Genomic DNA, 54,439 nt, shown 5'->3' with positions numbered 1-54,439 from the left:
CCCTCGGACGGCGTCACGGACGTCTTAGATGTGCTGACCGGTTCGACTGCGCGAGAGCCGACGCGCCCAGCGAGCCAGTCTCATAAGACTTTGCGGGCCGTATCATCCGCTCAAGACCATGGTTGCGCGGAGGGCTTCTTTGAGACGGCGTCACCCGACGGAACTGCGACGATCGTTACTTGGGCTCATCGGCTGGAAAGAGGCGTGCGCGGCATGACCGGCCCAGGACCGTTGAGCGTTCAGGTCGACGTGGCGGGTGCAGGATCGCTCACCAGCGAGCCGAAGAAAGTTCTGACCGAGCGCATTGAGTCGTTCGCCAACGAGTTGTTCGATCAGGCGACCACTTACGAGAAGCGGTCTCGCGGAAACACATCGACACAGCAGCAGTTCACTACAGCGCACATCTCCGACGCCTACATAGAAGTACGCAGGACAGGCCTCAAGCAGTCTGGCAAGGACCAATTCTGGGCGTTCCTTACGCGCCTTCTTCTATACCTTGCTGCCGCTGGCATCGGTGTCGGGGGAAACAAGTTGGAGGAGGACTGGGGTATCGCGCTGTTCTGGTCTTCCCTGGCGGTCGGTCTTGTCATGGTGATCATTCTCGAGATTCGGGGATGGAGGGGTGGGGAGTCTTGATGCCTCTATGGCAGGACGTCGAGGGCCGTCTTACACCTGAGGCTAGACAAGTTCTGGAGGAGCTCGTGGAAGACCTCCGTAAGCAGGTTCTACTCTCGGCAACGCGACGCGCTTTCGGCGACACGATCGCCGTTCGGGATGTCGTGGAAGCGTTCCGAGGTGAGACTCGACTTGAAGAATCTCAGAAACCTCGCCGAGCGCGACTCTACGAGCGGGCCGCCCTTGTGTACCTCCTGGTGGCCCTGCTCGGCCTGATTCTTGGCGTCTATGTGAATTTTTCTAGCACCTTCCCTTCGACCTTTGCTCTGACCGTCATAGTGAGTGCATCAAGTACTCTCGTTGCGTCACTCGTGTTGTTTGCCCTTTCTCGACGAGTCACCCGCCGCCGGATGGAAGAGTCTCTAGCGAGACGGGGGTCGAGTCGCGGCGTCAATGAGTTCTTAGCGGAGTGGATCGACGTTGAGTCCTCTGTGCGTCTGGGTGCTGCGACATTGCTCGGCTCCTCGGTCTCGGGCAAACCAGTGCGTCAACTGGTCAGAGATCTGGAGAAGGCCGGTTTCCTCTCGGACTCAGAGGTCGCGGCCTTCTCGGAAGTCGCTGCGTACAGAAACGATCTGGTGCACGGGATTGTAGTGAATGAGTCGTCAATCCGTGAGGCGCTCGCGGCAATCGAGCGGATACGGCCTGCTTTAAACAGGTTGCAACGACAGTGATACGCGTATGGCCGTCCGAGCCACGACGGCTCACGAGCCCGCGCGGCTTAGGTCGCCCGAAGGTGCCCCTAGGACCGATATGCGCAGCAGTCCCAAGTTCGTCCGGTGGCTAGGTGGACAGTTCGAGTTCCGAGGACCGAACCGCTGAGCCCCAGCCCTGAGCGGCCCATTTTGGGACATGCCAGCGTCACGCGAAGAGGGCTGGCGACCACCCACGATTGCCCCGTCCGTCAGCGGATTCCCGAGCACCTGGAGGACGACTTAGGCGTCTGACGCTCGTCCGAACAACACGACGCATGCCAGGCAGCCCTACGTAGGGTTGTCGTAGGATTTGCGCTGGAGTGCCAACTCGTGGAACCCTGCGTTGACCCGACCGTCAACCGTAGGAGCAGTCCCATGGAGCGAAGTGTCCTGATGTCAGTGCCTCTGTCACTCGTCACGCGCGTGGCCGACCTCCTGGACGAGTACGAGTTCCGCGCAGACAGAGAGGGGCCACTCGCGGCCCCAGAAGGCAACCGGGTATTCGTCCCACAGCAGGGCCCGTGGACTGCGGAGGAAATCGTCCGGCTCGCCGGCCGTGTGGTGGAGCGGAAGTACGACCTCGTCGTGGACCTTATGGACGAGGCGGCCGCAAAAGGGGACTGGGTTGTGCCCCCGGTGGAGCGAGCGGAGTCCCCGTACCACGTCCGAAATCAACTCAGCGCCATGACGAAGCTCATCAAGCGGGACTTCGACGGCCGCAGTTACTGGCCGATGGAGTGGAAGCGCCGGGAGGACGGCGTGTACGTCTACCGAACCCTGCCCGAAATTGCCGCCTGGTGGCAGGCGGCCCGCAATCAGCAGTCGGCCGGTGTCAAGTGAGCAGGCGGGTCATCGTCACCTGCCCGGCCTGCTTCTCAGCTGACGACGTCACTGCGGAGAGGGCGCCGGACGGGTTTGGCTTCCTCTACACCTGCACCAGTGTGCGACGCCACGATGACCTCCAGCCGGCCGTCTGGCATGCAGACCCCGACTCCGACGCGCGCTCTTCCGTTGTCGGGGACGGTGTGCTCGGTGACCTCTATGACCCACTGCTGGCCGTGCTGAGGCCAGGGGATCCATATCTTGAGCACGGCATCATCGAAGGGCGGCTCCGACAGGTCGCATGGGACGTGTTTGCGCGCCACGTCGACGAGGCGGGTCATGTCGCCTTTGGCGACATCAGAAACACCGCCAGCAACCGCATCGGAATGGCTCTCGGGCAGCTTCGACGCCGGGGCATTGTCGTGGACAAGCGCCTCCCCGGTACCGGCGCATGGAGTTACAACACCGACATCGGCTTTTGGGCTCTCGCCCCGGCAGAGCCTGGTCGGCCAGTGAAGACGTGGGCCGACCACGCCGCTACCGCGGGCCGGAGCCCTGACTTCACCGACGAAGACAGGGTGGGCCTGACGAGTCAGCGGCAGGGTGTCCATTGCCCATGGCGCGCAGACCAAGAATCGGACTGATGGCAGTCTCGATATGGCGCGGCGGGACGGAAATGACGCCTCAACCCGGTTTCGCGATGGCGTCGCATCTGACTGCGCCATCCTTTGTCGCTGCAGCGCCAGCCCGCTACTGGCGACCTTCAGTCGCCGCCTGACCGTGTCCCTGAGGCCGCACTCTGGGACACCGTGCAGCCGACGCGAGGCGACCTGTGCCGCTTGAACGGCGGCCCGGGGGTCTGCTCGTGCAGCGGCTCCCGGATGGCGAGAGCTGGACGGCCTACGGGACGTGGGTCGGGCCGCCGCCGTCGGCCTCGTCCGCAGCAATGCGAGCGAGCCTGTCCTGAGCAGAGGCGATCCTGTCGAGCGCCTTCCCGGAGGTGGCAATGGCGCGTTCGATCTTGTGCAGGCTTCCGATGGGCACAGCGAGCGTGTGGTGCATGTCGTCGAGGCTGAGTGTGTAGGTCAGGGGCTCTACAGGTCCGAACGGACCGTCGGCCTTCACCGTGACGAGGTAGTCGCGCGGCACCGTGTCGTCGTTCAGCAGCTTCTCAGCGACCCCGAGGGTCCAGATCATGACGCGGCCTGGCGGCATGGACGGCAGTACTCGGGGTGGAAGCGAGGGGTCGCCGGTCGTGCCGCCGACCGTGTGCTTGCCCGGTAGCTCGGGCTGCCAGGTGAGCCGCACGTTGGTTGCCACGGTGGGGCCCCGGTTCTCCAGGTGAACGGTGATCAGGGCGCCCTGGATCAAGTCAACGCGGAAGTCGGCGTAGACGTACGGCTGGGCGCTGTCGATCCGTATCTGCCGCTGGAGGGCCGTCTGTGCGCGGGCCTCCCGCACCTGCCAGAACGTGGCCACGGCCGCGGCGAGGGCGATGGAGGCGGCGACGACGGCGACGGTCGTCTCGGCTTTCACTTGGCCTCGCCCTCGGGGGCCTTATCGACAGCCGCCTGCAGCGCGGCCAGGAGTCGGTCGGCCGCGATCTCCGGAGTCGGCCAGGCACCGGTCGCTCGGTAGGCATCGGCGGAGACGCGAGCCACGTAGTCGCCGCCCGCGGTTCCCAGACCGACGCCAAGCTCCTCGAGAAGGCCAACGCGTTCCAACCGCCGGACGGCGGCCCCCACCTGATCCACGTCCCAGCCCAGCGAGTCGGCGATGGTGTCCGTGGGGAGCGGCTGGTTGCTCGCGTCGAAGTGGCGCACGGCCTCGATCAATACCGGCAGCTCACGACTGAACCACGTGTCGGGCAGCAGCTCAGGGCGTGTCATGACACGTGACGGTAGGCACCCGTGCTGGTGCGCACTTTGTCGGGTGACAGCCGTGAGTCCGCTATCAGAAGCGTCGCCCGATCGGCTACGAATCTTCACTCATGCCGCCCGGCCCCCGCCGGGCGACCAGTGGCCGATCTACTACGCCGAGCGAGTACGGCGGCAGACGGCGGCGCCAGAGGGCATCCGCGGGCGGGTGATCGCCGTGGTGTGCGCGCAGGCGGTCTTTGTCGTACTACTCATGGTGATCGTGCGGTTACGCCCACGCGACGTCCTTCTGTGGCGTTCAGTCCACGAGAGCCGCACCCGGCCGGCAGCGGCCGCAGGTGCTTACCCGGTCCCCACTCTTATTGCGCGGTGTACGACACCGACGCCCGACACGGGCCGTCCGGTCACCGGACCCAGGCGTACTGCTGGCCGGCAAGCCACGACCCGTCGACGTGGAGCGTCTCGACCCAGCGGCGTGGCTCGGTGCGGCGGACGCCGGCGGTCACGGCGTCGGAGTCACCCCGTTGGTTGGGCTATCGCCGCCTCCCTGACCGTGAGCTACCTCGTCGACGACTACGGGCGAACGTGAGGCGCACGCCCAGCACGAAGAGGCCGCCGGCGATAACCAGCGCGATGAGGTACACGAGCGCGTCCCGGTGCGTGGCGAAGTAGACGATGGCGACGAGGAGGAGCACCGAGAGCAGCAGCTCGGCGATGCGCCGGACCGACAGCCGTTCGCCGGTGCGCGGCGCCTCTTCCTGCGCTTCGGTCGTCGTCTCGTCGATGTCTCGGGCAGCTCGACATATCTCGTGGGCGGCGGTACTGACCGGCTCGACCCGTCCATCCAGCTCATACTGGAAGAGCGCGATGTCTGCCTGCTCCGCAAACTCCAGAGCCTGCGACGAGTAGCCCTTCCACGCGAAGAAGAACAGCCAGGCGTTGGGGTGGGCGTACGCGGCGGCGCCGACGAGGCTCTGCAGCACCGGGCGTGCAATCTGACCCGACGAAAACTTCACCTGAGCGACTGCGCCCGACGAGACGACGTCGATCCCGCCGTCCGAGCCCGGAGGAGTGACGTCGGCATCGACGAAGCCGAGGTCACGCATCCACTTCGCCGCAAGGGCCTCGGCATTCTCGGCGCTGTTGACGACGTACACGTCGACGTCATCGGCAGCCCCGCCGTTGAGCCTGACCTCCGACATCAGGCCCCGGTCATGACGCATGTGGGCGTGCGGGGTCGTCTCCACATCCAAGCCTGACCCGCCGCCGCTCCAGGGCCCGGCCAGTCATGAACAGCGCAGGACCTTCTCCGGAGCGCCATCATGGGACCAATTCGTCCACGGACGTCCCCGCCCTGGACCGCCCTCTGAGCGGGTGTCCATGAAGCCGCCTTCAGGGATACGCGCGAGGCTCCTGCTCGAAGAGGGATGCGCGAACCGCCAGGATGAGCCGCAACCATGCGGAGGTGGCTCCCCGTGGTTGCAGTTGTGGTTGCAGTTGGCGGCGTTCGCGTCAGTGCGCCGACGTTCGCCGTTGTGCGAACCGGCATGTCAACGGGCTTACGGGACGCCGGCGGACGACCACGAACGCGATCATGACGGCCTGGCAGTGTGGGGGTCAGGGGTTCGAGTCCCCTCAGCTCCACCCCGATGACCAGGCCGTTCCCCTTTGGGGGAGCGGCCTGAGTCGTCTCTGGTGGCAGTTGGTCCACTCCTCACCCGGCGTTAGGAGGGGCACTCCTTCGGCCGGCAGCTCGCGGGCCGGGGGTGCATGGTTGGCTCTCGATGTCCGCCCGTGTCGCCCTGCGATCTCGGTGTCCCGCAGTGCCGGCGCGGAGCCCGGGCCGGGTCGCGCAGGGCTACCAGGCGCTGTCGGCGTCGGAATCGGCGTGGCGAGACGTCCGTTCAGTCCCTTCGACGCGGTGACGGGCACGGGATGGACGAAACCGCGTACGCTCTCCCGGACGGCGGGCTCAGCACCCGGCGTCGATGTTGCGTCACAGAGCGGCGTAGCGCGCTTGCGGAGCTCATCGTGGGGTTCGCCGCCGAGGTCGCTCCCGGTATCGATCAGACCGGAGGCCCGCGGTGGCCCGCAGCGAGGAACAACGATCCGTCGAAGCTGCCGAGGCACTCCGGCACCTGGGCCAGCGGTCCTTGCGGGAACTCTCCATGGAGAGCCTGCTGCAGTCGATGGCCGACCTCGCCAAGCGCGTCATGCCCGGTGACCCCGAGGCATCGGTCACGCTGCTGATCGAGGACGAGCCGCGCACCGTCGTCACCACCGGGTCACTGGCCCTCGGGCTCGACGAGGTCCAGTACCACCGCGGGGACGGGCCGTGCCTGCACACCGCCCGCAACGGCGTCCTGGTCGAGATGGGGGACACCCGTGTCGACAGCCGGTGGCCGGACTACGGGCGGTACGTCGCCGACACGGGTGTCCTCAGCGTGCTGGCCGTTCCCCTGGTCATCTCCGGGGAGGAGCAGGTCGCGGGATCGCTGAACGTCTACGCCCGGAGGCCGGAGGCCTTCGACGAGGCCAGCCGGGCGGTGGCCACCGGGTTCGCCCCCTACGCCGCGGTCGCCGCCGGCACCGTCCAGGCGTACCGCCGCGCCCGTGAGACGGCCGACAACCTGCAACGGGCACTGGAGTCCCGAGCCGTCATCGAGCAGGCCAAGGGCATCCTGATCGAGCGCCACAAGCTGACCCCCGACCAGGCGTTCGAAGCCCTGGCCACCGTCTCGATGAACACGAACATCAAGGTGCGCGACATCGCCGAGCACCTGGTCCTCACCGGCGAACTACCGCTCGTCCGGACCGGATCCTCGCTCTCCGCCGACCAGGCCATCCAGCAGCGGGGCCGCTAGCATCACTTCTCGCCCGTGTGCAGCCGCGGCGGTCACCCGGGTGGCGTGCCGCGGTGAGGCCCCGTCACTCCACGACCGCGGGTGGCGGGGCCGCCCACGCGATCAGGACGGGAACCTCCCGACGCCCCACCGCGCACCCGATCCGTCAGGCCGCCCGGCGGCCGACCAGTCGTCGGCGAGGCGGGCATGCGCGATCCGGCCCCCTCCGGTCGACGCCCACCCGCCGTGCGGAGGGGCAGGGGTCCGGTCGGCGGCGGTCAGCCGGGTTCTCCGGGGCTCGACCGGTGCCTGTCGAGCAGCTCCCCGACGAGGCCGGTCTGCAGGGGCCTGCTGGAAACGTCCGGCATGGCCGTCCCGAGGGGCACCCGGGCGGCCCGGTAGAGCTCGTCGAGTCGCTCGTTGACGGCGACGGCGAGCATGTCCTGCTCCAGCGTGTCCAGGGGGAGGACGCCCTGGAGGTAGCCGTCGACGTCGAACTCGTCGTGGTTGCCGCCGAGGGCCAGGTAGCGCAGCCAGAGCTCCTGGACGGTCAGCTCCGCCCGCACCCGCGCCGTCTCGCAGAGCCGGTGCCGGTCGTCGGTGTCCATGGCGATGGAACCGCCCCTCGTCAGGCCTGAAGGCGGTCGTCGTCCCGGGGAGCCGCGGTCAGGAGCTCCCGCGCGACCTCCTCGACGGAACGGCCCGACCTGCGGGCGGTATCGGCGAGCAGGGTGAAGGCGGCATGCCCGTCGGCCGCTCCCTGTGCCATGAGGATGCCCGTTGCCCGGTTGATCGCGTCCCGGCTGCCCAGGGCATCGGTCAGCTGGCGACTGAGCCGGCGGGCGTGCTGCAGGCTCTGGGTGTTCGCGAGGAGGATCGCTGCCTGCTGGGCGAACAGGCTCATCACCCGCTCGGCGTGCGCGTCGTAGTTGTCCGGGCGGTCGGAGTAGACCTTGATGGCGCCGATGGCTTCATCGGCGACCACGAGGGCGGTACTCAGCACCGAGCGCACCCCCCGGGCACCGGCCGCGGCGCTCCACGCCGCCCAGCGGGTGTCGGTGGCGGTGTCGTCGATGCGGACCAGCTGCCGCGATCGCCACGCGGTCAGGCACGGTCCCTCGTCGAGTTCGTACTGGAGGCCGTCGGCCTCTTCCACGGCCTGGTTGGAGGACGCCCGCGAGCGCTTGCCGTGCTCGTCGGCGAGGGTGACGCCGGCGCCGATGCTCCCGGCGACGGTGACCTCGGCCAGCGTGGTGACCAGTCGAAGGGCGCTGTCGACCGTCTCCCGGGACAGGACCAGCCCGGCCATCTGCCTCAGGGCGGGGGAGAGCTCCGCGGGCTCCTCCTGCAGGCGGTCAGCGGGTCGGGCCGCAGGGTCGGTCATGGCGTTCCCCTCAGAGGTGGGAGCGGGGTCCGTGGGGAAGGGCGGCCTCCGGTCGCCGCGTCACCGGGGCCGATCCGCGACGCCGGCCACGATCGCGGCGGCGATCTCCCGGAGCTTCCGGTTGGCGCGTTGGGAGGCCATGGCCAGGATGTCGAAGGCCTCCGCCGCGTCGCAGCGCCGTTGGGCCATCAGGACGCCTTTGGCCTGCTCGATGACGGCCCGGTGCTGCATCGCGATCTCGAGGTTCTCGGCCCGCTGGCGGGTGGTCTCGTAGAGATGCATGTTGCCCACGGCCACGGCGGCGTAGGACGCGAACTCGCGGGCGACGACTGCGGCCTCGGCGCCGAAGGCGTGTGCGCCGACCGCGTAGAGGTTCAGGGCGGCATGGACGGTCTGGTGAACGGGGACCGGGACGGACAGGGAGCTCAGCGAACCGTGCTCGACGCAGGCCCGGGCGTAGTCCGGCCAGCGGGTCTCGGTGCGGGCGTCGGGGATCTCCCGCAGCTCTTCCCCCACCGCGGCCTCCAGGCAGGGGCCGTAGCCGCGGCCGTACTGGGTCTCGTCCAGCTGCAGGGCCAGCGCACCGGTGTAGGCCGCCGTGGTGGCCTTGTCGTTGACGACCACGCTGACGGAGGACTCCGCGACGCCGGGGATGACCTGCTTGGCCAGCACGGCGACGCGCCGCAGAACCGACTCCATCGATTCCTGGCCGAGAGCGACCCGGGCGAGTTCGGCAAACGCCTGTTGCGCGTCGGTGACGGGTGCGGCGGACGATAGATGGGTGCTCACGGCTGTCCGGCCTGTCTATTCGGCCGAGGGCGAGACGGGGTTCTCGTCGACGACGGAGATGGCGCTGGGCGCATCTCCCGTGGTCGCGAGGCCGCTTCCTGACGCCGCGATCGCCGCTCGTCGCGGCGTGGGGCCAACCGTACGCCACCGCGATACGGCGCGGACATGTTCGGGAACACGCCCCGGCACGCCCGTGCCGGTGAAGTCTTCTGGGGCGGCCGCTGGTGCGGAACCGCGGCCGAGGAGCCCGGGTATGCATTCCCGGACGCCCAGCGGTCGTGCAAGAGTGCGGGGGTGGGCCACACGAGTCCTGGCGCGCCCGGGCCTTCCGGTGACGAGCGTTGGCGGACTGACGCGGACCCCGTACCCGCCGACGGTCGGGGGCGGCCGTCGACGCACGCCACCGGTGACGCGGTCCGTCACGACCTGTCCCAGCGCCTGTCCGACCTCGCGCGGCAGATGCAGCACCAGAGCGACCCCCCGGCGGTCATGGAGCTCATCGTCTCGGCGGTCGCGGGCACAATCCCGGGAGCAGAGGAGGCCACTGTCAGCCTGGTGCAGGGACGCCGGCGGGTGATCTCGGCCGCAGCCACCGGCGAGCGGGCGCGGCGGTTCGACGACCTGCAGCGGGAGATCGGTCAGGGCCCCTGCCTGGACGCCGTGTACCAGCAGGTCACCGTGCGCGTCGACGACCTGGCCGGCGACCCGCGCTGGCCGGAGCTGGCCCGTCGGGCCACCGCGGAGCTCGACGTGGCCAGCATCCTGTGCATCCAGCTGTTCGTGCACGGGAGCGACCTCGGCGCCCTGAACCTGATGTCCCGCCGGCCCGGGGCGTTCACCGACGAGTCGGAGCGGATCGGTCTGCTGTACGCCAGCCACGCCGCGATCGCGGTCGCCAACGCTCAGGACCTGCACCACATCACCGCCGCTCTGGCCAGCCGCGACGTCATCGGCCAGGCCAAAGGGATCCTGATGGAGCGCTACAAGATCACCGGGGACATGGCGTTCGCGTTGCTGGTCAGGACGAGTCAGGAGACCAACAGCAAGCTCACGGAGGTCGCCGAACTGCTCACGGAGACCGGCACCCTGGGGCGTTGACACCGCAGCACCGCCGGATGTGGAAGAGCACAACCGTGCTGCCGTGCCGGCCGGTACGGGGCGACGAGCGCCTCAGGACGGCGGGTTCCGGTTCTCGCCCGTGCACCCCTGCGACGACGAGGCGGAGATCCTCCCCCCGCTGTCGGCCTGGTGAGCGACCACGGTGGCGGGGGGTGGCGGCGGTCGGCCGATCATCGCAGGGGCCGGTTCAGTTGAATCCAGCCGGACCGGGGTGGTCCCGGCAAGGCCGCGGCCACGGGGCGCCCGCCGGTGCCACGGCCTGGTGCGCCTCGTCACGAGCCCCCCGAACCGGGACGAGGCTCGGACTGCCGACGTCCCACAGGGCCTCGTTCAGGGCCTGGGACAGGGCGTTGTGCTCGTTGTCCGGCCAGAGCGTCGTGCCGGCGAGGTAGTCGGCCATGTCGGTGCGGGAACGGTTTCCGCCGCACTCGAGATAGGCCCACCACAGCGAGTCCGGCCCCAGGTCTCCGAGCCGATGGGCGACGACGGTCAGGGGGCAGGCGAGGGCGGTGCTGGTCATGAGAGTCCCTTCGTGAAGGACGACGGGTCGCGGGACGCAACCGGGGCTCCGGCGAGCGACGGCGGGGTGGCGGGAAGGCGGCCTCGCTGAGGGAGTGGCCGCCTCGGGTCAGGGACGACCGAGGTCGTCGCCCGGCGACGTGCCGAGGAGCTCGCCGGTGTGCACGAGGTGGTCGGCGAGGTCGCGGACTTTTCGGTTGCTGTGCATCGATGCGCGCGCCAGGAGCTGGAAGGCCTGGTCAGGCGTCAGCTTGTGCCGCTCCACGAGCACGCCCTTGGCCTGGTCGATGACCGCGCGGGACTGCAGCGCGAGCTGCAGGTTCTCGGCCGTGTCGCGGGCGTTCCGGTAGGCGTGCAGGTTGCCGGCCGCGACCGCGGCGTACGGGCCCAACCGGGTGGCGGCCGATCGGCTGTCCTCGTCGAAGGCGTGGGTGCGGCGGGCGTAGATGTTCAGCGCCCCGGTCACCTCTGCGTCCCCGTCGATGAGCAGGGGGACGGCCAGGGAACTCAGGTTGCCGTGCTCGGCCGCGCGGCGGCTGTAGTCCGGCCACCGGGTGTCGGCGCGGGTGTCGAGGATCTCGATCAGCTCGCCGGTCCGCGCCGCGTGCAGGCAGGGGCCGTGGCAGCCCTCGTACTGGGTCTCGTCGAGGGCCACGGCGAGCTGCCCGGTGGACACCACCGTGGTGGGTCGCCCCCTGACCAGCAGCGTCACCGAGGTGTCGGGGTGGCCGGGCATGACCTCCGTGGTGAGGTCGGCCACCGTCTGCAGCAGGGCCTGCATCGACAGGTCGCGCAGGGAGAGTCGCCCCAGCTGCTCGAGCGCCTCGGCAGCCGTCGCGGGGTGAGCGTTGTGCGTGCCGTCCACGGCAGGGCCTCCGGTGGTGACACCGGGGGCGAGGTGGCCTCGGCAGCAGGCCCCGGTCGAGGGGCCCGCATCGCGGATACGCCGATGCTGGACGCAGTGTCGACGCACGTGCACATCGCCGCTGAACTCGACGGTACGCGCATTCGGCGCACCTGGACAGGGACTGGCGGGAGTGCGGCCGCCGGAGCGGGCGGGGGGAGAACTGTGACCAGCCGGTGTGCGACCGCTCAGCCCGAGCCGGCCGGCGCATCCACGAGAGTGGCGAGGGTGGCCCGCGCGCCGCATGCACGAAGGACCGCCAGGGCCCGTCGGTAGGGCTCGACGAAGCGCTCGTCGTCCACCAGGTCGCCGAAGATGCTGCGGTCGGCGACGAAGGCCAGTGGGTCCTCGTCGAGCCGGCCGGCGTTGGCGCGGACGCGGTCGGCCTGCCGGTCGACGAGGGTGATCGGGCGCGCCTGGTCATCCCGGCCCTCGGCGAACCGCGCCCAGCTGGCGACGACGGCTGCGGCCCGGTGCACCTCTCCGCCGGTAGCGAGGTTGTCACGGATCACCGGCAGTACGTACTTGGGGATCAACGCCGAGGTCTGGCTGCACAGCCGGGTCACCGTGTCCGCGACGGCGGCGCTGGTGAAGCGGGCCAGGAGGATCCGCTTGTAGTGCTCGAGGTCCACGCCGGGAACGTCAGGGAGGGTGGGGCTGACCTCCCGGTCCATGTAGTCCTGCAAGAACCGGGACCACAGCGGATCCCGGCAGGCGTCGTGCACGAAGCGGTATCCGGCCAGGTGTGCGAAGTAGGCCAGCGCCTGGTGGCTGCCGTTGAGCAATCGCAGCTTCATGAGCTCGTAGGGCGTGACGTCCTCGACCAGCTGGACCCCGGCGTCCTCCCACGCCGGGCGGCCGGTCGGAAACCTGTCCTCGATCACCCACTGGGCGAAGGGCTCGCACACCACCGGCCACGCATCCGCGACGCCCAGCCGATCGCGCAGCCACGCCACGTCGTCGGGTGTGGTCAGGGGCGTGATCCGGTCGACCATGCTGTTGGGGAAGGACACCTCTCGCCGCACCCAGGCACCCAGCTCGGGGTCCCTCAGGGTGGCGAAGGCGGTGAACGCCCGTCGGGCGACGTCGCCGTTGTTCTGCAGGTTGTCGCACGAGAGGACGGTGAACGGCGCGAGCCCGCGGGATCGGCGGCGAGCCAGGGCCTCGGTGACCAGACCGAAGGTGGTGCTGAGGACCGCGTCGGGGCGCAGGTCGGCCCGGACCTCCGGCGTGCTGTCGTCGAAGGCACCGGACACCGGGTCGGAGTTGTAGCCGCGTTCCGTGATCGTCAGGGAGACGATCCGGGTCTCGGGGTCCGCCATCCTCTCGACCACGGCCTCGGGGTCGTCGGGCGCCAGCAGGTGCTCGACGAGGGAACCGACGACCCGTGGTTCCAGCGATCCGTCGGGGTGCTTCACCACGAGGGTGTACAGCCCGTCCTGTGCGCTCAGGACCTCGTGCATGCGCCGATCCGAGGGTAGGACGCCGACTCCGCAGATCCCCCAGTCGAGGCCCTTGCCGGCATTCATCAGCCGGTCCGCGTACATGGCCTGGTGCGCGCGGTGGAACCCGCCGACGCCGATGTGCACCATGCCGGTGCGCACCCGGCGACGGTCGTAGGACGGGATCGCGACCGCCGGCGCCAGCGACCCGAGCGTGCCGGGGCCGAGGGCGAGCGCCGACGTGCGGTCAGGACCGTGGAACACGCCCCTACCCTAACGTGAGGTAAGAGTGTTGCGCTCCTTCGTGGAGCTGTCGACGGGCGGGGCGCGCCGGCTCGGTCGCGAGCCGTCAGGCCGCCGCTTCCCTCGCCGCCTTGTCCGCGGGCAGGAAGACGGTCCTGGGGTCGCGTTCGACGACGTCGCCGAGCACCTCGTCGACGCGGGTCATGACGTCGGCCTCGAGCCGGACCCCGGCCGCCTTGACGTTGTCGTGGACCTGCTCGGGACGGCTGGCGCCGATGATCGCCGCGGCGACGTTCGGGTTCTGCAGCACCCAGGCCAGCGCCAGCTGCGCCATCGTCAGGCCGAGATCATCGGCGATGGGACGCAGCCGCTGCACGCGGACCAGGACGTCGTCGGCAAGGAACCCCGCCACCTGGAAGCCGACCCCGGTGTGGCTGGCCCGGCTGCCCTCCGGCGGCTGCTCCCCGGGCCGGTACTTGCCGGTGAGCACTCCCTGCGCCAGCGGCGACCAGACGATCTGGGACAGCCCCTCCTGCTCGCAGGTGGGAACGACCTGGGCCTCGATGACCCGCCAGAGCATCGAGTACTGCGGCTGGTTGCTGATCAGCTGCACTCCCAGCTCCCGGGCCAGGGAGGCTGCGGCGGCGATCTGGTCGGCCTGCCACTCGGAGACGCCGAGGTAGAGCACCTTGCCGGCCCGCACGAGGTCCGCGAAGGCGGTCATCGTCTCCTCCAGCGGCACCGTGGGGTCGTACCGGTGCGCCTGGTAGAGGTCGATGTAGTCGGTCCCGAGCCGCCGGAGCGACGCGTGGCAGCTCTCGGTGACGTGCTTGCGGGACAGCCCGCGGTCGTTGGGGCCGGGCCCCGTCGGCCAGTAGACCTTGGTCGCGATCTCCAGACCCTCACGGCGCTGACCTGCGAGTGCGCGGCCGAGCACGGATTCGGCGGCCGTGCCGGCATACACATCGGCGGTGTCGAACGTGGTGATCCCGACGTCGAGCGCCGCCTGCACGCAGGCGACGGCGGCGTCCTCCTCCACCTGGCTGCCGTGCGTCAGCCAGTTGCCGAAGGCGATCTGCGAGACGTTCAGGCCCGACCGGCCCAGTCGACGGAACTCCACGCCGTCCGACCGTAGTCGCAGCCACGCCGCCCGGCCCATGGAGCGCCGGGTGCGAGCGGGAGCGGAGGCACTTGCGCGATCGACCTCTCCCCGCCATCGTGCGGCCAACGAGAGCGGAGAAGAGGTGGTCGATGGCGACCGCGGCCGACGAGGCGACTGACGGCCTCGGCCCCTCAGCAGCGGGGGAGTCGTCCCTGGCATCCGGGTGCGCGGCGTGGCCTCGCCGACGGCTGTCGATCTGCCTGTACTCCCCGTCGGTCGACCCCTCCGGGATGGGCTCCCACATGCTCGACCTGGCCGCGGAGTTCCGGTCGGAGGCCGACGTCTCGGTGCTCTGCTGGGGGACGGCGAGCGGGCGCCGGGTCCTCGACCGTGCCGAGGCGCTGGGGGTCGCCACCCGCGCTCTTCCTCCTCCGCGAGACCCCGAGTTCGGTCAGGCCGTCGTCGACTTCCTCAGCGCCCACCCGGCGGACGTGTTCCACATCCACGTCGGCAGCGGGCGGGAGAACTTCGACGGCGCCCGGGCGGCGCGCCGGGCCGGCGTGCCGGCCGTGGTGCAGACCCAGCACCAGCCGTGGCTGTTGAACCCGCGGAAGCGCGCGCCATTCTTCCGGGCCATCACCGCGGTGGACCGGCTCATCGCCGTCTCCGAGGGGGTGCGGCTCACGCACGAGCGCATCGGGGTGCCCGCCGACCGGTTGGTGACCGTCCCGAACGGGATCGCCCCCCGCGGACCGGCTCCCGGCCGGGCGGCCGCGCGGCGAGCGTTGGGCCTGCGCCCCGACCACATGGTCGTCATGAACGTGGGCCGGCTCCTCGTGCAGAAGGGGCAGCGCCACCTCGTGGCGGCGATGCCCGCCCTCGCGGCACGCTTCCCGTGCCTGGCGGTGGTGATCGTCGGCGGCGGCTACCTGGCCGACGCCCTGGCCCGCCAGGCGGCCGAGCTCGGCGTGGCCGACTTCCTCCACCTCCCCGGACACCGCACCGACGCCCGGATGCTGCTGGACGCCGCCGACGTCTTCGTCCTGCCGTCCCGCCAGGAGGGCATGCCCCTGGCGGCACTCGAGGCGATGGACGCCGCGCTCCCCGTGGTCGCCACCGACGTCATCGGAACGGCGGAGGTCGTGGTCTCCGGGGTGACCGGGACGCTCGTGCCGCCCGAGGACCCGCCCGCCCTCGCCGAGGCGATCGCGGAACTGCTCGCCGACCCGGCCCTGCGGCAGCGGTACGCGCAGGCCGGGCGGCGCCGGTACGTGGAACTGTTCACCGCGCGGCGGATGGCGCAGGACACCCTGCGCGTCTACGAGGACGTCCTGACGTCGCCCCGTCCACCGATCGGGAGCGCCTGCCGTGGTGCCGAGTCGTCTGCCGAGCCGTTCGCCCGGTCGCTCGCTGTCCGCGATGCGAGGAACCCGCCGTCCTCACGCCGGAGGAGCGCAGCGACTGCCGAGGGGCCGTGACGGACCGTTCGACGTGCCTGCGCACCGCCAACACAGCACGTGGTGCTCTGGCAGGGGCGCGGTGGGTCAGCCGGGCCCGAACTGCAGCACCGCCTGCAGCGGTGGGCTCGCCAGCCGTCGACCGGCCAGGTCGGCCAGGAAACGGGGGCCGTCCTCGAAGGGGAGGACATCGGTGACCAGCGACGAGCGGATCTGCGCGCCGCGGTCCCGCAGCAGGTCGAGGGTGGCCGCCGCCAGCGCTGTGCGCGTCCATGTCCTCGCCATGCCTCGTGGCACCCGGCCGATCTGCGCGCAGACCAGCGCCAGGCCGTTGTGGTGGAATTCCTCGCCCAGCCGGACGGCCCCGGCACCGGCTTGGTAGAAGCCCAGGTCGACCACCGTGCCTTGCGGCCGCAGGGCTTTCAGGGCGGTGGCGAGGGCGACGTCGTGCCCGCGGCACTGGAGGACGACGTCGGCGCCGGCGTCCCCTGGACCGTGCCGCCAGCGGTGCTTGGCCTCGAGCCAGCCGCGGCCGTCGGCGTCGTCGATGGTGTCGAGTCCGAGGGCGTCCGCGACCGCGCGCCGCTGAGCGGACGGTTCGGCGACGGCCACCGCTGCCGCACCGTGCCGGACGGCGAGCAGAGCGGTGAGGAGCCCGATGACGCCGGCCCCTGTGACGAGCACGTGGCGGTCCCGGACGCCGGCGTCCAGGGGAGCCTCGGGCCCGGCGAGCGCCGCGGCGGCGTGGAGGAGGCCGTTGACGCAGATCGGGCCCATCTGCGCGAGGTAGATCCCGAGCACGGGATCGAGGTCGTCCGGCACCGTGATCGCCGTCGTGCGGGCGGGATCGGCACAGCGGCCGGTGCGGTGGCCGTAGGCCATGGCGACGCGAGTCCCGACGGGCAGGGCGTCCGTGCTGCTCTCGGTCACCCGGCCGACCTCCATGTAGCCGAGGCTGCGCTTCGGGTAGCCGTCCCGGGCGCCCACCCCGAAGGCCCGCAGGTCCGGGTCCCAGCCCAGCCGGTGCTGCGGGTCGGTCCCGCGGACGAGGGCGACCTCGGTCCCGGCACTGATACCGGACCACTCGGTGGCCACCCACGCCTGCCCCGGTCCCGGCTCGGGCTCTGCGTCGTCCAGGATCACGGGCCGGCCGGGCTCGGCCACGCCGATGGACCGCACGCGCCGCTCAGCCATCCACGTCGCCGTCCGTGAGCCGCACCGGAACCCCCTCGCGGGCAGCGCGGTCGGCGGCGCAGGCCAGGACGTGCGTGCGCAGCGCCTCCCCGTAGGGGACACGGGCCTGCTGCACCCGGCCGAGCAGGACGTCGACGAACTCGCGGTCCTCCGTGGCGATCGGGTCCTGCTCGGACCGCAGGACCTCCTCGCCCTCGGCAGTGGTCACCCGGAGCTCGTGGTCGGTGAGCCCACGCTCGGACAGCTCGAGGACGCACCCACCCGTCACCACCTGGAGGGCGACCCGGTGCCGCCAGCCCAGCACCCGGGTGGAGGAGATGCTGCCCACCACCCCCGAGGCGAACCGCAGCAGCGCGGCGGAGGCGGTGGGGACGTCCTCCGGCCCCTCCGGGGCGCTTCGCTCGACGGCCGCCACCGTCTCGACCTCTCCGGCCAACCGGCGGGCGAGGTCGAAGATGTGCGTCGTCTGCTCCACCACCTGGCCGCCGGAGTGCCCCCGTCTCGGCCACCACGGGACCGGGGGCGTCTTGTCCAGCCAGTAGCCGGTGAGGAGGTGGACGGGCTCGTCGGCGAGCAGGTCAGCGGCACGCTGCACGACGTCGAGGTGCCGCCAGTGGTAGCCCACCGCGGTCGGGAGCCCCGTCCCCACCAGCCGGCCGGCGACGGCCTCCGCGGTCGGCAGGTCCGACGCGAGGGGCTTCTCGACGAAGAACGGCAGTCCGCGGTCGATCGCCGCTGCCTCGAGGGCCCCGTGCGCGAACGGCGGCACGCACAACCAGACCGCGTCGAGATCCTCCGTCTCCAGCAACGCCAACCCGTCCCCGTACGGGCGTGCCCCGTACCGCGTGGCGGTCTCCTCGGCGCGCTCCGGCCGGCTGTCGGCGATCGCCACGACGTCGACCTCGGGCAGGCGGGCGAGAGCTCGCAGGTGCTGGCCGGCGATGAAGCCGCTGCCCACGCAGGCCACCCGCAGCCGCCTCATGCAGGGCTCCGGCCGTCCACCGCGCCTCCTCGCTGCCGACGACCCGCCGGGGCCGCGCGTCCCGGCCCCGTCGCGGTGACGGCGCCGGTGGGTCGGTGCCGTGCAAGCTACCGGCTGGGTCCGTCCGTCGCGCGCTGTGCGCCCTGGGCCGCCCGCCCGTTGCCGTGGTCATCTCCGCCCCGCCCGATTCCCCGTACCGTCGGCGGCAGCCGACGACGAGTCCCTGCCGTCAGGCGCCACCGGTCCACACGAGCGGCCGGCGGGGTCGTCCCCGCCTCAGGATGGCTCTGGCCGCAGCGCGCCCGGCGCGACTCGTCGATCAGGGCACGCATCGATGCCTGCCCATCGGCACCCGGCCCCATTCGGGTGAGGGCCGGCGCCGAGGTGGCACCGGTCCGAGCCGGCGCGTTCCACCCTGGTCGGCATGACGTGCGACGACTGCCTCGAACTCGCCGACTTCTGCCGCTGCCGGTACCGCTCCTGGTGGCGCCGGCGCAGCTAGCGGCGTACGCGCCACTCAGCCGAGGGCGTCGGCGACGACGTCGGCCAGCACCTCCGTGCCCGCGGCCGAGGGGTGGGTGCCGTCGTCGCTCATGCCCTCGGCGAAGGTGCCGTCCGGGTCGGCCAGCGGCGTCCAGAAGTCGAGCAGCTCCACCCCGCGCTCGTCCGCCCAGGCGCGCAGCCGCTCGTTGAGGGCCATGGTCTCGGCGGGGAACTCGGCGCTCGGGGGGAGGGTGGCGAAGACGGGCGCCGCCCCGCCGGCCTCGATCTCCTCGGCGATCCGGGTCAGCGTGTCGATCGTCCCCCCGGCCCGGCCCTGCCGGACGTCGTTCGTGCCGGCGAGCACGAGCACCGTGGCCGGGCGCGGGGCGAGCGCCTCGGGCACCCGGGCGAGGATCTCGTCGCTGCGTTCCCCGCCGACCCCGAAGTTGCCGCCGTAGGTGACGGGGGAGTCCTCGCGGCAGCCGAGCACGTCGACGTACGCGTCGTCGACCCCGATGGGCAGCGCCCCCACGTGGCTCCCGGCGGTGATCGAGTCGCCGAGGGCCACGGCGCCGCCCGGCTCGTCGGACGCGGAGAGGAAGCACTCGAAGTGCAGGACCGCGTGCGCCAGCCGGTTGCCGGGGCTGTCGCGGACGAACAGCGAGGCCGCCGAGAGCAGGACCAGCACCGCGACGACGGCCAGCACGACGCGCCTCCGGCCCATGGATCCGACGGTAGCGGCCGACCGGCGGGCGCTCCCGTGGCGCGGGTGCCTGTGTGCCCTGCGTAACCGCTGACGAGGTCGCGCGTTGGTCCGCGCACACCGCCCCCACCCGATCTGGAGGAGACGTGCGCCGTCTCGCTACCTGCGTCCTCGCCGCCGTCGCGGTCCTCACCGGCGTCGTGGTGGCGCCCTCCGCCCAGGCCGCGCCGGCCCCGCTGCGCTACGTCGCCCTCGGCGACTCCTACAGCGCGGCCTCCGGCGTCCTCCCGCCGGACCTCGCGGCCCCGCCGCAGTGCCTGCGCTCGACCCGCAACTACCCGAACGTGATCGCCCGCGCGATCGGCGCCCAGCTCACCGACGTGACCTGCGGGGGCGCGGAGACCGGCGACTTCTTCACCGGGCAGCACCCCGGGGTCGCCCCGCAGCTCCAGGCGCTGGGCCGCGACACCCAGCTGGTCACCATGACGATCGGCGGCAACGACAGCGGCGTCTTCATCAACTCGGTCCTGGCCTGCAGCTCGGCCGGGCTCAGCACGCTCGGCCAGGGCAGCCCGTGCAAGGACCGGTACGGCACCTCGTTCACCGACACGGTGCGCAGCACCACCTTCCCGGCGCTGGTGGAGGCCCTGCGGGCGGTGCGGGCGGCGGCGCCGAACGCGCGGGTCGCGATCCTCGGCTACCCCTGGATCGTGCCGGCCAGCGGCGGTTGCTTCGACCGCATGACCATCGCCGCGGGTGACATCCCGTACCTGCGCGACCTGCAGGCGACCCTCAACGACGTGGTGCGGCGGGCGGCGTCCATGTCCGGGGTCACCTACGTCGACCTGAGCCGCGTCTCGGACGGCCACGACGCCTGCCAGCCGATCGGCGTCCGCTGGATCGAGCCGGTGCTGCAGGGCCTGAACCCGGTGATCGTGCACCCCAACGCGCTGGGCGAGGCGGAGATGGCCGCACGCGCCATGGCGGTGCTGCGGCTCGACCGCCGCTGAGCTGAGCGCGGCGAGCGGCGGCCCGGTCGGGGAGGCGCCCCGGCCGGGCCGCCGTCGTCAGTGGGGGACGGCGCCCAGCCCCGGCTCGGGCGCGCGGCCGCTGCCGCGCCGCCGGGCGAGCCGGGCAGCGGCCGGCAGGGCGGCGTACCCGTCGGTGAGCCGCGACCGGGCGACGAGCGCACCGGCGCGGTGGGCGGCGATCGAGCGCAGGACCTCCTCGAACGCCGTCTCGACGACGTAGTGGGTGCCGTCGACCAGGTGGACGACCGTGTCGGCGTGGCGCTCGATCCGCTCGATGTGGTCGGGGTCGACGGAGAAGTGCTCGCCGTTGCGGCAGGTCACAGCGATCACGAGGCGGTCCTTTCGCACTCGTCGGCCCGGGGACCGGTGGGCCGGTCCGGAGGTCGGTCCGGCACGGGGGCCATCGGCAGGCCGGGGCCGGTGCTGGACGCGGCGAGCACGGGAAGCGCCCGAAGGGGTGAGCGGACCCGGCTCAGAAGCCGAACAGCAGCCCCAGCCCGCCGAGGGTGAGCAGCACCATCACGACGACCAGCGGGAGCTGGTCGGACGCCCGCGCGTGCCGGGCCGAGAGCAGCGCGCGCTCGTGCGCCAGCGTCACCCCGGCGACGTGGCCGGCGATGATCGCCCCCACCTGCACCAGCGCGATCGCGTCCGAGCCCACCGCGGTGAGGTCGACCCGGTTGCCGTAGGTGCCGAACAGGTCGACGCCGGCCGCGCCGAACGGGTTGCTCACCAGGATCCAGGTCCGCTGCCCGTCGAGGAGCAGCAAGCTGAAGTAGTGCGCGACCGTGTAGCCCAGCGCGATCGGGATGACGGTGGCCGCGTACCGCCCCGGCTGGACGCCCGGGTCCTGACCGGCCAGCCGACCGGAGAGCCGGGTGCCCAGCGCGTAGAGGACGGCGACCACGGCGATCGACGCCAGCAGCCCCACGGTGCCCGAGAGCACGTCGTCCCCCGCCCCCGGACCGGTCTGCCACCACACCGTGCGGGTGAGCCCGTCGAAGCCGGTCGAGCCCAGCAGCACGACCACGAGGGCGGTCAGCCCCGGTTCGGCCGGGGTGGCCAGGGCGTTGGCGAGCGGGTTGCGCAGCACCAGCCGGCCGTCGTCCCGCCGTCCCCAGGGGGAGAGCCGGGCGACCAGCGCGGAGTAGGCCTCGAACCCGTCGCCGCGGGCGAACCACCCCTCGCCGAACCACAGCGACAGCGCCACGTGCACGAAGGCGTGCAGCAGCAGGAACACCGCGACGGTCACCGGCTCGGCGCGGCCCGGGACGACCAGTTCCAGCCAGACGAAGACCAGGAGCGAACCCGCGGCGGGCCAGACCCCCAGGGAGGGCAGCCGTGCGGCGCCGGGTGGCGCGGGCACGGCGGGGCGCAGCAGGCGGTGCAGCAGCCGGAGCGGGTTCGCCACCCGCCAGACCGGCCCGAGGAGCAGGCTCGCCGGCACGAGCCCCACCCAGAACGTCACGTACAGGACCCAGGGCGCCAGGTTGCCCGAGGTCTCGTCGGGCCCGAGCAGCGCGACCGCGACGACGAAGGCCGAGACCGCCAGCGCCAGCGCCTGGAGCCCCCGCCGCAGCGGGGCGCCGTCGAGCAGCCGCTGGAGTCCCGCGGGCAGCGGGCGGCCCGACTCCGGGCCACCCAGCCGCGGCGTGCGCCAGAACAGGAGCAGGACGGCGAAGCCGACCAGGATCGCCGCGCCCGCGCCGTACAGCGCGAAGCCGATCGGGATCGGGAGGTCCGTGCGTGAGCCGACCCCGTGCGCGAGGAGGCTCACCCGACCTGCAGCGTGAGCAGCACCGTCCCGGCCCGGTGCAGCTCCAGCGCGAACACTCCGGGGATCGTGGCGTCGAACGCCAGCTCCGCCGGCTGCCCCGGGACGAGGCCGGCCAGGACGTCGTACCCGTGCAGGTGGGCCTCGTCGGCGACGTCGGAGGTGACGACGACGGTGACCGGCTCGCCGACCGGCACCGGCACCCGGCTCGTGCCGCCGGAGACCTGGCCGTCGGCGTACCGCACCTCGATCCGCCGGCCCGCCGCCTCGGACGGGGGGGCCGGCGGGGAGCTGCCGCCGGGGGTGGCCGCCACGGCGGAGACGGCGGCCGGTGCCGCCGTCCCCTCGCCGGCGGGGGCCGGCGTGCCGGCGCAGCCGGCCAGCACCAGCGCCAGCGGCACCAGGGCGGCGGCTGCCGCCCCGCGGCGGGTCACCGGCGCACCGCCCCGGTGGTCACGCGCTCCAGGGTGCCGTCGGCAGGGGCGTCGGCGAACGGCTCCGCCACGGCGGCGCGGCGGGCGTACCGGCCCACGCCCCAGGCCATCGCGGCGACGAGCGCGAGCGTGCAGGCCAGGACCACGAGGTTCGCCACCAGCCAGAGGCCACCGCCGGCGTCCTGCAGCTCCCGCTGCAGGATGTCGATCTCGGGGATCGCGCCGCGGGTCATGCCGTCCTCGGCGGGGATCTCGTCGGCGGGGATGGCCTCGTCCCGCGGCAGGTAGACCGGGAACGCGGTGAGCACGCGCCCGTCGTGCACGCGCAGCAGCGTCTTCCACGTGCCGTGCAGCGGCACGGGCTCGGTCGTCCGGTACTCGCCCTCGCCGACCCGTTCCAGGGAGGTCACGACCAGGCCCTGGCCCTGCCACGCGGTGATCTGCACCCACGCGGGGTCGTCCGGGAAGCCGGCGGGGTCCAGCCGGACGCCGATCTGCGCGGTGCGGGGCTCGGTGGTGACCTCCTCGATGGTGAAGGTCGCCTCGACGTCGTCGGGCACGGTCGCGACCAGGCCGTTCGCGACCGCCGCCGCCAGCACGGCGAGGCAGGCCAGCAGCGCCCCGCGGGCGACGGCGGGACGCGGCAGCCGGCGGCGCAGGCCGGAGGCGAGCAGTGCCCCGAGCACGGCCCCGGCGACGCCACCGGCGAGCGCCATGAGGGTGCCCTCGACCAGGATGTCGCTGCCCCAGGTGAGCTCCTGGACGACGCGGGTCCACCCGGCCTCGGTCGCGTGGCCGACGGTGCCGATGGCGACGCCGGCCAGGGCGCCGAACAGCAGGGGCCGGCGGGCCGGGGGCAGCGCCAGGGCCAGGAGCTCGACCAGGAGCGCCGACCCCAGGTAGAGCGGGAACGTGGGGACGATCTCGTCGAAGACCGGGCCGACGACCAGCGCGATGGCGCTGCGGACGACGAGGAAGAACGCCGTCGCGGCGAGCGCGCCGCCGCGGCCGATGAACATGCGGGCGGCGACCAGCGCGATGCCGGCGGCCGCGGCGATGAGGAACGGCTCCAGCACCAGCCGGAACTGCGGCACGTCGAAGTCGTACTCGCCCTGGAACACCGACATGCCCAGCAGCAGCCCGCCCATGGCCGAGGTCCGCCGGGCGAACCGCGCGGTGCGGCCGCCCGCCCGGTCCCCGTCGTCGGTGGAGAGCCCGCCGTGGCCCTCCTGCTCCAGGACGAGCAGCCCGATGATCGACAGGCCGGCGCCGCCGATCAGCATCAGGTGCGTGGGGCCCCACAGCGTCACGTCCTGGCCGAACATGCGGTGCCACACGTCGTCGAGGGGGAAGCCGAGCAGCGCGTAGAAGCCCGCGCAGGTGAGCAGGATGCCGCCGACCGGGACGTCCCAGCCGCGGACGAACCGCACGGCGGCCGGGCCGGGCCGCTCGTCCAGCGGCATGGCGCAGGCGAGCACGCCGCCGGCGAAGACACCGAAGAGCCCGAAGAGGATGAGGTAGTGGGCCGGGTTGGCCAGCGGTCCCTCGTCGCGGCCCACGCCGATGTGCAGCGCGATGTCCCACAGCATCCCGAGCAGGGCCGTGAGCAGCGAGACCGTGGTGAGCAGGGTCGGGAGCGCCACCCAGGCCGGCGCGCCGGTGGCGGCGCCCAGCCGGTCGCCCACCCGCGTGAGCACGGTGGACCGCCGGGTGCGGTGCGCGAGGACCAGGGCCAGCAGGACCACCGTCAGGAGGGCGCCGATGCCCGTGGCGAGGACGACCTCGCCCAGGGCGGCACCTCCGGCCGGTCGTGTCTCGGCGGTGAGCAGCACGGTTTCCCTCCCAGGCATGTAGCTATGGAACATCAGTAACAGTTACATCGGCAACTGGTACATGGAACGAGCGACATAGGCTGAGGTGACGAGGAGAGGGGGAGCAGGTGAGCGCAGCACCGCCCGGGCCGGCCGGTGAGGACGCCGAGCGTGAGCTGACCGTCGACGAGCTGGCCGCCCGTGTGGGGCTCACCGTGCGGAACGTGCGGGCCTACTCGGCACGCGGGCTGCTGCCCCCGCCGCGGCTGGCCGGCCGCACCGGCTACTACGGCCGCGAGCACGTCGCCCGGCTGCTGCTGGTGCGCGAGATGCTCGCCGAGGGCTACTCGCTGGCGATGATCGAGCGCACCCTCACCGGCGCGCCGCCCACCGCCAGCTCGGCCACCCTCTCGCTGCACCGGGCGCTCCTGAAGCCCTGGCTCCCGCCGGAGCCGGAGGTCGCCACGGGCCCCGAGCTGGCCGCCCGGACGGGCGCGCCCGTCGACCCCGAGCTGATCGACCAGCTGGTGGAGCACGGCATCGTGGAGCGGCTCGACGGGGAGCGCCTCCACGTGCACGACCCGGCCCTGCTCATGGCCGGGCTCCAGGTCGTGGGGCTCGGCGTGCCGGCCACGGCGCTGCTGGCGGCCCAGGCGCAGGTCGACGAGCACGTGCGGGCGATCAGCCGCACCTACGTCCAGTTGTTCGTCGACACCGTCTGGCGGGCCTTCGTGGAGGCGGGCGCGCCGCCGGAGCAGCTCGACGACATCCTCGCCACGGTCACCCGGCTCCAGCCGGTGGCGGCGCAGGCGGTGCTGGCGGCCTTCCGCACCGAGATGGCCGCGGAGGTGGCCGGCGCCGTGGAGGCGGCCCTGGGTGAGCTCGAGGACCAGCGGGAGCCCGGCGACCGGTCCGAGCCCGGGGGCTAACCGTTCGGCGGGCGGTCGGAGGGCTCGCCGTCGGCGATCCGCTCCCGGGTCCTGCCCTCGCGGTCGGCCTCGGCCGCCGCCTCCCGCGCGGTGAGCCGGCGGTCGCGCACGACGGCGCCGGCGACCAGCGCCACCAGGACGGCCGCGGGCACGAAGAAGCCGACGGTCCCGATGACGCTCAGGCCGTCCGTGGCGAGGACGTCGTAGCCAGGCACGGCCTCATGTGACACCGGACGATGACACGATGTCAAACGCAGGCGGCGTCAGTCGGAGCCGCGGCCCTCGCGCCAGTAGCCCATGAAGGCCACCGACCGGCGGTCGACCCCGGCCTCCTGCACCAGGTGCCGGCGCAGGCCCTTGACCACACCGGCCTCGCCGGCGAGCCAGGCGTAGACACCGGAGGAGCCGGGCGCGGCGGCGCCCTCGGCGGGGACCTCCCAGAGGATCCCCTCGTCGACGTCCACGTCGGCCAGGTCGGGCGCGGGGGAGGGGGCGATCAGCTCGCCCAGCTCGCGCACCGCGGCCAGGACGGCCTCGGTGAGCAGCTGCCCACGCGGCGCGGCGGGGGCGCCGTCGGCGGGCCAGCGGGGCAGCCAGGTGATCTCCACCCCGGCCGGGGCGGCGACGTTCAGGGCGTCACCGGCCGTCGGCACCTCGAGCAGGACCTTGGCGCGCGGGCCCGCGGGCAGGCCCTCGACGATCGCGCAGATCGCCGGCACCGCGGTCTCGTCGCCGGCGATCAGCAGGCAGGAGGCGTCGGCCGGCGGGTGCCACTCGAAGCCGCCCGTCTCGCCGGGGAAGCGGGCGTTCGGCGCGACCAGGACCACCTCGTCGCCGGCGGCGGCCTGCTCGGCCCAGGCGGAGGCGGGCCCGGTGGCGCCGTGCAGGACGAAGTCGACGTCGACCTCGCGGTGCTCGGGGCGCAGTGCCCGGACGGTGTACGTGCGGATCGGCATCCGGCGCTCCGGCGGCAGGGCGCGCCAGGCGCCGTACCAGTCCTCGCCGGCCGGGCAGTCGAGGATGCCGCGCCCCGGCAGCGGCAGCATGACCTTGATCCGCTGGTCCCGGCCGTTGGACGTCAGGTCGTCCATCTCCGGCCCGGTGAAGGTGATCCGCAGGAAGCTCGGGCTGAGCCGCTGCACCCGCGCGACCTGCACCGGGAAGGTGCGGTAGGCGGGGATCTGCGCGATCTCGACGGTCACGGCGGCTCCCGGGCTCGGTCGGTGTGGGCGCCCGCTTACTTAGGCTAGCCTAACCTGGCTTCCGGCAGTGTTCCACACCGACGCCGGCCGATCCAGATGCACATCCCCTGACCTGCGCCGTCCGAAGGAGAACGATGACCATGCGCCCCTTCCGCGCGACCGCCCTCGCCGTGGTGGCCGCCCTCGCCCTGGCCGCCTGCGGTGGGAACGCCGAACCCGACGACGGGGTGGCGGCCGCGGCGGCCGCCGGCGAGGCCGAGTTCCCCCGCACGGTCGAGCACGCCATGGGCACCACCGCGATCCCGGCGGAGCCGCAGCGGGTCGTCGTCCTGGACACCGGCGAGCTGGACTCGGCGCTCTCCCTCGGGGTGACCCCGGTGGGCGCGGTGACCACCGACGTCTCCGAGGAGTTCCTCAGCTACCTCGCCGACGACGCCGAGGGCGTCGAGGTCGTCGGCACCATCGCCGAGCCGGACCTGGAGGAGATCGCGGCGCTGCAGCCCGACCTCATCCTGTCCAACTCCGTGCGCCACGAGGCCCTGTACGACCAGCTGTCGCAGATCGCCCCCACGGTGTTCGCCGAGTTCCTCGGGGTGACCTGGAAGGAGAACCTCGAGCTCGCCGCCGAGGCGCTGGGCAAGGAGGAGGAGGCCGAGGCCGCGCTCGCCGAGTACGAGGAGCGGGCCGACGCGGTCGGGCAGGCCGTGGGGAACCCCGCGGAGACGACGGTCAGCCCGATCCGCTTCGTCGGTGGCCCGATCCGCGCCTACCAGCCGGAGTCGTTCATCGGCACGGTCCTGGCCGACATCGGCCTGGACCACGTCGACCTGCCCGAGGGCGAGATCCCCACCTTCGTGGAGCTGAGCCCGGAGGAGATCACCGAGGCCGATGCCGACGTCATCCTGTACTCGTCCTTCGGCCCGGCAGCCGAATCCGGTGAGGCGCAGGTCGTGGCCGGACCGCTGTGGCCGCTGCTGACCGCCGTCACCGACGGCCGGGCCTTCGCCGTGGAGGACGACGTCTTCTACACCGGTATCGGGCTCACCGCCGCGACCCTCCAGCTCGAGGCGCTGGAGGACCTGCTCGCCGGCTGACGCGCCGAGGGCCGCCTCCCGGTGATCGGGGGGCGGCCCTCCGTGCTCGGCCCCTCCGCAGGGTCCCGCGCCGAGCCTGCGACGCGTGGGGGGCAGAGGGGTCCTTCTTCAGGGCGTCTCGGTGGAGATCTGCGCGGCCAGGTACTGCGGGGAGCCCACCCGCTCGATGGCGGCGAGCTGCGCCTCGAACCAGTCGGCGTGCTTCTCCTCGTCCAGGACCATCTCCTCGAACACCGACGCGGTGCCGTGGTCGCCGAGGTCGTGGCACTCCTTGGCCGAGGCGTTGAACTGGGCGACGGCGGCCTTCTCGCTGTCGAGCGCGAGCACCAGCATCTCCTCGGCGGTCTCGCCCACGCGGATCGCGCCGAGGCGCTGCAGGTTGGGGTGGCCGTCGAAGAGCAGGATGCGCTGGATGAGGGCGTCCGCGTCGCGCATCTCGTCGATGGAGAGGTCGTAGTAGACCTTGCCCAGCTTGGGCAGACCCCAGGCGTCGAGCATGCGGGCGTTGAGGAAGTACGTGTTGGTGACCGTCAGTTCGAAGGTCAGTGCGTCGTTGAGCAGTTCGACCACGCGGGGGCTAACGGGCTGCACCGGATACTCCCAGCTCTCGCTCGGCCGAACGCTCGGTCGCGCGCCCGGCCCGGACCGGGCAATGCTGACACACCAGGTCGCGGAGCGAGTCGACGCAGTTGCCGCAGGTGCGCCCGGCCCCGGTCTCGCGGGCGACGTCGGCGACGCAGCGCGCGCCGTTGGCGATGGCCTCGAGGATGTCGCGGTCGGTCACCACGTTGCAGTGGCACACGTACATGGAGCGGGTCGCCTATCGCGAGACGGCAGGGCGGTGCTGCTCCGGTACCTGCCCCGGGCAACGGGTGCAGGTTAGCCTTACCTGACCGGCTTGCGCCAGACCACTGGTCAGGGCACCACGGCGGCGCCTAGGTTGCCGGCATGGCCGACCTGGCATCCCGCGCCCGCACCCTCCTGCGGCTGCACACCGACCCCCGCATCCTGGTCCTGGCCAACGTCTGGGACGTGACCTCGGCCCGGGTGGTGGCCGCCACGCCGGGGACCGGTGCCCTGGCCACCGCCAGCCACGCCATCGCGGCGTCCCTCGGGTACGAGGACGGCGAGCGCATCCCGCTGGACCTGCACCTGGACGTGGTGCGGCGGATCGCCGCCGCCGCCGAGCTGCCGGTCTCCGTGGACATGGAGGCCGGGTACGGCGACCCGGGCGGGACGGCGGCGCAGGTGATCGCGGCCGGCGCCGTCGGCGGCAACCTCGAGGACGCGCGCCGCCCGCTGGACGAGGCGGTCGCCGCGGTGGCGGAGGTGCTCGCGGCCGGCCGCGCCGCCGGCGTCGACTTCGTGCTCAACGCCCGCACCGACGTCGTCCTGCTCGCGCCGGAGGGCGCCGACCGCGCGGCCCTGCTGGAGGAGGCGGCGCACCGGGGCCGCGCCTTCCTGGCCGCCGGCGCGGCCGCGGTCTTCGTGCCCGGCGTCGTCGCCGCCGACGAGATCGCCGCGCTGGTCGGGGCGCTGGGCCGGGGGAGGCTGAGCCTGCTCGCCGTCCCCGGCGCCACGCCGCCGGTCGCGGAGCTGGAGCGGATGGGGGTCACCCGGGTCTCCACCGGCCCGTTCACGCAGCGGGCCGCACTGACCGCCCTGCAGGACGTGACGGCGGAGCTGCTCGCCGGCGGGGTGCTGCCCGCGGGCACCCGGATGCTGAGCTAGGCGACCCGGCGTGCGGGCGTCGGAGCGGCTGACCTGGGCGGCGGGCCTGGTGGCCCCGGCGCCCGGGGAGCGGGTGCTGGAGATCGGCTGCGGCCACGGCGTGCTCGTCGACCTGCTCGCCGCCCGGCTGCCGGGCGGGCGGGTCGTGGCGGTCGACCGCTCGCCGGCGATGGTCGCGGCGGCGACCGCCCGCAACAGGGCGTCGATCGAGGCCGGCCGGGTCACCGTCCACGGCGGGCCGCTGGTCGCCGCGGAGCTGCCGGAGCGCTGGTTCGACGCCGTCGTCGCGTTCGACGTGCGGGCCTTCTGGACGCCGCCGGGCACCGAGTGGGACGTCGTCGACCGGGTGCTGGCCCCCGGCGGCCGGGTGGTCGTCGGCTTCACGGAGATGGGGCCGGGCACCGTCGAGCAGGTCCGGGCGGGCGTCCGCCGGACGGCGGGGGAGCGCGGTCTCGTCGAGCACGCCCTGTACCGGGCGGCGACGGCGCCGCTGCCCGCGGCGGCGGTCGAGTTGCGGCGCGCGGCCGGCGGGTAGGAGCCCGAGGCCACCGACGAGAGGACGCCCGCATGACCGACGACCTGCTACCCGGCGACCTGTACGCCTACGAGTCCCTGCTGCCGGCCGAGGAACGGGAGGAGCTCGCCGGCATCCGCCGGTTCCTGCAGGAGGAGGTCAGGCCCCATGTCAACGAGCACTGGGAGGCCGCCACCTTCCCGATGGAGCTGATCCCGCGGTTCGCCGAAGCCGGGCTGGTCGGCCGGAGCTACGACACCGAGGGCTCCCCGCGGGGCTCGCGCCTGTTCACCGGCTTCATCGCGCTGGAGACCTCGCGCGTCGACCCGTCGATGGCCACGTTCCTCGGCGTGCACAACGGGCTGGCGATGGGGTCGATCGTCAACCTGGGCTCCGAGGAGCAGAAGCGGCGCTGGCTGCCCGGCATGCTGGCCCTCGACACGATCGGCTGCTTCGCGCTCACCGAGCCGCACGGCGGCTCCGACGTCGCGCTCGGCCTGGAGACCACCGCCCGGCGCGACGGCGACGAGTGGGTGATCGACGGCGCCAAGCGGTGGATCGGCAACGGCACCTTCGCCGACATCGTCGTCGTCTTCGCCCGGGACGTCGCCGACGACTCGGTGAAGACCTTCGTGGTGGAGAAGGGCACCCCCGGCTTCACCGCGACCAAGATGGAGGGCAAGTACGCGCTGCGCACGGTGCAGAACGCCGACATCACCTTCGAGGGCTGCCGCATCCCGGCGGAGAACAAGCTCGAGGGCGGCAACACCTTCAAGGACGTCAACCGGGTGCTCAAGCTGACCCGGGGCGGCGTCGCGTGGAACGCCGTGGGCTGCCAGATGGGTGCGTTCGAGGCCGCCCTGGCCTACGCGAAGGAGCGGGAGCAGTTCGGCCGCCCGATCGCCGGTTTCCAGCTGATCCAGGACCTCCTGGCCCGCATGGCCGGCAACGTCACCGCGAGCCTCGGCATGGCCGTCCGCGTCTCCCAGCTGCAGGAGGAGGGCATCTTCCGCGACGACCACGCCGCGCTGGCGAAGAGCTTCGTGACCAGCCGGGCACGCGAGACGGTGGCGTGGGCGCGCGAGCTGCTCGGCGGCAACGGCATCCTGCTCGAGCGCGACGTCGTCCGGTACTTCAACGACGCCGAGGCGCTCTACTCCTACGAGGGCACGCGGGAGATCAACCAGCTCATCGTCGGGCGGGCGCTGACCGGGGTGAGCGCGTTCACCTGAGCCGACGGTGCGGCCCGCCCCGCCCCGGGTCAGGGGGGCGGGCCGGGCCGCGGTCTCCGGGCGGTCTACCGATCGCCGCGACGTCCGACGCCGGCGGAGAGGACGGTCACCGAGCGCCGACCAGCCGGGTCGCGGACGCCGCGTCGGCCACCCAGGAGTAGCGGCCCACGGTCGTAGCTGCGTGGCTGTCGGTGGAGCCGACCAGGGTCACGCCGGCGGCGGCGAGGGCCAGCACCACGCGGGGCCCGGGGCAGCGCCACTTCTCGTTGACCTCGACCGTGGTGCCGGTGCGCACCGCGGCCCGCGCGATCGCGGCGATGTGCTCGTCGAGCAGGTCGCTCTCGTGCAACCCGATCTTGGGCAGCACCGAGAAGAGGTGGGCCAGCTGACCGCGACCGGCCCGCTCCATGGCCCGCACGGTCGCGTCGACGAGGAGGGAGAGCGCGTCCTCGGCGGACAGCCCGCCCTCCATCTCCTCGAGCGTGCGGCGGGGGTTCCACGGGCCGTCCAGCCCGGGGAACTGGTGGTCGGCGATGAGGATGCGGTCCACCCCGCCCGGCCCGACGAGGAGGTCGTCGGGGACGTCGAGGCGCCCGGAGGCGTCCAGGATCTTCGCCTCGACGCCGGTGAGCACCTCGAGCCCCTCGATGCGGGGCAGCGCGGCCACCTCGGCGAGGAAGCCGGGCACCCACGTCGTCGTCGACCGGACGTGGTCGACCATGCGGATGCTGGCCAGCCCGGTGTCGCGGGCGGAGATCAGGTTCTCCATCGGCGCGCTGACGGCGTCGTCGGACCAGGTGGAGTGCACGTGGTGGTCGGTGAGCAGCAGGTCGAGGTCCTGCACGGCGGTGGTCATCGGGCGGCCTCCTGGGCGACGACGTGGGACGGGGAGGAGAAGACGTCCTCCAGGCAGGGCCGGGCGACCCTCGGTACCGCGGGGCGCAGCTGGCGCAGCCGGTCGAGCGACTCGAGCCCGGACATGCCCGGCATCTCGATGTCGGTGATCGCCGCGTCGAACTCGGAACGAGAGGCCAGGGCCAGCGCCTCCAGCGGGTCCGCGCACGTGGTCACGGCCATGCCGCCCCGCTGCAGCACGGTGCGTACGAAGAGTGCGGTGTCGGGGTCGTCGTCGACGACCAGGACGTGCAGAGCACCGTCCACGGTTCCGGCTCCCGTCGGTCGGGTCCCCCGGGCTGGCCGGGAGGGGAGACGCGTGTGTCCCCGCGGGAGTTGACGGCCGCGACCGCGGAACCCATGAGCCGGGCTCCCCACCCCTCACCCCATGGGGTGGGGCCGCACCCGCGGGCGACGGGACGCCCGCTCAAGCCCACGGGCGCGCCTGCCGATCACCCGGTCAGGTGACCGGAGGATCAGCCTCGGCACGCACAGCGACCAGCGAGGAGGACGTCGTGCCGGAGCAGTCCGTGCTCGTGGTGGAGGACACCCCGGAGATCCGCGAGCTCGTGACCACCGTGCTCGAGCGGGCCGGCTTCGCCGTGCGGGCCGTGGGCACCGGTGCCGAGGCGCTCGAGGAGGTGCGGCGCGACCAGCCGGACCTGATCGTGCTCGACCTCGGCCTCCCGGACGCCGACGGCACCGAGGTCTGCCGGCAGATCCGCGCGGAGACGCCCTGCTACGTCCTCATGCTCACCGCCCGCGCCGAGGAGGTCGACCTGCTCATCGGGCTGGCCGTCGGTGCCGACGGGTACATGGCCAAGCCGTTCTCCCCGCGCGAGCTCGTGGCCCGGGTGCAGGCGATGCTCCGGTTCCCGCGGACCGGGCCGCAGCCGGCCGGGGCGCCCGCGCCGGTGGACGAGTCGGTGCGCCGGCTCGCCGAGCTGGAGGTCGACGAGGACAGCCGCGAGGTGCGGGTGGACGGCGCCGTCGTCGACCTCACCCGCACCGAGTTCGACCTGCTCGCCGCCCTCGCCTCGCGACCGGGCCGGGTGCTCCAGCGGGAGACGCTCCTGCGCGAGGTCTGGCACACCGACTGGGAAGGCAACCTGCGCCTGGTCGAGGCGCACATGTCGAACCTGCGCCGGAAGCTCGTGGCCGCGGGGCTGAACTCCCCGGAGATCAAGACCGTGCGGGGCGTCGGCTACCGGCTCGTCGCCACCGCCGCCGCCTAGCCCGACCCCTAGCCGCCGCCGGGGCATGGGAAGCTGTCCACGCGCCTCGGGGCCGTAGGACGCCGGTGGAGCTCCCTATGCCCCCGGGGTCCGGGCGCTTCAGACGCCGGCGAGCTCCTGCAGACGGGCCACCCGGGAGTGGGCGAGCACCCCGCGGCGGGCGTCGGCGGCGATCTCGCGGCAGAGGGAGGCGACCTCCGGGTGGCCCAGCTGGCCGCTGGTCCCGGCGAGGGCGTGCGCGGCGAAGGCGACCGCGGTCACGTCACCCGTGCGCGTGTGCCGGTCGATGGCGGAGAGCCGGGAGGGCAGCGCGTCGGCGTAGAGGTCCTGGAGCCGGGTCATCAGCTCGGCGTCCACCAGGTCGTCGTCCGCGCCGGCGTCCCCGGCTTGCGCGCCCGGCCCCGTGGTCCGGGCGCGCAGGAAGCCGAGGAGGCCGGCGCGGGAGACGATCGCGACGGTCCGGCCGGGGGCAGGGGCCGTCCGATCCACGGGCAGGCTGCTCATGTCCGTGCGTCTCCTGCGTCCGGGTGGGCGCCGGTCGTCCGGCGACACAGAGGACTCTGCGGGGCGAACCGCAGGCCGCCCGCGAGCGATGCGCAAGGAATCCGCAAGAACGGAAGGCCTTCCGCCCGTCCCCGAGAGGTGCGGGGGGGCAGGGCGGAGGGCCTCGCTGGTCAGGCCGCCGCGGGGACCGGGAGCGTCATGGTGAAGGTGGTGCCGACGCCCTCGGCGCTGACCAGGTCCAGCCTGCCGCCGTGGGCGGTGGTGATCGCCTTGGTGATCGTGAGCCCGAGCCCCACCCCCGGCACGGCGTTGCGCTGGGCGGTGGAGGACCGGAAGAACCGGGTGAACAGCTGCCCCTGCTCACCGGCGGGGATGCCCATACCGGTGTCGCTGACCGAGAGCCGCGCGACCGGCTCGGCACCGGGCGCCCGGTCCGCGCGGAGCTCCCCGCCGGTGGTCCGCCACATCGGCCGCAGGACCAGCCGCACCTCCCCGCCGGCGGGGGTGAACTTCACGGCGTTGGACACGAGGTTGTCGCACGCCTGCCCGAGGCGGACGGCGTCCCCGGAGACCACCAGGCCCTCGTCCGGCACGTCGACGACGATCTGCACGCCCGCGCCGGTGGCGGCCACCCGAGCGGTCTCCTCCGCGGCGCGGACCACGCCGGCCAGGTCGACGTCGGCCGGCTGCAGGGTGAACCGGCCGCTCTCCACCTGCGCGGTGAAGAGGAGGTCGCCGACCAGCCGGAGCAGCCGCTGGGCGTTGCGCTCCACCGTGGACAGGTACTGCCGCTGCTCGTCGGTGAGGGGTTGGTCCTCGTCGTCCATGACCAGCTCCAGGTACCCGAGGATCGAGCTCAGCGGGGTGCGCAGCTCGTGGCTGATCAGGCTGACGAACTGGTCCTTCATCCGCTCGGTGACGCGGGCCTCGGTCATGTCGGTGCCGACGAAGTTCCAGCCGGCGTGCGCCCCGCGGTCGTCCGAGCGCGGGGTGATGGCGACCGACACGGTGCGGTGGCTTCCGTCGGCGGCGACGTAGGTCCAGTCACGGATGTCGCTGCCGTGCTCGCGGGCGGCGTGCACGAGCGCCTCCAGGCCGCTGCCGCAGGCGCGGTCCTCGGCCACTGCGGCGAGCTCCTCCGGCAGGTGGAAGTCGAGGATCGAGCGGGTGCGGACCACGTCCGGCCGGAGCACGCCCAGCATCTTCTCCGCGCCGGGGTTCCAGACGCGGATGGTGCCGTCCCGGTCGGTGCCGATGATCGAATGCTCGGTGACCGCGTCGATCACGCTCGTCATGGTCTGCGCCCGGGCGGCGAGGATGCGTGAGGCGGTGTCCAGCTCGTCGGCGCGGCTCCGCACCTGCTCGAGCAGCGCTGCCTGCTCCCGCTGCAGTTGGGCGATGTGGTCCGCCTGGGTGCCCAGGCGGCGGGTGTTCTCGTTGACGGCGAGGCTGCCGACGGCGACCGCCAGCGTCCCCAGCAGCAGGTCGCCGGCGGCGGTCACCGGGGTCGCGAGCACGGGCACCGCCAGCACCGCGGTGCCGCCGAGCACCCCGATCAGCACGCCGCGGCGGTCCGGCCGGGTGGCGAGGGCCCACAGCGGGCCGACGAGGAGCAGCAGGGCGGCGGCGGAGCCGGTGCCCGCGTGCAGGAGGGCGACGGCACCCAGCTGCGCCACCGGGACGGCGACGGAGCCGACGAGGGGTCGCGAGCCGAGGGTGACCCAGGCGCCCGTGGCGGCCGAGGCGGCGGCCAGCCCCGCGAGCACGAGGCCGCGGTCCACGACGGGGACGGCACCCGCCAGCAGCAGCAGCGCGGCCGCGGTGAACAGGACCGTGCCCAGCAGTGGTCCGTGGAGGGCGTCCGGCGAGCCGGCCGGTCCGGTGGACCGACGGGTCCGGGGGCGGCCGGCGTCCTGCGGGCGGTCGAGGACGGCGAGGCTCATGCCACCGGCTGCCGCACCGCGAGCGCCCGCACCTTATGCACCAGACCGGAGACGGTGAACGGCTTCGGTAGGTAGGCGTCGGCGCCCGCGGCCAGGCCGCGGGCGGCCTCGTCCGGGGACGCGCCGGCCGACAGCAGCAGGATGCGGATGCCCGCGGTCGCGGGCGTGCCGCGGAGGGCGCCGCAGACCTCCAGGCCCGTCGCACCCGGCATGGAGACGTCGAGGACGGCCAGGTCGGGCAGTTCCGACCGCGCCGCGGCCAGGGCCGCCGTGCCGTCGGGGACGGCGGCGACCACCTCGCAGCGGGCCTTGCGCACGGCGAGGCACACGAGCTCGCGGATGTCGTCCTCGTCGTCGGCCACCAGGACGCGGACCGCGCCGCCCGGGGCCGGCCCGGCGGGCCCGCCGGGGGAGTGCAGGACCGGGTCCACGCGGACTCCCGTCGGTCGTGGTCCCCGCCCGCGGCTGCGGAGGGACCGGTGTCGTCGTCCCGGGGAAGAACGGCGGCCCGTCGGGGGGCCTCCAGCAGGGGCCACACCACCTCACCCCTCGGGGTGGGGTGGTGTGGTGTGGCGCGGACAGCAGCGCGCCCCGCCGGGAGGACCCGGCGGGGCGCGCTGCTGTCAGGTGCGGGTCGGCCGACCCGCGGGTGTCAGGAGCCGGAGGTCCGGCTCTGCACCGACTCCTTGGAGTGCTGGGCCTGCCCCTGCACCGTCTCCTTGGACTGCTGGGCCTGCCCCTGCACGGTCTCCTTGGACTGCTGGGCCTGGCCCTGCACGTCCTGGGCCGCCGACTGGCCCTCCTGCTTGACGGTCTCGGCCGCATCCTGAGCGGTGGACCTGACCTCCTCCACCGCGTGCTGGGCGGCCGGCTTGAGCTGCTCACCCATCTCCTGCGCCGCCTGCTTGGCGGGCTGGAGCAGCGCGTCCTTGTTCTCGCGCAGCGCGGTCTCGGCCTGGTGGGCCAGCTCCTGCTCCTTCTGCGTGGCGGGGAGCAGGCTGGAGACCAGCCACCCGACGCCGAAGGCGATCAGCCCGGCGGCGAGCGGGTTGCCCTGCGCCTGGCGCACGATCGTGTCCGGTGCCTGCTGGACGGCGCCGACCGCGGACGAGGCCGCGTCCTGCACGCTCCCGGCCGCGTTCGAGGCCGCGTCCTGCACGGAGCCGGCTGCGTTGGAGGCCGCGCCCTGCACGGAGCTGGCTGCGTCCGATGCCCGGTGCTGGGCCGAGGAGGTGGTGTCGTGGGCGGAACCCATGACCTTCTCCTTGAGGGAGGACATGCGGCCCTTGGCCGCGGTCACCCGCCGGTCCATGACGCGGGACGGGTTGACCTTCTCGTTGAGGGCGTCGACGTCGTAGCTGAGCTCGCGCCGGGTGTCCTCGATCTGCCGCCGGATGACGTCCGGGTCACTGCTGGTCATTGTTGCGACTCCTCGCGGTCTGGTGGTCAGTTGGGCTTCAGGGCGCCGGGAACCTGCGACAGGGTCTCGGCGGTGCGCTCGGGCTTCGGGTTGACCTGTTCGAACTTCTTCTTGCCCATCAGACCTGCCACCGCAGCGACGATGCCCCAGAGGACCGCGACGATCAGCGCGGACCAGCTGTGGCCCACCAGGTGGGACAGAGCCCACCACAGTGCGATGGAGAGGAAGAAGATCATCATGTAGGCGGCGAAGCCGGCTGCGCCGAAGAGCCCGGCACCGGTACCCGCCTTCTTCGCCTCGACCTTGAGCTCCACCTTGGCGAGCTCGAGCTCCTGGCGCATCAAGGTCGACATGTCCTTGGCGACCTCGCCGATCAGCGTGCCGACGGAGACGCCCTCGACGTCCGGGTGACCGGCGTCGGTGGTCGGGGTGCCCATGTCGCCGCTGTACTGCTGGCCCTCGGCGTAGTCGGCCGCGTAGTTCTGCGGTGACGGGTCCGCGTAGCCCTGAGGGGTCGATCCCGCAGGAGTCGCCCCGGAGTAAGGGGTGCTCATGTCAGCGCACCTCACCGGGACGGCGGGCCGGGTCGTCCCAGCCCGCGGGCGTGGCCGGCGGGACCATGGTGCCGGCGGGCGGCACCGTGCCGTACGGCGGCGGAGGAAGCGGAGCGCCCGTGCCGGTGCCGGCGCCGGTGGTGGCGGTCGAGTACCCGGAGTACGTGGGGGCCGGGTCGACGTAGTTGCCGGGCGCGCTGTGCTGGCCGGAGCCGGAGCCGGAGCCGGAATCGCTGTGCGCGGCCCGGGCTCCGCTGGTCAGCCGGCCGGCGACGATGCCCGCGGCCGCGGCGCCGAGCAGGAACAGCCCCGGCTTGCGGCGGGCGAAGGTGCGCACGTCGTCGAGCAGCTGGGCGGGCTCGCGGTTTTGCAGCTTGTCGGCGAAACCCTCCACCATGCTGGAGGCCTGGTGGAGCAGGTCCCGGGCGGGCCCGGGGGCGCCTTCGCTGGAGCCGTCGGCGAGACCGCGCAGCTCCTGGGCGAGGGACGAGAGCCCCGTCGCCGCCTTCTGCTGCTGGCTGACAGCCTGGTCCTTAAGCTGGCTGCGGCCCTGCTCGAGCAGGTCCCTGGCCTGGCGCTGCGTCTCGCCGGCCACCTGCTTGGCCTGGTCGGCGGCGGTCGAGGCGACCTGGCTGCCGGCCTGCGCGGCCGTCTGCCCGACGTTGCGGGCCTCGTCCTTCGCGACGTCCTTGGTGTGCTGGGCCTCGCCCTTGGCGACGTCCTTGGTGTGCTGGGCCTCGCCCTTGGCGACGTCCTTGGTGGACGAGCTGTCGGTCGTGTTGGTGGTCGTGGTGCTGGCGCCCGTCGTGGCCGGAACCGGCGGCGGGAACGGGGCATCGATGGAGTGAGTCATCGGTCCTCCTCGGCATGCTTCGTGGTCGGTGGGGCGCTACCCCGCCGTCGTTCCGGCACACATCCGGGCGGCGGAGCACCGCGGTCGGAGGGCCGTGACGTCGATGGGGTCGGCGCCGCGTGGGTTCTGGCGCAAGAGCTGATCTGGATACCCGGCGCATCCGTGCGTCCCGGGGCGCGGCCGGAGGGCGGTGGGGCGGGCCGGCGCTGCACTGCACCGTCCCTCCGCGGCTCGTGGGAGCCCCGTTCCGCGCAGAGGGTGGGGTACCCCTGCCAGGGGGTAGGTGAAACCGCAAGATCGCGGGCGGTTGCTCAACCCGACCAGGGGAAACGCGGCGCGCGGCGCTCGGAGAACGCGGAGACGCCCTCGGCGAGCTCTCCGGCGGCGATCGTCTCGCGGTACCGCGCGGCGGCCAGCGCCTCGCCGTCCCCGCCGTCGGCCAGCGCGGCGACGACCTCCTTGGTCGCCCGCTGGGTGAGCGCCGAGCGGGATGCCAGCACCTCGGCGAACCGGTGCGCCTCGTCGTCGAGCCCACCGGGCTCGACGAGCCGGTCGACCAGGCCGGTGCGCAGGGCGGTGGCGGCGTCGATCAGCTCCCCGCTGTAGAGCAGGTACTTCGTCGTCGCCGGCCCCACGAGGTCCACCAGGGCCTTGGTGGAGGAGGGGGTGTAGACGATGCCGACCTTGGCCGGGGTGACGCCGAAGACCGCCGTCGGGTCGGCGAACCGCAGGTCGCAGCAGCTGGCGAGCTCCACGCCGCCCCCGATGCAGTGCCCGCGGACGACCGCGATCGTGGGCCGGGGGAAGGTGCGCAGCGCGGTCTGCGCGGCGAGGTTGTGCCGCCGCACGTCGGCCATGGGGTCGACTGGGTCGGCGCCGCCCAGCAGGTCGGAGATGTCGGCCCCCGCGCAGAAGCTGGGGCCGGCACCGGTGACCAGCAGGACCCGGACGCCGGGGTCCGCCGCGAGCGGCGCCAGGACGGCGGGGAGCTCCTCCCACATGCCCACGGTCATGGCGTTGCGCTTCTCGGGCCGGTCGATGGTGAGGACGGCGACGTGCCCGTCCCGGGTCACGCGGAGGTGGGGGGCTCCCGTGCGGGCTCCCGGCGCGAGCGTGCGAGTGCTGGGGGGCAAGGGGTTCCTCCTCTCAGCCCAGGTCGTCGGTGGCGAAGGTGTCGCAGCGTCGCGGGTCACCGGTCTCGTACCCGGTGCGGAACCAGCGCTGGCGCTGCTCGGACGAGCCGTGGGTGAACGCGTCCTGGTCCACCGTGCCGCTGCCCAGGTTCTCCTGGATGAAGTCGTCCCCGATGCGGCCGGCGGCGTCGAGCGCGCGGTTGATGTCGTCCTCGGTGATCTCGGCGATCAACGGCTGCCCCGACTCGTCGGGGACGGTCTCGGCGTGGTTGGCCCAGGCGCCGGCGAAGCAGTCGGCCTGCAGCTCCAGGCGCACGGTGCCGCTGGTCGGCCCCGACTCGCCGGGGGCGACCTGGCGGTTGATGCCGAGCAGGTTCTGCACGTGGTGGGCGTACTCGTGGGCGATGATGTAGGCGTTGACGAACAGCCCACCCTGCGCCCCGAACTGCTGCTGCAGCTGGTCGAAGAAGGTCAGGTCGATGTAGACCAGTTCGTCGGCCGGGCAGTAGAACGGCCCCGACCCGCTGGTGGCCCCGCCGCAGGCGGTCTGCACCGAGCCGGAGAAGAAGACGGTCTGGGTGGGCCGGTAGTCCGCGCCCAGCACGCCCGACCAGTAGTCCTGGATCGACTCGATGTCGGCGACCACCGCGCACTCGACCGAGGCGTTCGCGTCGGCCCCGGTGCGGCACTGCTGCTCCAGCTGGCCGTTGTCGGCCGTCTGGCCCGGCCCCAGACCGGAGAGACCGCCGACGCCGGCACCGGTGCCGTCGCCACCGCCGCCCAGCAGCTGGAACAGCACCAGCACGACGATGCCGACCACGCCCAGACCGCCGCCGCCCACGGCCAATCCGCGGCCGCCGCCGAACCCGCCGCCGCCCCGCAGGTCGCGGACGCCCGACGTGTCCAGGTCGGCTCCTTCGCTGTACCGCATCCCGTGCTGCTCCTCCCGCCGTCTGGCCGAGTGCACGGTGCCACCGGCCCTGGGCGCCCGCGACTCGGGTCGGCGCGCAGCGGGGTGGCGGCGGCCCTAGATTCGGCGCATGCCGCTGGAGGGTGAGTACGAACCGAGCACGCAGCAGTGGGTGCGCGACCAGGTCGAGCGCTACGAGGCGACCGGCGGGCGCGAGGCCAACACGCTGCGGGACACCGGGCTGCCCGTGGTCGTCTTCGCCACCCGCGGGGCCAGGAGCGGCAAGGTGCGCAAGCAGCCGCTGATGCGGGTCGAGAGCGACGGCGTGTACGCCATGGTGGGCTCCCAGGGCGGTGCGCCGACCCACCCGGCGTGGGTGGCCAACCTGCGCGCCCACCCCGACCAGGTCACCGTGCAGGACGGCCCGGAGCCGTGGGACGGCGTGGCGCGGGAGATCTCCGGCGCCGAGCGCGACGAGTGGTGGGAGCGCGCCGTGGCGGCCTACCCGCCCTACGCCGAGTACCAGCAGAAGACCGAGCGGCGGATCCCCGTCTTCCTGGTCGAGCGCCGCTGACGCAGGGCGGCCCGGCGGCTCACGGCAGCGCCGCGGCCAGCCGGGGGATCGCCGCGGCGACGTCGGCGTCCCAGCCGGTGAAGGGCTCCGCCTCGACGGTGCGGGCGGCGCCCCGGCCCGCCGCGCGCCACGTGCCGGTGATCCGGCCGTCGACGACCACGGTCGGGCGGAAGACGCCGTTGCGCCCGGGCACGATGCGCTCGGCGTGCGCCGGGTCCAGGACCGCGCCGCGCTCGGCGTAGCCCAGCACGAACTCGTCGAACCCCGGCAGCAGCAGCGGCGCCCGGGCGGCCTCCCGGTGCGCGGCGCAGCGTTCGGAGGTCTCCGGGTCGAGGAAGTGCTCGACGCCCTCCACCTCGATGCGCTCCAGCCGGTCGCGGACGGCGTCGAGCCCGGCGCGCACGTCGCGCACGGTCGTGCCCGCCCAGCGGACGAGGTCGTGCACGGTGGCCGGGCCGTGGCCGAGGAAGTACCGCAGTGCCAGCTCCGCGCGCGCCTCCTCGCGGGTGAGCCGGCGGGGGGAGTCGATCCACTCGTCGAGCAGCACGAACAGCTGCTCGCCTTCCTCGGTCGGCCCCAGGCAGAGCGTGCCGGTCTGGGCGAGGTACCAGAGCAGGTGGTAGCCGCGCTGACCGGTCGTCGGCACCCCGCCCTCCTCGATCGCCGCCAGCAGCGCCCGGCGGGGGAGGCGGCGGTCACCCGACAGCGCGGCGACGGCGAGCGTGCGGGCCCGCTCGGCGTCGGCATCGGTCAACCCCAGGGCGGCGCGCCGCCCGGCGAGCCCGGCCAGCGCGCGCGGCCCGAGCAGCTCGAGCATCCAGGGCAGATCGCCCGCGGGCAGCAGGTGCAGCGTCCCCCGCATCGGCCAGGAGCGGACGACGGCCCCGGTGTCGAGGGCGTGCAGCACGGCGGCACGGTCCCGGGCCCGGGTGCGCAGGGCCACCGAGGTCACCGCGCCCGGGAAGTCCTGGCCCTGGAGCGCCAGGAGCCGGTGCACCGCCGCGGCGGGGTCCGCGGCCGGTGGCCCGGCCAGCCGCTGGGCCACCAGGCGCAGGAGGGCCACGTCGTGCAGCGTCGTCACGCGCACACCGTGGCAGAGGGGTGCGACGGTCGGGCTACCGCCGCCGCTCGACCACCTCGACCGGTGGGGTGGCCGCGTGCCAGGCGCGCGACCGCTCGCTGGCCTGCTCGCCCTCGTCCCCGTGCAGCCGGTCGGCGATGTCGTCGAGGATCGCCTGCCGGCCGTAGAGGACGACGACGTCGCCCGTGCGCACCTGGAGGTCCTCGCTCGGCGCCCCCATCCACGTGCCGTCGTCCCGTTCCACGCCCAGGACGGTGACCCCCTCCTCGGGCAGCCGGAGCCGGCCCAGGGGACGCGAGGAGATCCAGTCGTCGTCCCGCACCGGCAGCTGGATCACCTGCCACCGGCCGCGGAGGTGCAGCAGGGCCGCGTAGTCGCGGATGTCGAGGTCCGCGACCCGGCTCAGCACCCGTTCGATGACCCGCCGCAGCACCCGGTCGACGCGGTCGTTCCGCGAGAGCCAGAGCAGCGCGGCCATCGAGCCGACGATGACCAGCGTCCGGCGCACGCCGCCTCCGGTGGAGTCCACCCCCGCGTAGGTGAGGATGAGCGTGCCGAGCACCGAGACGGCGCCGGCGCCGCTGACCAGCATCAGCACCATGACGATCCGCCGGCGCACCGGGTGGGACACCACGGCCTCGGCCTCCGACGTCGTGAAGCCGGTCCCCGTGAAGGCCGAGCGGGCCTGGAACCGGGCGTGCTGCAGCGACATCCCGGTCATGGTCAGCGCGACGGTGGCGACGCGGGTGACGAGCAGGCCCAGGGTGACGATGACGACGAGGGAGACGACGGCGGCCACGCACCACGCTTACCGTGCCCGGGCGTGCGGAGCGACCCGGCTGCCAGACTGCGGGCGTGCGGGCGGAGGACTGGGACCGGCGGTACGCGGAGCAGGCGCAGTGGTCCGCGGGGCCGAACGAGCTGGTTGCGGAGCTGCTCGCCGACCTGCCGCCGGGCGAGGCTGTCGACCTGGCCGCGGGTGAGGGGCGGCACGCGCTCTGGCTGGCCGCACGGGGCTGGGCGGTGACCGCCGTCGACTTCTCCGCCGTCGGGCTCGAGCGCGGGCGGGGCCGCCCCGGTGCGGAGCGGGTCCGCTGGGTGACCGGCGACGTCCGCACCTGGTCGGCGCCGCCGGGATCGCTGGACCTGGTCCTCGTCGCCTACCTCCACCTGCCCGAGCCGGAGACGACGGCGCTGCTCACCCGGGCCGTCGGCCGGCTCCGCCCCGGCGGGCGTTTGCTCCTGCTCGGGCACGACGTGGAGAACCTCACGGCAGGGGTCGGCGGGCCGCAGGACCCGGCGATCCTGCACAGCGTCGACCGGCTCGCCCCGGTGGCGCGCCTCCTCGACGTCGACCGGCTGGAGCAGGTCCGCCGGGCCACCCCGCACGGCACCGCCCTGGACACCCTGCTCTGGGGACGGGCGCGCGAGCTGACCGGTGATCGCGGCCCGCGTGCCGGCGTGGCGCCCCCGTCGTGACCGGGACGCCCGACGCGATCGAGGAGTGGTTCGCCGCCGCGCAGGGCTGAGCGGACCTCGGGCGGTACCGTCCCTCGCCATGATGGGCATGGGTGGTGCCGGCGGGCCGGAGTCGGAGCGCCGGCGGCGGCTGGTCGCGGCGATCGTGGTCCTGGCGATGCTGCTGGCGGCCGGGGCGACGGTGCTCTCCATCGCCCTCGGCTGAACCCGGTCAGGCCTTTGGGCCCTGGTGTCCGGCGCGGCGGAACGAGACCGTATGGAACCGCCGAGGCCTGATCCCGCCCGGCTCCACTCCGGAAACGAAGGACCGCCGATGACCCTGGTCGTCCCGCCGAGCTCCTCCGGCCCCGCCGCCGACGGCTCCACCGGTCCGGTGGACCTCCCCGCCGGCGCCACCCACGACCGGCCCCGCGGCGACGACGCGGTCAGCGCGGCCGTCGGCCGGCTGAGCGGCGAGTACTCCGGCCGGGTCGGGCGACGCGAGGTCGTCCGGGTCGTCCGGGAGAGCCGGCGCGACCTGGGCGGGTCGCCCGTGGGGGCGCTCCCCGAGCTGGTCGAGCGGCTGGCGCGCTACCGCCTGGACCGGCACATCGGCTGAGCGCCCCGGGAATGCGGTTGCCCGGCGGGGCAGGATGAGCCCGTGGGCTACGTCGACGTGACCGGGGTCCGGCACACCCTCTCCGACGGGCGGGTGCTGCTGGACGACGTCTCCTTCCGCATCGGGGAAGGAGCCCGCGCGGCGCTGGTGGGCGAGAACGGCGCGGGCAAGACGACCCTGCTGCGGATCATCGCCGGCGACCTCGCGGCCGAGGCCGGGTCGGTCGCCCGCACCGGTGGGCTGGGGGTGATGCGCCAGTTCATCGGGGCGGTCCGGGACGACACGACCGTGCAGCGGTTCCTCGTCGACCTCTCGCCGCCCGCGGTGCGCGACGCCTGGGACGCCGTCGAGTCCGCCGAGCTGACGCTCATGGAGACCGACGACGAGCGCTCCCAGATGGCCTACGCCGACGCGCTGGCGCAGTGGGGGGACGCCGGCGGTTACGACGCCGAGGTCACCTGGGACACGGTGACCGTCGCGGCGCTGGGCGTGCCCTACGAGCGCTGCAAGTACCGGGAGCTCGCCACGCTCTCGGGCGGGGAGCAGAAGCGGCTGGCGCTGGAGGCGTTGCTGCGCGGGCCGGACCAGGTCCTGCTGCTCGACGAGCCGGACAACTACCTCGACGTCCCCGGCAAGCGCTGGCTGGAGCAGCGCCTGCTGGAGACGCGGAAGACGGTGCTGTTCGTCAGCCATGACCGCGAGCTGCTGGCCCGGGTGGCCGACCGCGTGGTCACCGTCGAGGGCGGAACGGCGTGGGTGCACGGTGGCGGGTTCACCTCCTACCCCGAGGCGCGCACCGCCCGGCACGAGCGCCTGGCCGAGGTGCGGCGCCGGTGGGAGGAGGAGCACCAGCGGCTGGTCGACCTCGTCCGCACGCTGCAGCAGCAGGCCGCCAACTCGCCGGACATGGCCAACCGCTACCACGCCATGCAGACCCGCCTGGCCAAGTTCGAGGCCGCCGGGCCGCCTCCCGACCGGCCGCCGGAGCAGAAGGTCGCCATGCGGCTGCGGGGCGGCCGCACCGGTGTGCGCGCCGTGATCGCCGAGCAGCTGGAGCTGACCGGGCTGATGCGCCCGTTCGACCTCGAGGTCTGGTACGGCGACCGCGTCGGCGTGCTCGGCGCGAACGGGGCGGGCAAGTCGCACTTCCTGCGGCTGCTCGCGGGGCAGGAGGTCGCGCACACCGGGGCGTGCCGGCTCGGGGCGCGCGTCGTCCCCGGCTTCTTCGCCCAGACCCACGCCCATCCGGAGTGGCAGGACCGCACCCCGGTCGACCTGCTGTGGCACGGCGAGCCCGGCCGGCCGGGGGTCGACCGCGGGCGGGCGATGGCGGTGCTGCGCCGGTACGGCCTGACCGAGGCCGCCGACCGGCCCTTCCGCACCATGTCCGGCGGTCAGCAGGCGCGGTTCCAGATCGTCGCGCTGGAGCTGTCCGGCGCCACCTTGCTGCTGCTCGACGAGCCCACCGACAACCTCGACGTGCTCTCGGCGGAGGCGCTGGAGGAGGCGCTCGCGGCCTTCGACGGAACGGTGCTGGCGGTCACCCACGACCGCTGGTTCGCCCGCTCCTTCGACCGCTTCCTGGTCTTCGGCGCCGACGGTCGGGTGTACGAGTCCGCCGAGCCGGTGTTCGACGAGACGCGGGTCGTGCGGGCCCGGTGAGCACCTTTCCGAGTTGATCATCGGCGTGTGGCTGGGCGACACGCCGGTGGGGCCGACCGTTTGCCGATGATCAACGCCGGGGTCGGTCAGCCGAAGGCTCGGCCCTCGCCGCGGTAGGTGGGCAGCGCGTCGACGACGGTGCCGCCGTCCACCGCGTGCAGGGCGTCGACGTGCTCGCAGAGCTCGCCGGCCTTGGCGTGGCGGAACCACACCCGGTCACCGATCCGCAGCCCCGCGGTGCCCGGCCCGCGCAACGGGGTCTGCACCTCCCCGACGCCCTCGCCGGGCAGCCGGCGGAGCCCGGCCGGGAAGGTCGGCAGGGGCAGCCTGTCGGCCCCCGGCGGCCCGGAGGCGATCCACCCGCCGCCGGCCACGGTGACGACGCCCGGCGCCGGGACGCGGGTCACCGGGACGGCGAAGAAGGTGGCCGGGCGGCCGGTGAAGGCCCGGTACCCGTCGAAGAGGGCGGGGGAGTAGAGCCCCGATCCGGCCGCCACCTCGGTGACGGCGCTCTCGGCGGCGGTCCGCTCCAGGCTGCCGGTGCCGCCGCCGTCGACGAAGCGCAGCGGCGCCACCGCGGAGACGGCGGCCACCACCGCGGCGCGGCGGGCGGCGAGCTCGCGGGCGGAGAGGACGTGCAACGCGCGCACCGCCAGTCCCCGGAGCGGGCGCCCCGCCGGCGCGTCCTGCAGCCCGGCGATCTGCGCCTCGTAGGCCATCAGGCCGACCAGCTCGACGCCGGGGCGCGCGACCACGGCACGGGCCAGGGCGGCGGCCTCCGCGGGGGTGTGCACCGGCGACCGCCGGACACCCACGTGCACCCGACCGCCGGCGGCGCGCAGGGAGGCGTCGACGTCGATGCACACCCGCAGCACCGGGCGCCCGGCGGGCGGGGCCAGGGTGTCGATCAGGTCCAGGTGGCCGGTGGAGTCGACCATCAGGGTGATCCGCTCCGCCGCCCGCTCGTCCCGCGCGAGCTGCCGCAGCGCGCCGGCGTCCGCCGTGGGGTACCCGACGACGACATCGGTGCTGACGGGGTCCTCCCCGCCGGCCAGCCAGAGCGCCTCCCGAAGGGTGTAGGCGAGCACGCCGGAGAACCCGGGCCGTGCGAGCACCCGCCGCAGCACGCCGCGGCACCGGACGGACTTGCTGGCGACCCGGACGGGCCGGCCGGCGGCGCGGGCCACGAGGTCGGCGGCGTTGGCGTCCAGCGCGGCGAGGTCCAGCACGGCGAACGGGGCGTCGAGCCCCGAGGTGGCGCGCTCGAGGGCCCGGTGCCGGTCCGCGGTCATCACCGCGCAGCGTGCCGGGTGCGGAGCCGGACGGGCAAGGGCGCACGGGCGGTTGACCGGCGTGGGCGCACCCACCAGAGTGCGCGCTCGACGGAGGGAGACCGCGTGACGGAGCTGCTGGACCGGACGGCCGAGCGCACCCGCTGGCGCAACTGGGCGGGCAACCAGCGTGCGGAGGTGACCGCGGTGCACCCGGCGTCGACCGACGAGGTCGCCGAGGTGCTCACCGCGGCGTCCGCCGAGGGGCGCCGGGTGCGGCCGATCGGCAGCGGGCACTCCTTCTCCGGCATCGGGCTGCCTGCCGACGTCCAGCTCGTGTGCGACCGGCTGTCCGGGATCCGGGAGCTCGGCGACGACGGCCTGGTCACCGTGGGCGCCGGCACGACGCTGCACCGGCTCGGCGTGGAGCTGCTGCGCCGCGGGTGGGCGCTGACCAACCTCGGCGACATCGACCGGCAGACCGTCGCCGGCGCGCTGGCCACGGGGACGCACGGCACCGGGGCCCGCTTCGGCGGACTGGCCACGCAGGTGCGCGGCCTGGAGCTGGTGCTGCCCTCAGGGGAGGTGCTGGCCTGCGACGCCGACCGGCACCCGGAGGTGTTCGCCGCCGCGCGCGTGGGCCTGGGTGCCCTGGGTGTGGTGACGGCGGTGACCCTGCAGGCCGTGCCGGCGTTCGCGCTCCGCGCCGAGGAGCGGCCGGGCACCCTCACCGCGGCGCTCGAGGGCTTCGAGGAGCTGATGACCTCCACCGACCACGTGGAGTTCTACTGGTTCCCGCACACCGACGCGACGCGGGTGTTGCGCAACACCCGCGTCCCGCTGGCCGAGGGGCTCGCCCCCCTCCCACGCTGGCGGGCGGTGTGGGACGACGAGGTGCTCGCCAACGCGGCCTTCGCCGGGGTGGTCGCCGCCGGGCGCCGCGTGCCGGCGCTGGTTCCCACCCTGGCGCGGGTGTCGGCGCGCGCCCTGGGTGCCCGCGCGTGGACCGACCACTCCCAACGCGTCTTCGTCAGCCGGCGGCGGGTGCGCTTCCTGGAGATGGAGTACGCCGTCCCCCGCGCCGACGCCCCGGCGGTCCTGGCCGAGCTGCGCCGGGTGCACGAGGCGGGCGACTGGCGGGCGGCCTTCCCGGTGGAGGTGCGGCTGGCCGCGGCCGACGACGTCCCCCTGTCGACGGCGACGGGCCGGGACACCGCCTACATCGCCGCGCACGTGCCCGCGGGCACCGAGCCCGGGTGCTGGTTCGCCGCGCTCGAGCGCATCGCGGGGGAGGTGGGCGGCCGGCCGCACTGGGGCAAGCTGCACGGTCTGGACGCCGCCACGCTGCGCCGGCGCTACCCGCGGTTCGACGAGTTCGTGGCGCTGCGGGACCGGCTGGACCCGGCCGGGGTGCTCGGCAACGACCACCTGGACCGGGTGCTGGGGCCGGCGCCGCAGGCCTGAGCCCGGGCCGGCGCGGGTCACAGGTCGACGTCGGGCTCCCCGGTGCCGCCGATGCGGTCGAGCTCGGCCAGCTCGGCGGGGCCGAGCACCCGCGCCGAGGCCTGCAGGTTCTCCTCCAGGTGCGCGACCGATGAGGTGCCGGGGATGAGCAGGATGTTCGGGGAGCGGGCCAGCAGCCAGGTGAGCGCCACCTGCACCGGCGTCGTCTCCAGACGCCGGGCCACCGTCTCCAGCGCGGCCGACTGCAGCGGGGTGAAGCCCCCGAGCGGGAAGAACGGCGTGTAGGCGACGCCGTCCCGCGCGAGCGCGTCGATCAGCGGGTCGTCGGCGCGGTGCACCAGGTTGTAGCGGTTCTGCACGCAGACCACCGGCGCGATGGCCCGTGCCTCCGCGTACATCTGCGGGGTCATGTTGCTGACCCCCAGGTGCCGGACCAGCCCCTCCTGCTGCATGGCCGCCAGCGCCTCGAACGGCTCGGCGAGCGAGCGCTCCACGGGCTCGGCGAAGCCGGGCATGCGCAGGTTCACCACGTCGAGGGCCTCGACCCCCAGGTGGTCGATGTTCTCCTGCACGGCCCGGCGCAGGTCGTCGGGGTCCAGGGCTTCGGGCCAGCCGCCGTCGGCGTCGCGGCGGGCACCGACCTTGGTCACGATGACCAGGTCCTCGGGGAAGGGGTGCAGCGCCTCGCGGATGAGTTCGTTGACGACGGTCGGGCCGTAGTAGTCGCTGGTGTCGATGTGGTCGACGCCGAGCTCGACGGCCCGGCGCAGCACCGCGATCGCGGCGTCCCGGTCGGCCGGCGGCCCCATGACGTGCGGGCCGGCGAGCTGCATGGCCCCGTAACCGATGCGGTGCACCTCCCGGTCGCCGAGGCGGTAGGTGCCGGACTGCTCCGCGGTGCCGATCGTCATGCCTCTCCCTACCCGGTGGGCGGGGGGCATGCGCGCCTCAGGCGACCGGCTGCGGGTGGTCGCCGGTGCCGACCGGCACGGTGGCGGCCCGTGCGCGCCGGTCCGCGGACCCGGCCAGCAGCGCGAGCCCCGCACCCACCAGCGCGAGCGCCGCGCCCACCCACATCGGCGCGGTCAGCCCCAGCCCCTGGGAGATCACCAGGGCGCCGAGTGCGGCACCGAGGGCGTTGGCGACGTTGAACGCGGCCTGGTTCGCGGCCGACACCAGGCTGCCCCCGCGGATCTGCGCGGCCTCGATCACGCCGTTCTGCACGACCGGGCCCATGGCGAACCCCAGCGTGCCGAAGAGCACGAGCAGCACCACGGCCGCGACCGGCTCGCGGGCCAGGAAGGAGAAGGCCACCAGGATGACGGCGACACCGGCCATCCCGGCGGCGACGAACCGGAACCCGTACCGGTCGCCCAGCCGCCCGCCGAGCAGCGTGCCGACGGTGGTGCCGACGCCGAAGAGCGCCAGCACGGGTGTGATCCCGGCCGCGGGCAGACCGGCGAGATCGGTGAGGATCGGGGCGACGTAGCTGTAGACGGCGAACGTGGCCGCGAAGCCGATCATGGTGAGGCCGAGCACGAGCCACACCTGGCCGCGGCGGAACGCCGCCAGCTCGGTGCGCAGGCCGGCGGCGTCGCCGCGGTCGCCGGGCAGCCAGGCCAGCAGCCCGGCGACGGTCACCAGCCCGATGACGGCGACGGCGGCGAGCACCAGCCGCCAGCTGGTCTGCTGGGCGACCCACGTGCCGATCGGGACGCCGATGACGTTGGCGAGGGTGAGCCCCAGGATCATCAGCGAGATGGCCCGGGTGGCGTGCTCGGGAGCCACCAGCCGGCGGGCGGCGACCGCGCCGACCCCGAAGAAGGAGCCGTGCGCGAGCGCGGTGAGGACCCGGGCGGCGGCCAGGGTGCCGTAGGTGGGCGCCAGTGCGGCCAGCGTGTTGCCGACGACGAAGACGACCATCAGCGCCACCAGGGTCTGCCGCGGGGTGAACCGCAGACCCAGCGCGGTCAGCGTGGGGGCGCCGACGACCACCCCGACGGCGTAGGCGGAGATGAGCAGGCCGGCGGCGGAGACCGAGACGCCCAGGCCGTCGGCGATCTGGGGCAGCATGCCCATGACGACGAACTCGGTGGTGCCGATGCCGAAGGCACCGATGGACAGGGCGAGCAGTCCGCGGGGCACGGGGAACTCCAGGGGACGCGGTCGGGGCGGGGCCGGCGGACGGCGTCGTCCTGGTGGTGCCGGGCTGCGTGCGGGTGGATCCGGTGTGGGCGGGGGAGCCCCGACCGGCGCCGGGCGGGGCCGGGGCCGGTCGGGACCACTGTGCCGAGCCGGGCGGCGCGGCCGCCCGGCGGGGGGTCAGGGCTGCAGGAGCACCTTCACCGCGCCGTCCTTCTTCTGACGGAAGTTGGCGTAGGCCTCGGGCGCCTGCTCCAGCGGCACGCGGTGGGTGGCGAACTCGTCCACGCCCAGCGGGTCGCCCTCGAGCAGCAGGGGGAGGATGTCGGGCACCCAGCGCCACACGTTGGCCTGCCCCATGCGCAGCTGCACCTGCTTGTCGAACATGCGCATGAGGGGCAGGGGGTCGGTCGCGCCGCCGTAGACGCCCGACAGCGAGATCGTGCCGCCGCGGCGGACGGCCTCGATGGCGGTGTTCAGGGCGGCCAGCCGGTCGATGCCGGCCACGGTCATCACCCGCTCCATGATCGCGTCGGGCACGAGCGCGCTCGCCTTCTGCGCGATCGTGGCCAGCGGGGAGCCGTGCGCCTCCATGCCGACGGCGTCGATGACGGCGTCCGGCCCACGGCCGTCGGTCAGGTCGCGGACGCGGGCGACGACCTCGGCCTGCTCCGTGGTGTCGATGACGGTGATGCCGTTGCGCCGGGCGCGGGCCAGGCGCTCGGGGACGACGTCGGAGGCGATGACCTGGCCGGCGCCGAGGTGCTTGGCGATGCGGGTGGCCATGTCGCCGATCGGGCCGAGCCCGAGGACCAGCACGCTGCCGCCCTCGGGGATGCCGGCGTACTGGACGGCCTGCCAGGCGGTGGGCAGCACGTCGGAGAGGTAGACGAACCGGTCGTCCAGCGGGGCGTCGGGGACCTTGATCGGCAGGGTGTTGCCGAAGGGCACCCGCAGGTACTCGGCCTGCCCGCCCGGCACCTGCCCGTAGAGCTTGGTGTAGCCGAACAGCGATGCCCCCATCCCCTGCTCGCGGTTCTGCGTGGTCTCGCACTGCGACTGCAGCCCCTCGGCGCACATCCAGCAGGTGCCGCAGGAGATGTTGAACGGCACGACCACGCGGTCGCCGGGCTTCACCGCGGTCACGTCGCGCCCGACCTCGCGGACGACCCCCATCGGCTCGTGACCCATCACGTCGCCCACCGACATGAACGGTGCCATGACCTCGATGAGGTGGAGGTCGGACCCGCAGATGCCGCTGGAGGTGATCTCGACGATCACGTCGGTCTGCTCCTGGATGGTGGGGTCGGGGACGGTCTCCACCCGGACGTCGCCTCGGCCGTGCCAGGTCACTGCGCGCATAGGTCTTCTCCCTCGATCGGGCTGCGGAAAAGGGCTCTTAGGCCCTACGTGAGCCGGATCGCGCCACTCTCAACCATCTGCAGCGTGTTCGTCACAATACGTTGATAGATGGTCACGCTCAGGTGAGCAAACGGGCGGCGATTCGGTGATCCGGTTCACACAACCGGCCCCTCCTACCCCGTCGCAGAGATCACGAATCCATCACGGCGTGTTTACATGGGCCCCGCTCCTCTCCCCGGGAGCCGCTGTGCAATGTCCGCCGACGGAAGTCAGGTGCATGAGTTCGCTCCACCACGACCGCCTCCCCGAGAGGGGTGCAGCGCCGACCGCCACGGTCGACGCCACGCCCGCTCCGGCCCGCGCCACCCGCGGGTCGACCGAGGAGAAGGCCGCGTCCACGGCCTCGCCGCAGCGCCAGGGGAAGGCGCGCGGAACCGAGGCCCGCAGGACCGAGAACACCTCCCGCACGCGGGCCCGCGCCGCCACGGTGACGGCCGCGGGGGCCACGGCGGCCACCGCCGGCCCGGCGACCGCCACGGCTGCCGAGCCGACGGCGCCGTCCGCGGCGCGGCTCTCCGCGGCCCGGGCCGCGGTGCTGCAGGTCATCGCGGCCAAGGTCGCCGCGGCGGCCGCCGCCGAGGCGCCGGCGCGGCGCCGGCCCACCCCGTACAAGCGGTCGGCCGTCGACGTCGCCGCCCTGGCGCCGGTCACCGACGTCACCGCGCTGGTCGACGCCCCGACCCCCGAGGCCGTCGTCGTCGTGAAGGACCCCCCGGGGCGTCCCGCGCCGGCGTCCGCGCCCGTCGAGCCGGTCGTCCGCGTCCTCGACGCCGAGGAGGCGCCCGACGCGGGAGCGGCCGAGGTCGTGGCCGCCGTCGCGGCGGGCCGCCGAGGCTGGCTGGACCGCCGCCCGCCCGCGGGACGGCGACGGTCCGCGCTCTACCTCGCCGCCGCACTCGTCGGTGCGCTCAGCATCAGCGGCGCGTCGGTCAGCGGGGCGACGGAGGTCGAGACGGCCGGCCACTCGGTCAGCGTCGCCGAGCAGCTCGGCATCGACGCGTCGTCGGTGACGCCGCAGGTCGACGAGGACGACACCTCGCGGCTGCGGGAGATGGTCGCCAGTCGCACCGCCCGGGACGCCGATCGCACGGCCGCCGCGGACGCCCAGGCCGAGGCCGACCGGATCGCCCAGGAGGAGGCCGACCGCGCCGCCGCCGAGGCGGCCCGCCCCAAGGCGGTGCTCCCTGTCCAGGGTGGGCGGCTCACCAGCGGCTTCGGGCCGCGCTGGGGCACGCTCCACGCGGGCATCGACCTCGCCGCGCCCATGCGCACTCCGGAGTACGCCGTCATGGACGGCGTCGTGCTCGAGGCCGGCCCCGCCAGCGGCTACGGCCTGGTGGTCTACCTCCAGCACGAGAACGGCGACGTCACCGTCTACGGCCACATGGACGCGATCCTGGTGACCCCCGGGCAGGTGGTCCGCGCCGGCGACACCATCGCGCTGCTCGGCAACCGCGGTCAGTCCACCGGCCCGCACCTGCACTTCGAGGTGCACGTCGGCGGCATCGGCGGGGAGCGGATCGACCCCCTGCCGTGGCTGCGGGAGCGCGGCGTCCAGATCTGACACGCCGGATCCACGACGACGCCCTCCGCCGGAGCGATCCGGCGGGGGGCGTCGTCGTGCGTGGGGCAGTCGGCTCGTGCCTCGCGTGGAGGTCGGCGCGCGCGGTGGGACAGTGGAGGCGCACGACCGGCCGGCAGGAGGAGATCGCGGTGGAGCACGGGCACCACTCGGGCATGTGGGTCCCGGAAGAGGCGCCGACCTGGGGTCGGATGTTCCTGCCGCACCTGGACCCCTGGTCGGTGCTGGCGTTCCTCAGCATCATCGGGCTCGTCGTCTACCTGGCCGCGGTCGTCCGCCTGCGCCGCTCCGGCGTGGCCTGGCCGTGGTGGCGGACGCTGGCCTGGGTCGGCGGCACCGCCTCGCTCTTCGCCGTCACCGGCACCTGGTTCAACGGCTACAGCATGGTGCTCTTCAGCATCCACATGACCCAGCACATGGTGCTGTCGCTCATCACGCCGCTGCTCCTGCTGCTCGCCGCCCCCGTCACGCTGGCGCTGCGCACCCTGCCGCGCGGTCGGGGGGCGGCAGGCGCCCCGCGGGCGCTGCTGCTGGAGGCGCTGCACAGCCGGTTCGCCCGTTCCGTGGCCCACCCGCTGTTCACCGTGCCGCTGTTCATCGCCAGCCTGTACGGCGTCTACTTCACGCCGCTGTTCGACGTGCTCATGTCCAACCCGGCGGGGCACCAGTTCATGCTGGCGCACTTCGTCGTCACGGGGCTGCTGTTCTTCGGGCCGATCACCGCCCAGGACCC

59 protein-coding genes (1 of these 59 cut by a window edge) are annotated in these 54,439 nt (G+C 73.6%); 22 read left to right on the top strand and 37 right to left on the bottom strand.

Translation table 11 applies throughout. From position 1 onward, the window contains the following. Window positions 1-204: 204 nt before the first annotated feature. From ACI794_RS07745 to ACI794_RS07730, 4 genes are all read left to right on the top strand, one after another. The gene (locus ACI794_RS07745; RefSeq protein WP_456616051.1) at window positions 205-636 is read left to right on the top strand and encodes a hypothetical protein; all 432 of its coding nucleotides are present in this window, start codon (window positions 205-207) and stop codon (window positions 634-636) included. Further along, on the top strand, window positions 636-1,349 hold the full coding sequence (locus ACI794_RS07740) for a hypothetical protein (RefSeq protein ID WP_456616050.1): 714 nt from the start codon (window positions 636-638) through the stop codon (window positions 1,347-1,349). The genes ACI794_RS07745 and ACI794_RS07740 overlap by 1 nt, the downstream gene beginning before the upstream one ends. A gap of 396 nt (window positions 1,350-1,745) precedes the next feature. Next, window positions 1,746-2,210, top strand: coding sequence for a hypothetical protein (locus ACI794_RS07735; RefSeq protein WP_456616049.1), 465 nt, complete (start codon window positions 1,746-1,748; stop codon window positions 2,208-2,210). Continuing rightward, window positions 2,207-2,836, top strand: a complete 630-nt coding sequence (locus ACI794_RS07730) for a hypothetical protein (RefSeq protein WP_456616048.1) — start codon at window positions 2,207-2,209, stop codon at window positions 2,834-2,836. The genes ACI794_RS07735 and ACI794_RS07730 overlap by 4 nt, the downstream gene beginning before the upstream one ends. 256 nt (window positions 2,837-3,092) lie before the next feature. On the opposite strand, the gene ACI794_RS07725 is transcribed toward ACI794_RS07730, so the two are convergent. From ACI794_RS07725 to ACI794_RS07715, 3 genes are all read right to left on the bottom strand, one after another. Beyond that, the gene (locus ACI794_RS07725; protein WP_456616047.1) at window positions 3,093-3,728 is read right to left on the bottom strand and encodes a hypothetical protein; all 636 of its coding nucleotides are present in this window, start codon (window positions 3,726-3,728) and stop codon (window positions 3,093-3,095) included. Then, a complete protein-coding gene (locus tag ACI794_RS07720) occupies window positions 3,725-4,081 on the bottom strand; it encodes a hypothetical protein (RefSeq protein WP_456616046.1) in 357 nt (118 codons plus the stop codon). The genes ACI794_RS07725 and ACI794_RS07720 overlap by 4 nt, the downstream gene beginning before the upstream one ends. A gap of 521 nt (window positions 4,082-4,602) precedes the next feature. After that, window positions 4,603-5,316, bottom strand: coding sequence for a restriction endonuclease (locus tag ACI794_RS07715; protein ID WP_456616045.1), 714 nt, complete (start codon window positions 5,314-5,316; stop codon window positions 4,603-4,605). A gap of 921 nt (window positions 5,317-6,237) precedes the next feature. Here ACI794_RS07715 and ACI794_RS07710 point away from each other — a divergent pair. Beyond that, window positions 6,238-6,933, top strand: coding sequence for an ANTAR domain-containing protein (locus ACI794_RS07710; RefSeq protein WP_456601408.1), 696 nt, complete (start codon window positions 6,238-6,240; stop codon window positions 6,931-6,933). A gap of 257 nt (window positions 6,934-7,190) precedes the next feature. On the opposite strand, the gene ACI794_RS07705 is transcribed toward ACI794_RS07710, so the two are convergent. The 3 genes from ACI794_RS07705 to ACI794_RS07695 are packed head-to-tail and all read right to left on the bottom strand — an operon-like array spanning window position 7,191 to window position 8,995. After that, window positions 7,191-7,520: a hypothetical protein gene (locus tag ACI794_RS07705; protein WP_456616044.1), complete on the bottom strand. Its 330-nt coding sequence runs from the start codon at window positions 7,518-7,520 to the stop codon at window positions 7,191-7,193. Between the two features lie 20 nt (window positions 7,521-7,540). Continuing rightward, the gene (locus ACI794_RS07700; protein ID WP_456616043.1) at window positions 7,541-8,296 is read right to left on the bottom strand and encodes a GAF and ANTAR domain-containing protein; all 756 of its coding nucleotides are present in this window, start codon (window positions 8,294-8,296) and stop codon (window positions 7,541-7,543) included. Between the two features lie 60 nt (window positions 8,297-8,356). Then, window positions 8,357-8,995, bottom strand: a complete 639-nt coding sequence (locus tag ACI794_RS07695) for a GAF and ANTAR domain-containing protein (protein WP_456616042.1) — start codon at window positions 8,993-8,995, stop codon at window positions 8,357-8,359. A gap of 549 nt (window positions 8,996-9,544) precedes the next feature. Between ACI794_RS07695 and ACI794_RS07690 the strand changes: the two genes are divergently transcribed. Beyond that, window positions 9,545-10,183 (top strand): GAF and ANTAR domain-containing protein, encoded by a 639-nt coding sequence (locus ACI794_RS07690; protein WP_456616041.1) that lies wholly within the window; start codon window positions 9,545-9,547, stop codon window positions 10,181-10,183. 208 nt (window positions 10,184-10,391) lie between these two features. On the opposite strand, the gene ACI794_RS07685 is transcribed toward ACI794_RS07690, so the two are convergent. The 4 genes from ACI794_RS07685 to ACI794_RS07670 all read right to left on the bottom strand — a co-directional run bounded on the left by ACI794_RS07685 (window position 10,392) and on the right by ACI794_RS07670 (window position 14,432). Next, window positions 10,392-10,724 carry a hypothetical protein gene (locus ACI794_RS07685; RefSeq protein ID WP_456616040.1) on the bottom strand — a complete coding sequence of 111 codons (333 nt, stop codon included), beginning with the start codon at window positions 10,722-10,724 and terminating at the stop codon, window positions 10,392-10,394. Window positions 10,725-10,832: 108 nt separating this feature from the next. Further along, window positions 10,833-11,588: an ANTAR domain-containing protein gene (locus ACI794_RS07680; RefSeq protein WP_456616039.1), complete on the bottom strand. Its 756-nt coding sequence runs from the start codon at window positions 11,586-11,588 to the stop codon at window positions 10,833-10,835. Window positions 11,589-11,815: 227 nt separating this feature from the next. Beyond that, window positions 11,816-13,333, bottom strand: a complete 1,518-nt coding sequence (locus tag ACI794_RS07675) for a mannitol dehydrogenase family protein (protein ID WP_456616038.1) — start codon at window positions 13,331-13,333, stop codon at window positions 11,816-11,818. A gap of 85 nt (window positions 13,334-13,418) precedes the next feature. Next, entirely contained in the window at window positions 13,419-14,432 is a 1,014-nt protein-coding gene (locus ACI794_RS07670) for an aldo/keto reductase family protein (protein WP_456582866.1), read from the bottom strand. Between the two features lie 131 nt (window positions 14,433-14,563). Here ACI794_RS07670 and ACI794_RS07665 point away from each other — a divergent pair, with 131 nt between their 5' ends. After that, the gene (locus ACI794_RS07665; protein WP_456616037.1) at window positions 14,564-15,892 is read left to right on the top strand and encodes a glycosyltransferase family 4 protein; all 1,329 of its coding nucleotides are present in this window, start codon (window positions 14,564-14,566) and stop codon (window positions 15,890-15,892) included. Window positions 15,893-15,958: 66 nt separating this feature from the next. Here ACI794_RS07665 and ACI794_RS07660 read toward each other — a convergent pair whose 3' ends face one another. The 3 genes from ACI794_RS07660 to ACI794_RS07650 all read right to left on the bottom strand — a co-directional run bounded on the left by ACI794_RS07660 (window position 15,959) and on the right by ACI794_RS07650 (window position 19,254). Beyond that, on the bottom strand, window positions 15,959-17,065 hold the full coding sequence (locus ACI794_RS07660; RefSeq protein ID WP_456616036.1) for a zinc-dependent alcohol dehydrogenase: 1,107 nt from the start codon (window positions 17,063-17,065) through the stop codon (window positions 15,959-15,961). Continuing rightward, window positions 17,058-18,047 carry a Gfo/Idh/MocA family protein gene (locus ACI794_RS07655; protein ID WP_456616035.1) on the bottom strand — a complete coding sequence of 330 codons (990 nt, stop codon included), beginning with the start codon at window positions 18,045-18,047 and terminating at the stop codon, window positions 17,058-17,060. Before ACI794_RS07655 ends, ACI794_RS07660 begins: the two co-directional genes overlap by 8 nt. A 517-nt stretch (window positions 18,048-18,564) precedes the next feature. Next, complete coding sequence (locus ACI794_RS07650) at window positions 18,565-19,254, bottom strand: SGNH/GDSL hydrolase family protein (RefSeq protein WP_456616034.1); 690 nt, start codon at window positions 19,252-19,254, stop codon at window positions 18,565-18,567. Window positions 19,255-19,379: 125 nt separating this feature from the next. On the opposite strand from ACI794_RS07650, the gene ACI794_RS07645 reads away from it, so the two are divergent. Further along, window positions 19,380-20,243: an SGNH/GDSL hydrolase family protein gene (locus tag ACI794_RS07645; protein ID WP_456582861.1), complete on the top strand. Its 864-nt coding sequence runs from the start codon at window positions 19,380-19,382 to the stop codon at window positions 20,241-20,243. Between the two features lie 57 nt (window positions 20,244-20,300). Here ACI794_RS07645 and ACI794_RS07640 read toward each other — a convergent pair whose 3' ends face one another. The 4 genes from ACI794_RS07640 to ACI794_RS07625 form a co-directional block, all read right to left on the bottom strand. Next, a complete protein-coding gene (locus ACI794_RS07640; protein WP_456601395.1) occupies window positions 20,301-20,594 on the bottom strand; it encodes a flagellar FlbD family protein in 294 nt (97 codons plus the stop codon). A gap of 142 nt (window positions 20,595-20,736) precedes the next feature. Continuing rightward, window positions 20,737-22,041, bottom strand: a complete 1,305-nt coding sequence (locus ACI794_RS07635; protein WP_456616033.1) for a hypothetical protein — start codon at window positions 22,039-22,041, stop codon at window positions 20,737-20,739. After that, complete coding sequence (locus ACI794_RS07630) at window positions 22,038-22,472, bottom strand: hypothetical protein (protein WP_456616032.1); 435 nt, start codon at window positions 22,470-22,472, stop codon at window positions 22,038-22,040. Before ACI794_RS07630 ends, ACI794_RS07635 begins: the two co-directional genes overlap by 4 nt. Then, window positions 22,469-24,322: a hypothetical protein gene (locus tag ACI794_RS07625; RefSeq protein WP_456616031.1), complete on the bottom strand. Its 1,854-nt coding sequence runs from the start codon at window positions 24,320-24,322 to the stop codon at window positions 22,469-22,471. Before ACI794_RS07625 ends, ACI794_RS07630 begins: the two co-directional genes overlap by 4 nt. 89 nt (window positions 24,323-24,411) lie before the next feature. Here ACI794_RS07625 and ACI794_RS07620 point away from each other — a divergent pair, with 89 nt between their 5' ends. Beyond that, window positions 24,412-25,212, top strand: coding sequence for a MerR family transcriptional regulator (locus ACI794_RS07620; protein ID WP_456601391.1), 801 nt, complete (start codon window positions 24,412-24,414; stop codon window positions 25,210-25,212). On the opposite strand, the gene ACI794_RS07615 is transcribed toward ACI794_RS07620, so the two are convergent. Beyond that, entirely contained in the window at window positions 25,209-25,427 is a 219-nt protein-coding gene (locus ACI794_RS07615) for a hypothetical protein (RefSeq protein ID WP_456582855.1), read from the bottom strand. The genes ACI794_RS07620 and ACI794_RS07615 overlap by 4 nt on opposite strands. A 48-nt stretch (window positions 25,428-25,475) precedes the next feature. Then, window positions 25,476-26,414, bottom strand: a complete 939-nt coding sequence (locus tag ACI794_RS07610) for a siderophore-interacting protein (RefSeq protein ID WP_456601390.1) — start codon at window positions 26,412-26,414, stop codon at window positions 25,476-25,478. A 134-nt stretch (window positions 26,415-26,548) separates the two neighbouring features. Here ACI794_RS07610 and ACI794_RS07605 point away from each other — a divergent pair, with 134 nt between their 5' ends. Next, window positions 26,549-27,508: an ABC transporter substrate-binding protein gene (locus ACI794_RS07605; RefSeq protein WP_456616030.1), complete on the top strand. Its 960-nt coding sequence runs from the start codon at window positions 26,549-26,551 to the stop codon at window positions 27,506-27,508. A gap of 108 nt (window positions 27,509-27,616) precedes the next feature. On the opposite strand, the gene bfr is transcribed toward ACI794_RS07605, so the two are convergent. Together bfr and ACI794_RS07595 are read right to left on the bottom strand one after the other, a co-directional pair. After that, complete coding sequence (gene bfr, locus ACI794_RS07600; RefSeq protein WP_456582852.1) at window positions 27,617-28,099, bottom strand: bacterioferritin; 483 nt, start codon at window positions 28,097-28,099, stop codon at window positions 27,617-27,619. Then, window positions 28,086-28,316, bottom strand: coding sequence for a (2Fe-2S)-binding protein (locus ACI794_RS07595; protein WP_456582851.1), 231 nt, complete (start codon window positions 28,314-28,316; stop codon window positions 28,086-28,088). The genes bfr and ACI794_RS07595 overlap by 14 nt, the downstream gene beginning before the upstream one ends. Before the next feature lie 140 nt (window positions 28,317-28,456). On the opposite strand from ACI794_RS07595, the gene ACI794_RS07590 reads away from it, so the two are divergent. Genes ACI794_RS07590 through ACI794_RS07580 form a run of 3 tightly spaced genes read left to right on the top strand, consistent with a single transcriptional unit; the run spans window position 28,457 to window position 30,985 of the window. Continuing rightward, window positions 28,457-29,239: an isocitrate lyase/PEP mutase family protein gene (locus tag ACI794_RS07590; protein ID WP_456616029.1), complete on the top strand. Its 783-nt coding sequence runs from the start codon at window positions 28,457-28,459 to the stop codon at window positions 29,237-29,239. Between the two features lie 10 nt (window positions 29,240-29,249). After that, window positions 29,250-29,774 (top strand): class I SAM-dependent methyltransferase, encoded by a 525-nt coding sequence (locus ACI794_RS07585; RefSeq protein WP_456616028.1) that lies wholly within the window; start codon window positions 29,250-29,252, stop codon window positions 29,772-29,774. 32 nt (window positions 29,775-29,806) lie between these two features. Further along, window positions 29,807-30,985, top strand: coding sequence for an acyl-CoA dehydrogenase family protein (locus tag ACI794_RS07580; RefSeq protein ID WP_456601386.1), 1,179 nt, complete (start codon window positions 29,807-29,809; stop codon window positions 30,983-30,985). Between the two features lie 106 nt (window positions 30,986-31,091). On the opposite strand, the gene ACI794_RS07575 is transcribed toward ACI794_RS07580, so the two are convergent. Both ACI794_RS07575 and ACI794_RS07570 read right to left on the bottom strand, forming a co-directional pair. Continuing rightward, on the bottom strand, window positions 31,092-31,841 hold the full coding sequence (locus ACI794_RS07575) for a histidinol-phosphatase (RefSeq protein WP_456616027.1): 750 nt from the start codon (window positions 31,839-31,841) through the stop codon (window positions 31,092-31,094). Then, window positions 31,838-32,146: a response regulator gene (locus tag ACI794_RS07570; protein WP_456616026.1), complete on the bottom strand. Its 309-nt coding sequence runs from the start codon at window positions 32,144-32,146 to the stop codon at window positions 31,838-31,840. Before ACI794_RS07570 ends, ACI794_RS07575 begins: the two co-directional genes overlap by 4 nt. 248 nt (window positions 32,147-32,394) lie before the next feature. Here ACI794_RS07570 and ACI794_RS07565 point away from each other — a divergent pair, with 248 nt between their 5' ends. Next, window positions 32,395-33,114 (top strand): response regulator, encoded by a 720-nt coding sequence (locus ACI794_RS07565; RefSeq protein WP_456582846.1) that lies wholly within the window; start codon window positions 32,395-32,397, stop codon window positions 33,112-33,114. Window positions 33,115-33,213: 99 nt separating this feature from the next. Here the strand turns inward: ACI794_RS07565 and ACI794_RS07560 are convergent, their stop codons facing one another. From ACI794_RS07560 to ypfJ, 8 genes are all read right to left on the bottom strand, one after another. Beyond that, on the bottom strand, window positions 33,214-33,618 hold the full coding sequence (locus tag ACI794_RS07560) for an Hpt domain-containing protein (protein ID WP_456601383.1): 405 nt from the start codon (window positions 33,616-33,618) through the stop codon (window positions 33,214-33,216). Window positions 33,619-33,788: 170 nt separating this feature from the next. Further along, the gene (locus tag ACI794_RS07555) at window positions 33,789-35,561 is read right to left on the bottom strand and encodes a sensor histidine kinase (protein WP_456616025.1); all 1,773 of its coding nucleotides are present in this window, start codon (window positions 35,559-35,561) and stop codon (window positions 33,789-33,791) included. After that, window positions 35,558-35,992 (bottom strand): response regulator transcription factor, encoded by a 435-nt coding sequence (locus tag ACI794_RS07550; RefSeq protein WP_456616024.1) that lies wholly within the window; start codon window positions 35,990-35,992, stop codon window positions 35,558-35,560. Before ACI794_RS07550 ends, ACI794_RS07555 begins: the two co-directional genes overlap by 4 nt. 221 nt (window positions 35,993-36,213) lie before the next feature. Next, window positions 36,214-36,981 carry a DUF3618 domain-containing protein gene (locus ACI794_RS07545; protein ID WP_456601380.1) on the bottom strand — a complete coding sequence of 256 codons (768 nt, stop codon included), beginning with the start codon at window positions 36,979-36,981 and terminating at the stop codon, window positions 36,214-36,216. A gap of 26 nt (window positions 36,982-37,007) precedes the next feature. After that, a complete protein-coding gene (locus tag ACI794_RS07540; protein WP_456582605.1) occupies window positions 37,008-37,535 on the bottom strand; it encodes a phage holin family protein in 528 nt (175 codons plus the stop codon). A gap of 1 nt (window position 37,536) precedes the next feature. After that, on the bottom strand, window positions 37,537-38,388 hold the full coding sequence (locus tag ACI794_RS07535) for a hypothetical protein (RefSeq protein WP_456616023.1): 852 nt from the start codon (window positions 38,386-38,388) through the stop codon (window positions 37,537-37,539). A gap of 311 nt (window positions 38,389-38,699) precedes the next feature. Continuing rightward, window positions 38,700-39,521: an enoyl-CoA hydratase/isomerase family protein gene (locus ACI794_RS07530; protein WP_456616022.1), complete on the bottom strand. Its 822-nt coding sequence runs from the start codon at window positions 39,519-39,521 to the stop codon at window positions 38,700-38,702. A gap of 13 nt (window positions 39,522-39,534) precedes the next feature. Next, on the bottom strand, window positions 39,535-40,452 hold the full coding sequence (gene ypfJ, locus ACI794_RS07525; RefSeq protein WP_456601377.1) for a KPN_02809 family neutral zinc metallopeptidase: 918 nt from the start codon (window positions 40,450-40,452) through the stop codon (window positions 39,535-39,537). 109 nt (window positions 40,453-40,561) lie between these two features. Here ypfJ and ACI794_RS07520 point away from each other — a divergent pair, with 109 nt between their 5' ends. Beyond that, window positions 40,562-41,005: a nitroreductase family deazaflavin-dependent oxidoreductase gene (locus ACI794_RS07520; protein ID WP_456616021.1), complete on the top strand. Its 444-nt coding sequence runs from the start codon at window positions 40,562-40,564 to the stop codon at window positions 41,003-41,005. Window positions 41,006-41,024: 19 nt separating this feature from the next. Here ACI794_RS07520 and ACI794_RS07515 read toward each other — a convergent pair whose 3' ends face one another. Both ACI794_RS07515 and ACI794_RS07510 read right to left on the bottom strand, forming a co-directional pair. Further along, a complete protein-coding gene (locus tag ACI794_RS07515) occupies window positions 41,025-42,086 on the bottom strand; it encodes a winged helix DNA-binding domain-containing protein (protein ID WP_456616020.1) in 1,062 nt (353 codons plus the stop codon). Window positions 42,087-42,120: 34 nt separating this feature from the next. Next, window positions 42,121-42,885 (bottom strand): TrkA C-terminal domain-containing protein, encoded by a 765-nt coding sequence (locus ACI794_RS07510; RefSeq protein WP_456601374.1) that lies wholly within the window; start codon window positions 42,883-42,885, stop codon window positions 42,121-42,123. Window positions 42,886-42,941: 56 nt separating this feature from the next. Here ACI794_RS07510 and ACI794_RS07505 point away from each other — a divergent pair, with 56 nt between their 5' ends. From ACI794_RS07505 to ACI794_RS07490, 4 genes are all read left to right on the top strand, one after another. Then, a complete protein-coding gene (locus ACI794_RS07505; RefSeq protein WP_456616019.1) occupies window positions 42,942-43,565 on the top strand; it encodes a class I SAM-dependent methyltransferase in 624 nt (207 codons plus the stop codon). Window positions 43,566-43,644: 79 nt separating this feature from the next. Then, window positions 43,645-43,770, top strand: coding sequence for a hypothetical protein (locus ACI794_RS07500; RefSeq protein ID WP_456582615.1), 126 nt, complete (start codon window positions 43,645-43,647; stop codon window positions 43,768-43,770). A 108-nt stretch (window positions 43,771-43,878) separates the two neighbouring features. Further along, window positions 43,879-44,163 carry a three-helix bundle dimerization domain-containing protein gene (locus ACI794_RS07495; RefSeq protein ID WP_456582616.1) on the top strand — a complete coding sequence of 95 codons (285 nt, stop codon included), beginning with the start codon at window positions 43,879-43,881 and terminating at the stop codon, window positions 44,161-44,163. Between the two features lie 42 nt (window positions 44,164-44,205). After that, on the top strand, window positions 44,206-45,825 hold the full coding sequence (locus tag ACI794_RS07490; protein WP_456601372.1) for an ABC-F family ATP-binding cassette domain-containing protein: 1,620 nt from the start codon (window positions 44,206-44,208) through the stop codon (window positions 45,823-45,825). An 86-nt stretch (window positions 45,826-45,911) separates the two neighbouring features. Here ACI794_RS07490 and ACI794_RS07485 read toward each other — a convergent pair whose 3' ends face one another. Further along, a complete protein-coding gene (locus ACI794_RS07485; RefSeq protein WP_456601371.1) occupies window positions 45,912-47,117 on the bottom strand; it encodes an alanine racemase in 1,206 nt (401 codons plus the stop codon). Between the two features lie 105 nt (window positions 47,118-47,222). Between ACI794_RS07485 and ACI794_RS07480 the strand changes: the two genes are divergently transcribed. After that, complete coding sequence (locus ACI794_RS07480; protein WP_456616018.1) at window positions 47,223-48,560, top strand: D-arabinono-1,4-lactone oxidase; 1,338 nt, start codon at window positions 47,223-47,225, stop codon at window positions 48,558-48,560. A 17-nt stretch (window positions 48,561-48,577) separates the two neighbouring features. On the opposite strand, the gene ACI794_RS07475 is transcribed toward ACI794_RS07480, so the two are convergent. From ACI794_RS07475 to ACI794_RS07465, 3 genes are all read right to left on the bottom strand, one after another. Further along, window positions 48,578-49,471 carry an oxidoreductase gene (locus ACI794_RS07475; RefSeq protein WP_456616017.1) on the bottom strand — a complete coding sequence of 298 codons (894 nt, stop codon included), beginning with the start codon at window positions 49,469-49,471 and terminating at the stop codon, window positions 48,578-48,580. Between the two features lie 37 nt (window positions 49,472-49,508). Next, window positions 49,509-50,705: an MFS transporter gene (locus tag ACI794_RS07470; RefSeq protein WP_456616016.1), complete on the bottom strand. Its 1,197-nt coding sequence runs from the start codon at window positions 50,703-50,705 to the stop codon at window positions 49,509-49,511. A 177-nt stretch (window positions 50,706-50,882) separates the two neighbouring features. After that, window positions 50,883-52,064, bottom strand: a complete 1,182-nt coding sequence (locus ACI794_RS07465; protein ID WP_456601367.1) for a zinc-dependent alcohol dehydrogenase — start codon at window positions 52,062-52,064, stop codon at window positions 50,883-50,885. A gap of 277 nt (window positions 52,065-52,341) precedes the next feature. Between ACI794_RS07465 and ACI794_RS07460 the strand changes: the two genes are divergently transcribed. After that, window positions 52,342-53,688 (top strand): M23 family metallopeptidase, encoded by a 1,347-nt coding sequence (locus ACI794_RS07460; RefSeq protein ID WP_456616015.1) that lies wholly within the window; start codon window positions 52,342-52,344, stop codon window positions 53,686-53,688. 149 nt (window positions 53,689-53,837) lie between these two features. Continuing rightward, window positions 53,838-54,439 carry the 5' portion of a cytochrome c oxidase assembly protein gene (locus tag ACI794_RS07455; protein WP_456601365.1) on the top strand. 355 nt of this gene lie beyond the right edge of the window, so the window shows 602 of its 957 coding nt (coding positions 1-602); its start codon is at window positions 53,838-53,840; the stop codon falls past the right edge of the window.

Source organism: Blastococcus sp. SYSU DS0541 (assembly GCF_054050875.1).
Note: the sequence above shows the minus strand (reverse complement) of the source record. Positions and strands in the feature narration are given on the sequence as shown.

Bases quoted from the DNA above. Each gene is read 5' to 3' on its own strand.
- ACI794_RS07740 (WP_456616050.1), top strand. From the start codon at position 636: ATGCCTCTATGGCAGGACGTCGAGGGCCGTCTTACACCTGAGGCTAGA.
- ACI794_RS07735 (WP_456616049.1), top strand. From the start codon at position 1,746: ATGGAGCGAAGTGTCCTGATGTCAGTGCCTCTGTCACTCGTCACGCGC.
- ACI794_RS07720 (WP_456616046.1), bottom strand. From the start codon at position 4,081: ATGACACGCCCTGAGCTGCTGCCCGACACGTGGTTCAGTCGTGAGCTG.
- ACI794_RS07710 (WP_456601408.1), top strand. From the start codon at position 6,238: ATGGAGAGCCTGCTGCAGTCGATGGCCGACCTCGCCAAGCGCGTCATG.
- ACI794_RS07705 (WP_456616044.1), bottom strand. From the start codon at position 7,520: ATGGACACCGACGACCGGCACCGGCTCTGCGAGACGGCGCGGGTGCGG.
- ACI794_RS07700 (WP_456616043.1), bottom strand. From the start codon at position 8,296: ATGACCGACCCTGCGGCCCGACCCGCTGACCGCCTGCAGGAGGAGCCC.
- ACI794_RS07695 (WP_456616042.1), bottom strand. From the start codon at position 8,995: ATGGAGTCGGTTCTGCGGCGCGTCGCCGTGCTGGCCAAGCAGGTCATC.
- ACI794_RS07690 (WP_456616041.1), top strand. From the start codon at position 9,545: ATGCAGCACCAGAGCGACCCCCCGGCGGTCATGGAGCTCATCGTCTCG.
- ACI794_RS07685 (WP_456616040.1), bottom strand. From the start codon at position 10,724: ATGACCAGCACCGCCCTCGCCTGCCCCCTGACCGTCGTCGCCCATCGG.
- ACI794_RS07665 (WP_456616037.1), top strand. From the start codon at position 14,564: ATGGCGACCGCGGCCGACGAGGCGACTGACGGCCTCGGCCCCTCAGCA.
- ACI794_RS07660 (WP_456616036.1), bottom strand. From the start codon at position 17,065: ATGGCTGAGCGGCGCGTGCGGTCCATCGGCGTGGCCGAGCCCGGCCGG.
- ACI794_RS07655 (WP_456616035.1), bottom strand. From the start codon at position 18,047: ATGAGGCGGCTGCGGGTGGCCTGCGTGGGCAGCGGCTTCATCGCCGGC.
- ACI794_RS07650 (WP_456616034.1), bottom strand. From the start codon at position 19,254: ATGGGCCGGAGGCGCGTCGTGCTGGCCGTCGTCGCGGTGCTGGTCCTG.
- ACI794_RS07625 (WP_456616031.1), bottom strand. From the start codon at position 24,322: ATGCCTGGGAGGGAAACCGTGCTGCTCACCGCCGAGACACGACCGGCC.
- ACI794_RS07605 (WP_456616030.1), top strand. From the start codon at position 26,549: ATGACCATGCGCCCCTTCCGCGCGACCGCCCTCGCCGTGGTGGCCGCC.
- ACI794_RS07595 (WP_456582851.1), bottom strand. From the start codon at position 28,316: ATGTACGTGTGCCACTGCAACGTGGTGACCGACCGCGACATCCTCGAG.
- ACI794_RS07590 (WP_456616029.1), top strand. From the start codon at position 28,457: ATGGCCGACCTGGCATCCCGCGCCCGCACCCTCCTGCGGCTGCACACC.
- ACI794_RS07580 (WP_456601386.1), top strand. From the start codon at position 29,807: ATGACCGACGACCTGCTACCCGGCGACCTGTACGCCTACGAGTCCCTG.
- ACI794_RS07575 (WP_456616027.1), bottom strand. From the start codon at position 31,841: ATGACCACCGCCGTGCAGGACCTCGACCTGCTGCTCACCGACCACCAC.
- ACI794_RS07560 (WP_456601383.1), bottom strand. From the start codon at position 33,618: ATGAGCAGCCTGCCCGTGGATCGGACGGCCCCTGCCCCCGGCCGGACC.
- ACI794_RS07555 (WP_456616025.1), bottom strand. From the start codon at position 35,561: ATGAGCCTCGCCGTCCTCGACCGCCCGCAGGACGCCGGCCGCCCCCGG.
- ACI794_RS07545 (WP_456601380.1), bottom strand. From the start codon at position 36,981: ATGACCAGCAGTGACCCGGACGTCATCCGGCGGCAGATCGAGGACACC.
- ACI794_RS07540 (WP_456582605.1), bottom strand. From the start codon at position 37,535: ATGAGCACCCCTTACTCCGGGGCGACTCCTGCGGGATCGACCCCTCAG.
- ACI794_RS07535 (WP_456616023.1), bottom strand. From the start codon at position 38,388: ATGACTCACTCCATCGATGCCCCGTTCCCGCCGCCGGTTCCGGCCACG.
- ypfJ (WP_456601377.1), bottom strand. From the start codon at position 40,452: ATGCGGTACAGCGAAGGAGCCGACCTGGACACGTCGGGCGTCCGCGAC.
- ACI794_RS07520 (WP_456616021.1), top strand. From the start codon at position 40,562: ATGCCGCTGGAGGGTGAGTACGAACCGAGCACGCAGCAGTGGGTGCGC.
- ACI794_RS07500 (WP_456582615.1), top strand. From the start codon at position 43,645: ATGATGGGCATGGGTGGTGCCGGCGGGCCGGAGTCGGAGCGCCGGCGG.
- ACI794_RS07495 (WP_456582616.1), top strand. From the start codon at position 43,879: ATGACCCTGGTCGTCCCGCCGAGCTCCTCCGGCCCCGCCGCCGACGGC.
- ACI794_RS07485 (WP_456601371.1), bottom strand. From the start codon at position 47,117: ATGACCGCGGACCGGCACCGGGCCCTCGAGCGCGCCACCTCGGGGCTC.
- ACI794_RS07475 (WP_456616017.1), bottom strand. From the start codon at position 49,471: ATGACGATCGGCACCGCGGAGCAGTCCGGCACCTACCGCCTCGGCGAC.
- ACI794_RS07465 (WP_456601367.1), bottom strand. From the start codon at position 52,064: ATGCGCGCAGTGACCTGGCACGGCCGAGGCGACGTCCGGGTGGAGACC.
- ACI794_RS07460 (WP_456616015.1), top strand. From the start codon at position 52,342: ATGAGTTCGCTCCACCACGACCGCCTCCCCGAGAGGGGTGCAGCGCCG.